Origin of the sequence: Brumimicrobium salinarum (assembly GCF_002844555.1) — a bacterium.
Lineage (GTDB): Bacteria > Bacteroidota > Bacteroidia > Flavobacteriales_D > Crocinitomicaceae > Brumimicrobium > Brumimicrobium salinarum.
The window spans coordinates 1-57,671 of the sequence record NZ_PJNI01000008.1 but is presented as its reverse complement, the minus strand read 5'-3'; the positions used below and the strand labels follow the sequence as shown (position 1 = coordinate 57,671).

The 57,671-nt window shown below is 34.6% G+C and carries 53 protein-coding genes and 1 tRNA gene (1 of these 54 running past the window's edge); 24 read left to right on the top strand and 30 right to left on the bottom strand.

Going from position 1 to position 57,671, the window contains the following annotated elements; all coding sequences use genetic code 11:
- The 13 genes from CW751_RS08015 to carB form a co-directional block, all read right to left on the bottom strand.
- Positions 1-958 carry the 5' portion of a restriction endonuclease subunit S gene (locus CW751_RS08015; protein ID WP_101334489.1) on the bottom strand. The gene continues 413 nt to the left of window position 1, outside the view, so 958 of the gene's 1,371 nt are visible here — the first part of the coding sequence; its start codon is at positions 956-958; its stop codon lies beyond the left edge, outside the window.
- A gap of 2 nt (positions 959-960) precedes the next feature.
- The gene (locus tag CW751_RS08010; protein WP_101334488.1) at positions 961-2,397 is read right to left on the bottom strand and encodes a class I SAM-dependent DNA methyltransferase; all 1,437 of its coding nucleotides are present in this window, start codon (positions 2,395-2,397) and stop codon (positions 961-963) included.
- Between the two features lie 55 nt (positions 2,398-2,452).
- Complete coding sequence (locus CW751_RS08005; RefSeq protein WP_101334487.1) at positions 2,453-3,073, bottom strand: hypothetical protein; 621 nt, start codon at positions 3,071-3,073, stop codon at positions 2,453-2,455.
- A gap of 2 nt (positions 3,074-3,075) precedes the next feature.
- On the bottom strand, positions 3,076-5,523 hold the full coding sequence (hsdR, locus tag CW751_RS08000; RefSeq protein ID WP_101334486.1) for an EcoAI/FtnUII family type I restriction enzme subunit R: 2,448 nt from the start codon (positions 5,521-5,523) through the stop codon (positions 3,076-3,078).
- A 262-nt stretch (positions 5,524-5,785) separates the two neighbouring features.
- Complete coding sequence (locus CW751_RS07995; protein ID WP_101334485.1) at positions 5,786-7,030, bottom strand: hypothetical protein; 1,245 nt, start codon at positions 7,028-7,030, stop codon at positions 5,786-5,788.
- Positions 7,031-7,205: 175 nt separating this feature from the next.
- Positions 7,206-8,135, bottom strand: a complete 930-nt coding sequence (locus CW751_RS07990; protein WP_101334484.1) for a peptidoglycan recognition protein family protein — start codon at positions 8,133-8,135, stop codon at positions 7,206-7,208.
- 134 nt (positions 8,136-8,269) lie between these two features.
- Positions 8,270-8,893: a P-loop NTPase family protein gene (locus tag CW751_RS07985; protein ID WP_101334483.1), complete on the bottom strand. Its 624-nt coding sequence runs from the start codon at positions 8,891-8,893 to the stop codon at positions 8,270-8,272.
- A gap of 66 nt (positions 8,894-8,959) precedes the next feature.
- Positions 8,960-9,751 (bottom strand): transcriptional regulator, encoded by a 792-nt coding sequence (locus CW751_RS07980; protein WP_101334482.1) that lies wholly within the window; start codon positions 9,749-9,751, stop codon positions 8,960-8,962.
- A gap of 2 nt (positions 9,752-9,753) precedes the next feature.
- Positions 9,754-10,026, bottom strand: a complete 273-nt coding sequence (locus CW751_RS07975) for a helix-turn-helix domain-containing protein (protein WP_101334481.1) — start codon at positions 10,024-10,026, stop codon at positions 9,754-9,756.
- 94 nt (positions 10,027-10,120) lie between these two features.
- A complete protein-coding gene (locus CW751_RS07970) occupies positions 10,121-10,936 on the bottom strand; it encodes an RteC domain-containing protein (protein ID WP_101334480.1) in 816 nt (271 codons plus the stop codon).
- Positions 10,937-11,102: 166 nt separating this feature from the next.
- A complete protein-coding gene (locus CW751_RS07965) occupies positions 11,103-12,359 on the bottom strand; it encodes a site-specific integrase (RefSeq protein ID WP_101334479.1) in 1,257 nt (418 codons plus the stop codon).
- Positions 12,360-12,623: 264 nt separating this feature from the next.
- Positions 12,624-12,697: transfer RNA gene (locus CW751_RS07960), tRNA-Asp, on the bottom strand.
- A 625-nt stretch (positions 12,698-13,322) separates the two neighbouring features.
- Positions 13,323-16,139 carry a carbamoyl-phosphate synthase large subunit gene (carB, locus tag CW751_RS07950; protein WP_101334477.1) on the bottom strand — a complete coding sequence of 939 codons (2,817 nt, stop codon included), beginning with the start codon at positions 16,137-16,139 and terminating at the stop codon, positions 13,323-13,325.
- 172 nt (positions 16,140-16,311) lie between these two features.
- Here carB and CW751_RS07945 point away from each other — a divergent pair, with 172 nt between their 5' ends.
- Together CW751_RS07945 and CW751_RS07940 are read left to right on the top strand one after the other, a co-directional pair.
- Positions 16,312-16,671, top strand: coding sequence for an alpha/beta fold hydrolase (locus CW751_RS07945; RefSeq protein ID WP_101334476.1), 360 nt, complete (start codon positions 16,312-16,314; stop codon positions 16,669-16,671).
- An 11-nt stretch (positions 16,672-16,682) separates the two neighbouring features.
- Positions 16,683-17,147: a hypothetical protein gene (locus tag CW751_RS07940; RefSeq protein ID WP_101334475.1), complete on the top strand. Its 465-nt coding sequence runs from the start codon at positions 16,683-16,685 to the stop codon at positions 17,145-17,147.
- Positions 17,148-17,182: 35 nt separating this feature from the next.
- Here the strand turns inward: CW751_RS07940 and CW751_RS07935 are convergent, their stop codons facing one another.
- The 3 genes from CW751_RS07935 to CW751_RS07925 all read right to left on the bottom strand — a co-directional run bounded on the left by CW751_RS07935 (position 17,183) and on the right by CW751_RS07925 (position 20,402).
- Positions 17,183-17,935, bottom strand: coding sequence for a hypothetical protein (locus tag CW751_RS07935; protein WP_101334474.1), 753 nt, complete (start codon positions 17,933-17,935; stop codon positions 17,183-17,185).
- Between the two features lie 89 nt (positions 17,936-18,024).
- Entirely contained in the window at positions 18,025-19,209 is a 1,185-nt protein-coding gene (gene tilS / locus CW751_RS07930; protein ID WP_101334473.1) for a tRNA lysidine(34) synthetase TilS, read from the bottom strand.
- Positions 19,206-20,402, bottom strand: a complete 1,197-nt coding sequence (locus tag CW751_RS07925; protein ID WP_240612548.1) for an anthranilate synthase component I family protein — start codon at positions 20,400-20,402, stop codon at positions 19,206-19,208. Before CW751_RS07925 ends, tilS begins: the two co-directional genes overlap by 4 nt.
- Positions 20,403-20,454: 52 nt before the next feature.
- Here CW751_RS07925 and CW751_RS07920 point away from each other — a divergent pair, with 52 nt between their 5' ends.
- From CW751_RS07920 to CW751_RS07895, 6 genes are all read left to right on the top strand, one after another.
- A complete protein-coding gene (locus tag CW751_RS07920; protein ID WP_240612547.1) occupies positions 20,455-21,285 on the top strand; it encodes an alpha/beta hydrolase in 831 nt (276 codons plus the stop codon).
- On the top strand, positions 21,272-21,607 hold the full coding sequence (locus tag CW751_RS07915) for a WYL domain-containing protein (protein ID WP_101334470.1): 336 nt from the start codon (positions 21,272-21,274) through the stop codon (positions 21,605-21,607). Before CW751_RS07920 ends, CW751_RS07915 begins: the two co-directional genes overlap by 14 nt.
- A 104-nt stretch (positions 21,608-21,711) precedes the next feature.
- Positions 21,712-22,116 carry a DUF6157 family protein gene (locus CW751_RS07910; protein ID WP_101334469.1) on the top strand — a complete coding sequence of 135 codons (405 nt, stop codon included), beginning with the start codon at positions 21,712-21,714 and terminating at the stop codon, positions 22,114-22,116.
- A 98-nt stretch (positions 22,117-22,214) separates the two neighbouring features.
- Positions 22,215-22,793: a Crp/Fnr family transcriptional regulator gene (locus CW751_RS07905; protein WP_101334468.1), complete on the top strand. Its 579-nt coding sequence runs from the start codon at positions 22,215-22,217 to the stop codon at positions 22,791-22,793.
- 112 nt (positions 22,794-22,905) lie between these two features.
- Positions 22,906-23,382, top strand: coding sequence for an NADP-dependent oxidoreductase (locus tag CW751_RS07900; RefSeq protein WP_101334467.1), 477 nt, complete (start codon positions 22,906-22,908; stop codon positions 23,380-23,382).
- A complete protein-coding gene (locus CW751_RS07895) occupies positions 23,316-23,888 on the top strand; it encodes an NAD(P)-dependent alcohol dehydrogenase (protein ID WP_101334466.1) in 573 nt (190 codons plus the stop codon). The genes CW751_RS07900 and CW751_RS07895 overlap by 67 nt, the downstream gene beginning before the upstream one ends.
- Before the next feature lie 18 nt (positions 23,889-23,906).
- On the opposite strand, the gene CW751_RS07890 is transcribed toward CW751_RS07895, so the two are convergent.
- From CW751_RS07890 to rpsO, 5 genes are all read right to left on the bottom strand, one after another.
- Positions 23,907-24,128 carry a hypothetical protein gene (locus CW751_RS07890; protein ID WP_101334465.1) on the bottom strand — a complete coding sequence of 74 codons (222 nt, stop codon included), beginning with the start codon at positions 24,126-24,128 and terminating at the stop codon, positions 23,907-23,909.
- A gap of 19 nt (positions 24,129-24,147) precedes the next feature.
- Entirely contained in the window at positions 24,148-24,381 is a 234-nt protein-coding gene (locus tag CW751_RS07885; protein WP_205677804.1) for a helix-hairpin-helix domain-containing protein, read from the bottom strand.
- A gap of 304 nt (positions 24,382-24,685) precedes the next feature.
- Entirely contained in the window at positions 24,686-25,732 is a 1,047-nt protein-coding gene (locus CW751_RS07880; protein ID WP_101334463.1) for a PorP/SprF family type IX secretion system membrane protein, read from the bottom strand.
- Positions 25,733-26,057: 325 nt separating this feature from the next.
- Positions 26,058-28,193 carry a polyribonucleotide nucleotidyltransferase gene (locus CW751_RS07875; protein ID WP_101334462.1) on the bottom strand — a complete coding sequence of 712 codons (2,136 nt, stop codon included), beginning with the start codon at positions 28,191-28,193 and terminating at the stop codon, positions 26,058-26,060.
- Between the two features lie 252 nt (positions 28,194-28,445).
- Positions 28,446-28,715 carry a 30S ribosomal protein S15 gene (gene rpsO, locus CW751_RS07870; RefSeq protein WP_101334461.1) on the bottom strand — a complete coding sequence of 90 codons (270 nt, stop codon included), beginning with the start codon at positions 28,713-28,715 and terminating at the stop codon, positions 28,446-28,448.
- A 404-nt stretch (positions 28,716-29,119) separates the two neighbouring features.
- Between rpsO and CW751_RS07865 the strand changes: the two genes are divergently transcribed.
- On the top strand, positions 29,120-30,040 hold the full coding sequence (locus tag CW751_RS07865; RefSeq protein WP_101334460.1) for a lysophospholipid acyltransferase family protein: 921 nt from the start codon (positions 29,120-29,122) through the stop codon (positions 30,038-30,040).
- A 55-nt stretch (positions 30,041-30,095) separates the two neighbouring features.
- Here the strand turns inward: CW751_RS07865 and CW751_RS07860 are convergent, their stop codons facing one another.
- Genes CW751_RS07860 through CW751_RS07850 form a run of 3 tightly spaced genes read right to left on the bottom strand, consistent with a single transcriptional unit; the run spans position 30,096 to position 31,611 of the window.
- Complete coding sequence (locus tag CW751_RS07860; RefSeq protein WP_101334459.1) at positions 30,096-30,647, bottom strand: DUF4924 family protein; 552 nt, start codon at positions 30,645-30,647, stop codon at positions 30,096-30,098.
- A gap of 39 nt (positions 30,648-30,686) precedes the next feature.
- Complete coding sequence (locus CW751_RS07855) at positions 30,687-31,346, bottom strand: OmpH family outer membrane protein (protein ID WP_165779254.1); 660 nt, start codon at positions 31,344-31,346, stop codon at positions 30,687-30,689.
- A 4-nt stretch (positions 31,347-31,350) separates the two neighbouring features.
- On the bottom strand, positions 31,351-31,611 hold the full coding sequence (locus CW751_RS07850; protein ID WP_101334457.1) for a hypothetical protein: 261 nt from the start codon (positions 31,609-31,611) through the stop codon (positions 31,351-31,353).
- A gap of 160 nt (positions 31,612-31,771) precedes the next feature.
- Here CW751_RS07850 and CW751_RS07845 point away from each other — a divergent pair, with 160 nt between their 5' ends.
- Positions 31,772-32,617 (top strand): DUF1853 family protein, encoded by an 846-nt coding sequence (locus CW751_RS07845; protein ID WP_101334456.1) that lies wholly within the window; start codon positions 31,772-31,774, stop codon positions 32,615-32,617.
- Positions 32,618-32,686: 69 nt separating this feature from the next.
- Here CW751_RS07845 and ispF read toward each other — a convergent pair whose 3' ends face one another.
- The 3 genes from ispF to porU form a co-directional block, all read right to left on the bottom strand.
- Positions 32,687-33,166: a 2-C-methyl-D-erythritol 2,4-cyclodiphosphate synthase gene (ispF, locus tag CW751_RS07840; RefSeq protein ID WP_101334455.1), complete on the bottom strand. Its 480-nt coding sequence runs from the start codon at positions 33,164-33,166 to the stop codon at positions 32,687-32,689.
- On the bottom strand, positions 33,166-34,437 hold the full coding sequence (gene porV, locus CW751_RS07835) for a type IX secretion system outer membrane channel protein PorV (RefSeq protein ID WP_165779253.1): 1,272 nt from the start codon (positions 34,435-34,437) through the stop codon (positions 33,166-33,168). The genes ispF and porV overlap by 1 nt, the downstream gene beginning before the upstream one ends.
- A gap of 95 nt (positions 34,438-34,532) precedes the next feature.
- Positions 34,533-38,393, bottom strand: coding sequence for a type IX secretion system sortase PorU (gene porU, locus CW751_RS07830; protein WP_101334453.1), 3,861 nt, complete (start codon positions 38,391-38,393; stop codon positions 34,533-34,535).
- A 179-nt stretch (positions 38,394-38,572) separates the two neighbouring features.
- Here porU and CW751_RS07825 point away from each other — a divergent pair, with 179 nt between their 5' ends.
- The 6 genes from CW751_RS07825 (at position 38,573) to CW751_RS07800 (ending at position 46,270) form a co-directional block, all read left to right on the top strand.
- Complete coding sequence (locus tag CW751_RS07825; RefSeq protein ID WP_101334452.1) at positions 38,573-39,559, top strand: PorP/SprF family type IX secretion system membrane protein; 987 nt, start codon at positions 38,573-38,575, stop codon at positions 39,557-39,559.
- A gap of 77 nt (positions 39,560-39,636) precedes the next feature.
- Entirely contained in the window at positions 39,637-41,658 is a 2,022-nt protein-coding gene (locus tag CW751_RS15560; protein WP_205677803.1) for an SUMF1/EgtB/PvdO family nonheme iron enzyme, read from the top strand.
- Positions 41,659-41,715: 57 nt separating this feature from the next.
- On the top strand, positions 41,716-43,002 hold the full coding sequence (locus CW751_RS07815) for a UDP-N-acetylmuramoyl-tripeptide--D-alanyl-D-alanine ligase (RefSeq protein WP_101334451.1): 1,287 nt from the start codon (positions 41,716-41,718) through the stop codon (positions 43,000-43,002).
- A gap of 592 nt (positions 43,003-43,594) precedes the next feature.
- Entirely contained in the window at positions 43,595-44,293 is a 699-nt protein-coding gene (locus CW751_RS07810) for an SDR family NAD(P)-dependent oxidoreductase (RefSeq protein ID WP_101334450.1), read from the top strand.
- A 4-nt stretch (positions 44,294-44,297) separates the two neighbouring features.
- The gene (locus CW751_RS07805) at positions 44,298-44,954 is read left to right on the top strand and encodes a TetR family transcriptional regulator C-terminal domain-containing protein (RefSeq protein ID WP_101334449.1); all 657 of its coding nucleotides are present in this window, start codon (positions 44,298-44,300) and stop codon (positions 44,952-44,954) included.
- A 5-nt stretch (positions 44,955-44,959) separates the two neighbouring features.
- Positions 44,960-46,270: an ABC1 kinase family protein gene (locus tag CW751_RS07800; RefSeq protein WP_101334448.1), complete on the top strand. Its 1,311-nt coding sequence runs from the start codon at positions 44,960-44,962 to the stop codon at positions 46,268-46,270.
- A gap of 231 nt (positions 46,271-46,501) precedes the next feature.
- On the opposite strand, the gene CW751_RS07795 is transcribed toward CW751_RS07800, so the two are convergent.
- Together CW751_RS07795 and CW751_RS07785 are read right to left on the bottom strand one after the other, a co-directional pair.
- Positions 46,502-47,461 (bottom strand): isopenicillin N synthase family dioxygenase, encoded by a 960-nt coding sequence (locus CW751_RS07795; protein ID WP_101334447.1) that lies wholly within the window; start codon positions 47,459-47,461, stop codon positions 46,502-46,504.
- Positions 47,462-47,765: 304 nt separating this feature from the next.
- Positions 47,766-48,020 carry a hypothetical protein gene (locus CW751_RS07785; RefSeq protein ID WP_101334445.1) on the bottom strand — a complete coding sequence of 85 codons (255 nt, stop codon included), beginning with the start codon at positions 48,018-48,020 and terminating at the stop codon, positions 47,766-47,768.
- A gap of 29 nt (positions 48,021-48,049) precedes the next feature.
- On the opposite strand from CW751_RS07785, the gene CW751_RS07780 reads away from it, so the two are divergent.
- The 8 genes from CW751_RS07780 (at position 48,050) to pyrF (ending at position 55,749) form a co-directional block, all read left to right on the top strand.
- Positions 48,050-48,733 carry a tetratricopeptide repeat protein gene (locus tag CW751_RS07780; RefSeq protein ID WP_101334444.1) on the top strand — a complete coding sequence of 228 codons (684 nt, stop codon included), beginning with the start codon at positions 48,050-48,052 and terminating at the stop codon, positions 48,731-48,733.
- Positions 48,726-49,373 carry an endonuclease III gene (gene nth, locus CW751_RS07775; protein WP_101334443.1) on the top strand — a complete coding sequence of 216 codons (648 nt, stop codon included), beginning with the start codon at positions 48,726-48,728 and terminating at the stop codon, positions 49,371-49,373. The genes CW751_RS07780 and nth overlap by 8 nt, the downstream gene beginning before the upstream one ends.
- 328 nt (positions 49,374-49,701) lie before the next feature.
- Positions 49,702-50,898, top strand: a complete 1,197-nt coding sequence (locus tag CW751_RS07770; RefSeq protein ID WP_101334442.1) for an ATP-binding protein — start codon at positions 49,702-49,704, stop codon at positions 50,896-50,898.
- A 107-nt stretch (positions 50,899-51,005) separates the two neighbouring features.
- Positions 51,006-51,926 (top strand): DUF58 domain-containing protein, encoded by a 921-nt coding sequence (locus CW751_RS07765; protein ID WP_101334441.1) that lies wholly within the window; start codon positions 51,006-51,008, stop codon positions 51,924-51,926.
- 284 nt (positions 51,927-52,210) lie between these two features.
- On the top strand, positions 52,211-53,377 hold the full coding sequence (locus tag CW751_RS07760; RefSeq protein WP_101334440.1) for an AIR synthase related protein: 1,167 nt from the start codon (positions 52,211-52,213) through the stop codon (positions 53,375-53,377).
- 8 nt (positions 53,378-53,385) lie between these two features.
- Positions 53,386-54,474, top strand: a complete 1,089-nt coding sequence (gene prfA, locus CW751_RS07755; RefSeq protein WP_101334439.1) for a peptide chain release factor 1 — start codon at positions 53,386-53,388, stop codon at positions 54,472-54,474.
- Between the two features lie 80 nt (positions 54,475-54,554).
- A complete protein-coding gene (locus tag CW751_RS07750; protein ID WP_101334438.1) occupies positions 54,555-54,854 on the top strand; it encodes a hypothetical protein in 300 nt (99 codons plus the stop codon).
- A gap of 73 nt (positions 54,855-54,927) precedes the next feature.
- Entirely contained in the window at positions 54,928-55,749 is an 822-nt protein-coding gene (pyrF, locus tag CW751_RS07745) for an orotidine-5'-phosphate decarboxylase (RefSeq protein WP_101334437.1), read from the top strand.
- 119 nt (positions 55,750-55,868) lie between these two features.
- Here the strand turns inward: pyrF and CW751_RS07740 are convergent.
- Positions 55,869-57,671, bottom strand: a 1,803-nt coding sequence (locus CW751_RS07740) for a PKD domain-containing protein (protein ID WP_133122163.1), incomplete at its 5' end; no start/stop codon positions are given.

The window sequence follows — 57,671 nt, the reverse complement described above, 5'->3', positions numbered from 1 at the left end:
CAGCTTGAACTTTTGTTCCTTTCATTTTTTTATGTGTGGCCATTGGGATATATGCAACACCACTTAATCTTAAACCGCCATCATAAACATTTTGGGATCTAATGAACGGTATTCCAGCTTCTATGTAGGCTGATTTCCCACCTCTTGGCGTACTTCCTGAACCAGTTTTAGTACATATATCACCTAACTTTGTCCAAACCCACCCCTCTGGCAAATCAAAAGGAATTTCCTCATCTGATATAGGCGGCAAAGCTTTTTCTTTTCTAATTTTCTTCTCTTTGACGAGTTGGGCTTTCTCAGCTTTTATCCGTTTGAGTAACTCACTTGCCTCTTCCAATGGTGACTCTTGAGCCTGTCGAGCAGTTCGCCATTCTTCTGTGAGTTTTCCTTGAATTGCTTCTTGTAAAATGGATTGCTTGAGTTGGAATAGGTATTCTTTTTGTGAAGAAATTTCTAAAGACAATTTTTTAGATATTTTCGAACTACTTTTATACCTCTTAACCATTTGTTTTTGCTCTTTAATTTCGGGAACAAAAATCTTATGATTTAAAAACACTTTTTCATCTAGATATTTCCTATGTGTTGAACCTGTACTTGATTCAATGCAAATTTGAATAAAATTATATGAGTGCGTAAAGTAAAAAAACCATTCTGTGTCTATCAAGTCAGTATCCACTGAATAAGTCCAAAAATTTCCGGTAATAATTGCTCCATCTAATTCATCAGGGATAATACCAAAAGCACCATTTCTAGCATCGATCTTAGATAAAATAAAATCTTTAGCCTTAATCACAAATTGTTTTTTTGTTCCTATTAATGCTCCAATAACTTCATCTCTTAACTTTACTCCTTTATGATTTCCTGATACAGTTACTCTCTTATAAGTAGTATCATCCTCGATGATAATTTGATCCTTAATTCGTATTAAAAAATCTTTGATTCTAAATTCTTTACCCATAATTATCTTAAATATTTTGTCAAGTCTTTTACTAATTCCCGACTCGTATTTATTGAATTATTTAATTTCTCAAGAGCTTCGGATGTCGTCATCATCTTCTCTTCCTCCTCCACAACCGGATTCTTTATATCCAAATCCCAATTTTTCAAATCCTTCACATTCACTTTCCAAGCCACATCAGATTCTTTTCTGTTATTCCACCAATCAACAATTGGCTGAAACTCTTTAAATTGAACAGGTTTTGTTTTAGAGTAAGACTTTTGACCTGCTGGCAATTGATGTTCGTAGTACCAAATATCTTTTGTTTTTTCACCTTTTTCAAAGAACAAAAGATTGGTGCTTACCGTTGCGGGGAAAAATGTAGATTGCGGCAAACGAATAATGGTGTGTAAATTGGCATCGGTAAGTAGTTTCTCTCTGATACGTGCTTTTACACCATCACCTGTAATGGAACCATCAGGTAAAACAATGGCACAGCGTCCATCGTGTTTTAAAAGTTGCAACATTAAAATGACGAATAAATCCGCAGATTCCTTGCATCTGTAACTAGACGGAAAGTTGGTTTCTACACCGTCGGCAATGCTGGCACCAAAAGGAGGATTGGCCAAAATGACATCTACTTTGTCTTTTGCTTTTATGGCGTTGTATTCTACTTTCAAACTGTCTTTATACAGGTATTCGGGAATGTCAATATCGTGAAGAATTAAATTGGTTAATCCGAGAACATAAGCCACGGGTTTTAATTCCCATCCAGAAATACTTTTTTGAAGAATGTGTTCATCTTTTACGGTATTCACATAGTTCTCTCTTACGTGTTCAATGGCTTCTGTGAGGAAACCACCCGTTCCAGCTGCAGGATCGAGTACTTTATCTCCTAATTGAGGATCCGTCATTTGGGTCATCAACTGCGTAACTGCTCTAGGGGTATAATATTCTCCTTTATTTCCAGCATCACGTAATTCAACTAAAATGCTTTCATAAATATCACCAAATACTTGTTTATCTTTTGAGTTATTAAAGTCAATTTCATTCAGTTTATTGATCACTTTACGCATCTCATATCCCGACTTCATAAAGTTGTTAGAACCTTCAAAAACTTCCTTTACAATCGCTGCTCTTTTTGGATTGGTATTGCTGCTTAGATTTCTCAACGTTGCAAACAAACCTCTGTTTCCTTCGGCATTGCTGTCAATAAATTCCAACAATTCATCACCCGTAATTCCTTCGGCATCTGCTGCCCAGGTTCGCCATTGAAATTTTTCAGGGATTACTGAAACATAATCGTCTTTAATAATTTCAAATTCTTGGTCTTTATCATCTATAATTTTCAAGAACAACATCCAACCGAGTTGCTCTAATCGTTGCGCGTCTCCAGAGATTCCTCTGTCTTGTCGCATTATATTTCTTATGCTGCTAACTACAGCGGATACGTTTGTCATTTTGTATTATTAATGTTAATAGTCGATTTTCATTCGGTAAGTAATTGATGATCAGTCAAGATTCTTTAGTTAGTGAATTTTGTTGTTTAATACTTTCAAAACTTACAAAAATCACCTCATTACCCCTCTTTGTTAGTAGGTTGATTTTATTACAAGAAGCTTCACTAAAATCATTAATAATATTATAAATGTTATTAATTAATTTATTATAATCAGAATTTATACTTACAAATACTGCATTCTGATAGTTTAATGATTCTCCTACAGCCATTTCTAATTTACACAAATCTTTTTTTAGCTTTTTCTTATCTATACTAGGATCAGTTTTTATTTCAACAAAAATAATTTGTTTATGCATTTCAGTTTCCATTTGTCCCTGATGCAAAACTAAGTCAGGATATACTGTATTTGACACGAATTTATGCTTTATTCCATTTTTACCTATCTCGGCGTTTAATGTTAACTCATCTTTCCCATTTTCTAAAACACTATTAGTTCTGATAATTTTCCACTGGTGATATAATTCATATGCGAAATTCCTTTCAATATGCTGAAAATATTTTTTTCTTTTTTCTGGCTCAAGCTCTCTCCAGTTTCCTGAAAAAGCTTGTGTTGAATAATATTTCTCATCAACATCTTTAAAAGCACAGCATAATTCATTTAAATAAATATTCATAATTAAGCTAATTTATATAATTCGTTTTCTAACTCTTTTAAAGCTTCAAGATACTTTACTTTCCCACCAAAAGATTTAATTAACTCGACTGGTGTTCCTAATTCATTTAATGGGTCTAATCTTAAAACTTCCGTACTTTCTATGGTTACTATTCCGTCTTTAGCATATTTTTCAAGTAGTTTTTTGATTACTTCTTGAGCTTGCTTTCCATATTTAGTAAAGTAGTTTCGTTTTACTACATTATCTGCCCTTTCTTTTCGCGTTAAAGGCTTTGCATCAAACGCTACGTGACATATCAAATCAAAAGGATCAAATTCTTTTCCTACTTTTTTCTTTAATTCTTCAAAGAATATTCCTTGCTCTTCCAATTCTTTAACGATAACACTTTTCTTTTCTTCACTGTTCCATCGGCTCAAAAAATCATCTAAAGTTCGGTATTGCTCGTTCACACTTTTCTTGGTATAGTCAATAAAAGATTCGATGATCAATTTTCCAGATTCATCTAAATATTGAACACTCTCACCCATTATAGTGACTTCTACACCATCTACATAGGTTTTTTCTCGTGGATCTTCTACTACACCTCCACCGCCTTCTACTTCTGGATACCCTTCAGGCTCATCAAAATCGATTTCGTTATTGTCATCTAAATCATCAACTATCGGCTCATCAGGTTCAATGTCATCAGCGCCTGAAAGATCTTCCTCTTGATTTGCCTCTTTAATCATTTCAGGAACTCCATCGAAATTAGGATCTGCGAAATGGTCCGTCGCATTTCTAAAATCCATGATGGTAAAATACGTTTTATCGTATTCTTCGTTTAATCGTGTTCCTCTCCCTATAATTTGTTTAAACTCTGTTGGCGAACCAATGTTACTGTCTAAAACAATGAGTTTACAGGTTTGCGCATCAACACCCGTAGTCATCAATTTAGAAGTTGTAGCTATAACAGGATATTTTTCACTAGGCGAAATGAAATTGTCTAATTCTCTTTTCCCCTCGGCGTTATCTCCAGTGATTTGCATGATGTACTTATTGTTTTCACTAAACAAATCAGGATTTTCATTAATCAAGGCTGTTCTCATTCCTTCAGCGTGTTCAATATCAATACAGAAAACAATTGTCTTTGCAAATCGATTGTATCCTTTAAGGAATTCAGTGATTTTTTTTGCTACGATTTTCCGTCGTTCTTCAACTACAATATTGCGGTCAAAATCAGTTCGGTTGTAAATTCTATCTTCAACAGGTTCTCCATTCTTGTCGAGATAACCACTTGGAGGTCGCCAACCTTCTGCATCAACATCTAAGGTGACTTTCACTACTTTGTATGGTGCCAAGAAACCATCATCAATTCCTTGTTTTAAGGAATAGGTATAAATTGGTTCCCCAAAATAATCTTGATTGGAAATTTCTTCTGTTTCTTTAGGCGTGGCGGTTAATCCGATATGAGTAGCAGAATCAAAGTATTTCAATATTTCTCGCCATTTACTATCTTCCTTGGCACTACCTCTGTGACACTCATCAATGATAATTAAATCAAAAAAGTCTTTGGTAAAATCTTTAAAAGCATCTGGTACTCCAGGTTCTGCATTACTTAACCCTTGATATAACCCTAAGAAAACATCAAAAGCTTTATCGGCAGAATCTATTCCTCTTTTATTGTTGGAAACCAAGGTGTCTTTACCATCCACATTAACGACCTTCTTTTTAATGACAGTCATTGCATCTTTAAAATGCCTAAAGTCACCCCTTAAAGTTTGGTCAACCAAAGCGGTTCTGTCAGCTAAGAAAAGAATCTTTCTTTTCGCTTTTGACTTAAACAAACGGTGGGCAATTTGAAAAGCTGTGTAGGTTTTACCTGTTCCCGTAGCCATCACCAAAATCATACGTTGCTGACCTTTGGCCACAGCTTCAACAGTTCTATTTACGGCTATTTGTTGGTAGTACCTTGGCGTTCTTCCAGAGTTGTCAGAAAAATAATCCTCAGAAACAATTCTTTCTTGCTCTTCCGTTTTTATTCCTTTAAACTTTTTGTATTTCTCCCAAAGTTCAGCTGGTGATGGAAATTCATCCAATGATATTTCTTTTTCAATTTCACCGTCCGTTACTGTTTTATCGTGAAAATAGAATCCGTCTCCATTACTACTAAATACAAAAGGAATATCAAGTGTTTCTGCATAACCCAAAGCTTGTTGAATTCCACTTCGAATGCTGTGTGAGTTGCTTTTAGCTTCAATAATTGCAATAGGAACGTTGGGTTTATAAAACAGAATATAATCAGCAAACTTTCGTTTACCTCTTCGGGTCATTTTTCCTTTTACATAGATTCTTCCATCAGTAAAATAAATTTCACGACCAATTTGTGTATGTTCATCCCAACCAGCTTTTAATATCCCTGGTGTAATGAACTTTGCTTTTATATCTGATTCTGAGAGGTCTTTTTTATTCATACTCCTTTACTTAGTTTCAAGCCGCAGTGTTAAAGTGTTAATGAATGGGCTTTTTTAATAGGTTGTAAATACCAATTAATGTCTTTTGGTTTGTATTGTGGCTAAAGATAGGAAATTTGGTGAAATGAGGGCACTTTGTTGCTAGATATAACCTCTCAGCGGCAAGGAGGCAAACTTCGGCATACTCAAATACATATCTCTGTATCAAACAGAAACGACTTAATGGTGCTAGTTTTTTTTTTTAAATAATTTACAGCTTTTGTCAATTGAGAATAATTTGATCTTTATCTTCTAACTCTGTGTTTTCTGTAAAAATATTTATACGCTTTCCATCACCTTCCTTATCCAGAAATCTAGATTGGATATCTGTTTCCAGATTATAGAAGAAACTTGGGCTCATAAAGATATTAGATCCACTATCTGCTATGATTACAGAAATGAGTTGACGGTATTCATACTCATCCATTTCTTTTATTTTTTTAAAATCTACACCGTTGTCTTTGAGACTGGATTGTAAAACTTGGGTCCTCCCTTTTTCATATTCAGGAAATATTGACAAAGTTACTAACTGTTCGTCGCTTAATTTGTAAACAAAGCTACCAACTATCCCATAAATCCCTTTTATAGATCGAGAAACATAAGTCATTTCATCATATTTATTGCATAACCACATTAAATTCACCTTACTCTCCATTTTTTTTACCCCTTCAAACATCATCATAAAGAAATCTAAATCATATTTTGAATGGGTAACGGGACACTTATCACTTAAACAAATAGAATGAACTAAAAGCTTTATTTTGGTCTTAAAATCTGTTGCTGTCATTGGATACAATTTTTTATCATTGATTTGTTCTTGTATGTGAGTTATAGCTACACTGAACTCTGTTTCTTCAATTGCTTCAACAACTTGATCTAAGACTTCGGTTAATGGTTCCATCGTCCCAAAACCTATAAAAAAGTCATCTGGTATATCATCTAACACCTTTTGAACCATTGGTAAAAGTGACTCCTTCCAAGGTGTCATTTGTTCTTCTTTATTTTCTAAAACATCTAACATTTCAGTACATCCTAAAGAGATTTGTTTTTTCGATTTAGATGTATAGCTTGCATAAGCACTAAAGGCATGAAGAAAATTTATTTTATTCTCGTTTTTGTATGACGCATTATTTAGCTTATTAGAAATCTCGTAGTTGTGCCGCTTACAAAATCCAATCAAAAGAGAAGATTTTTCAATATTTCTGCTCACCAACTTTCTCTTAGGCTCTATATTTTCCAATGATTTCTTTGTCAACAATTCAGGAGTATATTTTGGGTTATCTTTCAAATAGAATACAGTTTCCTTATTCTCCTTGTCCTTTTCATATAATCCTTTAATAATTTTGGATTCTAGTGTAGGATGGTATTGAATAGTTTTATTTCTACAACCATACACAAAACATTGACCTTTTTTGTTCTCTTGAATTTCTATAAGTCTTTTTGCCTTTTTAAATAAATCGTTCGCCATTTCGGTTAAGTAATTTAGTAGAGTACGTGTCAAAATAATAATTTAATTTAACCAAATCAAATTCGACTTGAGAATTTTCTATAAAATTGAATTTTTATCTTTATATTGGTCGTGATTTAGGTGGTTAGGTTAGGTTTAAAAGGGAATAGGACGCTCGTTCATTCCCTTTTATTTTTTACACCCCCAATAACATTTCAATTAACCCCTCCTGTGGAGCCACATCATCCTTCAGACTATTCACATTGGCGTGAGACCAAATACCAGGGAAATTCAAACACATATTCTTACTTTCAACTTCAAATGCTTTAACTCCTTTCTTTCGGATGAGGTTCGGTAATCCTTCGCGAATATCGATGCTGTGTTTGTTGCCAAGGTGTTGAAGGAGTTTTTTAAGCGACTGCAACTGGTTGTCAGAATATTTATGATAATAGGAAAAACCTTTGAAAGGTTCGACAAGTTCTTCGACTTGTTCGGGATCTACTTCTTGGCCAACGTAAGTGAAGTAGGAGTTTTTAGCTCTTTCGATTGGTTTTGGTTTTCTGTTCTCGTCTTTTTTGAAGTAGCCTTTTGTTAATCTACCGAAGCTGCAAAGTTCTACGCCAATGCTTTGGCTATGGACTGGATGGTTGCCAATTCCTAAATGCCATGCCCAAGCATTATTGGGGATTGCTTTGAGAATTGTTCCATCGTGATCTGAATTGTCGTTGTGAATGGATTGTCCGCCAATGACAAATTCGGTGGCTACTTTGTGTGGTCGTTCGCCCCAGTGATCTATTACACGATATGGATTTTGCCAACCTGCTGTGTGATGAAGAAATATTGATTTCTTTTCTGTTGGTTGGTTATGGTATGCGTAGTTTGGGAGTAGGTATTGTTCGTAAAGTGATTCTTCATCGTTTGGGTTGTTTATCATTTTCCAACCGTCGTAGAGTAATGACCAGGTTATTGGACCTACGATTCCATCTACGGCTATGTTTTGTGATTTTTGGAAGAAGATAACGGATTGTTGGGTTTGTGGACCGAAGATTCCGTCAGGGATGATGTTGAGGAGGAGTTGGAGTTGTTTTACTTGTTGGCCTTTTGAATTAAGCTTCAATGTTTTCATAGAAAAATTATTTTATAATTTTTGGGCGTTTTGCAAAACGCCCTTACAGATTGATAACATTTAGCTACGAGATAAAATCTCGCAGCAGCTGAGATTGAATCCAGACGCTTTGGTCAGGATTTCATCTCATTAGCTCATTTCCTTTTGTCCTTGGTGGACGCAGGAAATGAGATGAGATTGAACATCTTTCTGAGTCTTGAGCGGACGCGATTTCCATAGATGTTTTCGATTTCATTTGCTGTTAGGTTGGTTGTGGCGTGGGTAATGACTTGATGATTTATCAAGAGGTCATAACGTTTTAAGAGAATTTCGGCAATGGTGTTGCATTCGTTTCCATAAAATTTGATGTTTTGCTCAACTCCGATATCATCCAAACAGAGTGTTTTGTTGCGATTGCCGTATTTGAGTACTGTTGAAAATCCTTCCTGGTTAAATTCAAAAGCGATGTCTCGCGTTGATTTGACTTGGAAGGTTTGATTTTGAAATAGTAAAACTTGAATAATATTCATCCAAGATGTTTTGCCACATCCAACTGGCCCCGTTAGTAAAACTCCTTTGTTGAGGTCAATTCCATATTTTTTGCATTGGATGTCTTCGTGGATCATGTAAATGATGAGCTTGTGAAGAATTTTTATGTCCTCGTTGTGGAATCGGAATTCTTGGCCATACTTTTCTTTTCCGACATTTTGGAGGAAATGTAAAGTATCGTGAAACTTGAAATGGCGCATTTTGTTTTTGACTGTGTACGGTTTTTTCATGTCTTAATTTTTTAGTAGTACGAGATGAAATCTCGCACTAGCGTGAGTTTTTTCATGGTTTGAATTTTACAATGGTTCAGAATAATCTTTGTTTTCGTTGACGTGTAAACGTTGTTGTGCCGGGCTTCGTTTTTGTGCTTTGTATTGTTCACTTCTTGTGATCCAGTTCCGGGCTGCTGCTTTCCAGTTTTTCATTTTTGATCGGCCACCAACCATCCAACCATTGGATTCGAAATGGTTGAAAAACATTTCGGCTTGCTGAAATGATGATCTTTTTTCTTTGAAATAAGTTTTTACCTCATCAAGTTCCGGAGGAACGAATCTTTTTCTTGAGGTGGGTGGTTTTGAATTATTTTTTTTGGGTGATTGCAAATCGTTCCTACTGGAACTTTTGGATTTGGACGAATCGTACGATTGCAAATCGTCTCTACTCCGTTTACTCTTGTTTATATTCTTTGTATTGTTTATACTGTTTATATAAGGTACTAGAGCTTGTTCCACTACTTGTTCGGGTACTTGTTCAGTTTTGAGACTGTTGTTGTTTACAGCTTGTTTAGGACTTGGTTTAAAAATGAACATGTTAATTAAACTGCCTTTGAAAGGGTTTTTTGAAGGAATGTATTCAAAGTAATTCCAATTGTGAAGGTCTTTAATGCAACGATGGTATGTTGCATTTGAGCCTATTTTTGAAACTCTCATCACTTCAGAACGATTTATAGAAATAGGGTTCTTGAACCGATTCAGGTTCCAAAGCAGAAACAAAGCTAAATACAAACTCACATGAGTAGGATTCAGACGTTCGTCATCTGAAAACCTACCCATTACTTCAGTGAGTTGTTTAATGTAGTTTACTTCCACGATTAACGGTTCACTACTTTATTTTCCTTGAGAATTTTGACGATATCGTCATACGCATAGTAGATGCTCCCTCCTACTCTCGAAAATGGTATTACACCATCAACTCTCAAGGTTTGAAGTGTGCCAGAAGAGATGCTTAACATCTTTCGGACTTGTGAAGATTTCAACCATTTTTTGGGTTCTGGTTTCTCCTCATTAATGAGGCTTTTAATTTCCTCTAGTAATTCATGTTTGAACTCTCGAAGATCATCTGTTGTTAAAACTGTAGTTGCCATAGAATAATGTATTATGATTTGTTCTATGCAAATTTGAATGATTTAAAAGAGTTTAATACCGAACACTTCCCCACATACGGTAAAATAAATATGACTATTCGGGATAATACCCCTCTTCTTCATCGACTTTATTTTGAATTGATGTTTTCAATATATCTAAAAAAATTGTAGGTTCATTACGGTTTTTAATTTCATTGAATGCTCTATAAACATTGCCTAACTTTACGTTAAAAAAATGCTCAAAAGATTTTGTTAAAGATTTTATATCCATTTTCCCGTTATTAAATACACCTGAATAATAAAGAGCATACATAAGTTCAATAAGAGATACTTTTTTGCCAGTCCATTTCAAGTTTGAAAGTGCAGTATTGGGTTCTTTCTTTACTTGATTTAAAAAATTATGAATTAATTCATTTGATTTTATTTTTTGAATCAAAAGGCTATGGTATGTAGTGAATTCTGAATCCATTCGAACTAGATTTCCCAAATTATTTATTGGAGGTCGAAAATTTTTACGAATAAAAAACTTTCGTTTATCTTCTTCCAAGCCCCGATTCATTTGAATAATATGATTTTTATTATCACTAATTAGCTGTGTGAAGTCATTGGTCATTTTTTTAATGAGATTTTCTCTTACCTCCGCACAATAACGGCTAACAATCTGATACTCCATAACGAAAGTTATGTAAGTAATTCTAGATACTAATTCGGGCCTTACATCTTCAAAAAAATGAATTTCATCTCGAGTTGTTAAGAATCCATTTTTGAGGACATACAAACGTACTTTTTGTAGTGTTTCTGTTAAACAATTTAGAATTTTTTCACTGTTAATATGAGCCGTATGCTCAGAATAACCCAATTCCTCTAAATCAGTGTGTAACTGACCTATCATTACTTTGATATTCTTCATAATAGTAAATATTTAAATTGATATACCTACTCCTACGTATAAATGTGCAGATACGTTCTAAAATATTTGATTATAAGAACATTCAACGTTTATTTACTAAATAAATAGTGAAGCTTCAAACAATGTTTTACAGTCGGTGAAAAGGATGGGAATTACTCTTAAAACATCAAACGGTTTTGGTTTGATCATCCTTCTCTCCTTCCCTTTGATAATTCAACTTTTCATTTAAACTACTCATATCAGCACTTACCTTATGCTCCATTACCTTGGCGTAAATTTGAGTTGTTGCAAGTTTAGTATGGCCTAATAGTTTTGAAACGGTTTCAATGGGTACTCCATTGGACAGCGTAATTGTTGTGGCAAAGGTATGGCGTGCGATATGCATCGTTAGTTTCTTTTTTATTCCGCATATATCAGCAATTTCCTTGAGGTAGGCATTCATCTTTTGATTGGATTTAACAGGCAGTAATCTTCCTTTCGCTTCGCAATAAGGATTTTCTTTGTATTTCTGAACAATTTTTAATGCTAGAGCTAACAAAGGAACGTTTGAAGTTGCTCCTGTTTTTTGACGATTGGTATAAATCCAAAGTTCACCATTAATGTTTCGTACTAAATTGGATGGTGTTAGCTTTTCAACATCAACAAAGGCGTAGCCGGTATAACAACAAAATAAGAAAACATCGCGCACTTCCTCCAGACGTTGTATAGTAAATTCTTTTTCAGTCAATAGTTGTAATTCATCTTCAGTGAGGATTTCTCTATGTACTTTCTTATTGGAGCATTTGAAACTAGCGAATGGATTCTTTGCTAACCAATCATTGGTAACTGCCATGTTCATTACTTTCTTGAGGTTCCGAATGTATTTCATTGTGGTGTTGTGACCGATTTTTTGATCTACTTTTAAGAAGTATTCGAAATCAACTACAAACTTATGATTTAGCTCTTTTAATGCTAAATCGGATCGTTTATGATGGTTCTTCATAAAGATTTTAAGTTTTTTGAGTACGGTTTCAAATTTTGTATGTGTAGCTTTTACGACATCTATACCGATTAACTCTTTCATTTGATTATTATGGTATTCAAATGTTTCAATTAGGCTTCTCTCTTCTTCGTTAATTCCTAAATAGCTGTTTTTAATTGTATCGGCAGAAATGAATTCGTCTTTTGCTTCTAACAAATTGAAATGTTTATGTAACTCGCTTCTTACTTTATTGAGGTAGCTATTTAGAATTCGTGCTTCTTCAGAGTTTCCTTTTAATTTTCCTGATGATGAATTCCATTTTTCTGGTTTTATAGAACGTTTAAGAGAAAACTGTGCTCTTTTTCCGTTTACTGTAATTCTGCAGTAGATAGGTGCTTTTTCGTTTCGCATTTTGGCTTTGAATAACCAAAACAAAATTGTAAATGTTTGATTCGTTTTCATACTTTTTAAATTTTTGGTAACCAGCAAATACTATTATTTGCAATCAAAACTCTTTAAAAGTGTATAAAACATACCTCTGAATCGCTTTGTTAATGAGCAATTCGATTTAATTCGGTTACCTTTTTTCAAAGATAAGTGGGAGGTAACCGAACAGGTAACCAACTTGGGTGTGAAAAATTGAATGTTTTGTTAAGGGGTATTAATGAAAAAGCCCTTGAAACGTGCGTTTCAAGGGCTTTTGATTTGTTTTGACTTTCGTCAATGCGGTCTGGACGGGACTCGAACCCGCGACCCCCTGCGTGACAGGCAGGTATTCTAACCAACTGAACTACCAGACCAAAATAAACTTTATTTTCTGACAACAGTCAGAGACAACCGAAGTTGCTTTATTTTGTATTGTTCAAACCTTGATTTACAAAGTTACTTTATCTTTTTCAAACTGTGTTTTCTTACCGTTGTAAGTGCCTTTGTTGTTTCCTTAGGCGAGTGCAAATATAAGTAACTTTTTTCCTTCTGCAAGACTTTTTTTAAAAATAATGTATCTTTTTTTTAATCCTTTTTAAATCCAACTGGAATTCAAACCCTTAAGATCAAATTATTTTTTGTCTTTTTTTTCATCATCTTTGATTTCCTCAAAAGATACATCTTCCGCATCTCGGTATCGTCCATCAACAATATGTATCTTTCCTTTTTCTTGCTCACTTTTAGCTTTCGCTTTTCGATAGCTTTCGTTATTCTGATGATATTTTTTTCATCTTTCAAACTGTTCTTAGCCATTAACAATCGACCGATGAAACGAATGATGACAAAAACAGCGATGATTATTAAAATCATTCGAACCGTACCCGTGACACTTAATAAAAACATTTTTAATGAAATAGTTTGATGAAATAATGACGTTGAGTGATAATAAAAGAGGTGATCATCTGTACGACCACCTCTATTTTTAAATATTTTGACTTATTACCTTGAAAGATATAAGTTACGTTCTGCAAATATTTTTGTAAAGAAAGGATCTTTTAAATCTTTGATGAAACGTATCGCTTCACCCGTTGATTTCATCTCAGGCCCTAATTCCTTATTAACATTCGGGAATTTATTAAACGAAAATACTGGAATCTTAATCGCATAACCTTCTTTACGTGGTTTGAAATCAAAATCAGTCACTTTATTTTCGCCTAACATTACCTTCGTTGCGTAATTTACATACGGTTCATCATAAGCTTTAGCAATGAATGGAACTGTACGAGAAGCTCTTGGATTAGCCTCAATTACATATACCTTGTCGTCCTTAATCGCGAATTGAATGTTAATCAATCCTACTGTTTCAAGAGCCACAGCAATCTTTTTTGTGATATCTTCAATTTGCTGCATTACAAGGTCACCTAAATTGTAAGGTGGTAAAACTCCATAAGAGTCTCCCGAGTGAATTCCAGCAGGTTCGATGTGCTGCATCACTCCTATGATATAAACATTTTCTCCATCACAAATTGCATCTGCCTCTGCCTCTATCGCTCCTCCTAAAAAGTGATCCAATAAAATTTGGTTTTCAGGCATATCATGTAAAATATCAACCACATGATGCTCTAATTCTTCTTTGTTGATTACAATTTTCATCTTCTGACCACCTAGTACATAAGATGGACGTACCAACAATGGAAAACCTAAATCATCGGATAATTCTAATGCTTGTTCGGCACTTTCTACCACTCCGAATTCTGGATAAGGAACATCATTGTCTTTTAACAATTGAGAAAACCTTCCTCTATCCTCAGCTAAATCGAGCGCATCATAACTTGTTCCAATAACTTTTATGCCATATCGTTCAAGTTTTTCAGCTAATTTCAAAGCGGTTTGTCCACCCAATTGAACAATTACTCCTTCTGGTTTTTCATGACGAATAATGTCATAAATGTGTTCCCAGAAAACAGGTTCAAAATACAATTTATCTGCTGTATCGAAATCCGTTGAAACAGTTTCTGGATTACAGTTAATCATGATGGTTTCGTATCCTGCTTCTTTCGCAGCTAAAACACCATGCACACAAGAATAATCGAATTCAATTCCCTGACCAATTCTATTTGGACCAGATCCTAAAACAACGATTTTCTTTTTATCTGTAACCTCACTTTCGTTTTCTAATTCAAAACTTGAGTAATAATAAGGTGTTTGAGCGGGAAATTCACCTGCACAAGTATCTACTAATTTGTAAACACGTTGAATACCAAGTTCTTCACGCTTAGCATAAACTTCTGATTCTAAACAACGTAATAAGTGAGCTACCTGACGATCGGCATAACCTTTTTGTTTTGCTTCGAAAAGCATTTCTTTAGGTAGATTATCAAGCGTTTTTGATTCAATTTTACGTTCTAACTTGATTAAATCTTCAATTTGACGTAAGAACCAAACATCGATTTTCGTTTTTTCATGAATACGATTAAAAGGAATTCCTAGTTTAATCGCATCATATATATGGAAGAGTCTGTTCCAACTTGGGAACTCTAAACTTTCTAATATTTCATTTTGATCTGTAATTTCCTTGCCGTCTGCGCCCAATCCGTTTCTTCCGATTTCTAGAGACTGACAAGCTTTTTGGAGTGCTTCTTGGAAAGAACGGCCAATTCCCATCACCTCACCTACAGATTTCATTTGTAAACCTAATTTTCTATCGGCTCCTGGGAATTTATTAAAGTTCCAACGTGGAATCTTCACAATTACATAATCCAATGTCGGCTCAAATAAAGCAGATGTAGTTTTTGTAATTTGATTATCCAATTCATCTAATGTATAACCAATCGCTAATTTAGCTGCAATTTTAGCAATTGGATATCCCGTTGCTTTCGAAGCCAATGCTGATGAACGAGAAACACGTGGATTAATTTCAATTGCGATGATTTTTTCTTCTTCATCTGGAGAAACTGCAAACTGTACGTTACATCCTCCAGCGAAATTACCTACAGAACGCATCATTTTGATGGCCATGTTACGCATTTCTTGGAAAGTAGAATCAGACAGTGTCATTGCAGGTGCAACAGTAATCGAATCTCCGGTATGTACACCCATCGGATCAAAGTTCTCGATAGAACAAATAATCACAACGTTGTCGTTTTTGTCACGCAACAATTCCAATTCGTATTCTTTCCATCCCATCAAAGCTTTGTCAATCATCACCTCGTGAATTGGAGAGGCATGCAAACCAGCGTCTAGAAGATTATCAAATTCTTTTTCATCATAAACGACTCCTGCTCCTGCTCCACCAAGGGTGTATGAGGAACGAATGCATAAAGGCAATCCAAATTCCTGAGCAACACTTTTTCCTTCTAGGAAAGATTTTGCTGTTTTTTGTGGTGCCATTGGAACATCAATTTCGTGCATCAAATTACGAAAAGCCTCACGATTTTCCGTTACTTCAATTGCATCGATGTCAACACCTATAATATCAATGTTGTTTTCTTCCCAAATTCCCAGTTCATCACATTTAATGGCAAGGTTTAGCGCAGTTTGTCCACCCATGGTAGGCAAAACGGCATCAATATCATGTTTTTCGATAATTTCACGAATGCTTTCTGGTTCTAGTGGTTTTAAATAAATATTATCTGCAACCACTTTATCAGTCATAATTGTTGCGGGATTTGAATTAATCAAAGTTACCTCAATTCCTTCTTCTCTCAATGATCGTGCTGCTTGCGATCCTGAATAATCAAATTCACAGGCTTGACCAATTACAATAGGTCCACTTCCAATAATTAAAATCGACTTAATCTTCTCGTTCTTAGGCATTCCAATTTTTCTTTTTGCTTTTCATGTTAAAGCGTGATACAAATTGGACACAAATTTAATTCAATTTTACTACTTTTATAGGTGTGCATAACTTTTTATCCGCTATTTTTTAAATAATTTCTAAACATTAAAAATAGTTGTTGAAAGAATAAATTTGAAGGAAGCTTTTAAAATGAAAAAAAATAATAGAAATCTAAGAAAAGTAAGCCATCTTGATTTTGATCTTTTTTATGAAGTATACGGAGATGGAGATACCTCTGTTCTCTGTTTTCACGGGAATGGTAGAACTGCTGAGGATTTCAAGTTTTTACAAAAAGATACCCGAAAAATCATTTCTATTCATTTATTTTTGCACGACTTTTCTACTTTTTCACCTCACCGAATCGAACAGGATTTCATTACATCAAAACATGTTGAAAAATTGTTGGAAAAAATATTAATTCAAGAAGCTGTAAACAATTTTCATTGGGTTGCTTATTCTCAAGGTGGACGATTTACATTGAGTGCATTGCCTTTTTCGCGCACCGGGTAAAAAGTTTATTCTTGATTGCTCCAGACGGACTTGATGATAATAACTTTTATAGTTGGTCACAACGCCAATGGTGGACTAGAAAATTGTTCAGACGTTGGGTTAAAAAACCTAAAGAATTAATGAGCATTTCAAAGGTTTTATCAAAGCTAAAATTAATAGATCCAAAAATTGTTGATTTCTTAGATTTTTACACCTCTGATCCTGAAAAGTTTGAAAGAGCTTACCAGACATGGAGCGCATTTAGAAAATTACGACCGTCTGAAGAAAAAGTAAAAGAAGTGCTTCAAAAACATCAAGTAAACTTTAATTTAATTGTTGGAGAATACGATAAAATAATAACTCCCAAAAGCGCAAAACAATTCGCAAGTAAGGTGAAACAATTAGACCAGTTAAAACTTCTTCCGTTTGGACATGATATTTTCAAACCTCACATCAAAGAGGAACTGTTTGATATAATGATGTTTGAGGAATTATAAAATGAATATTGACTCAACGCAAAAATAAAATATAACTACCAATATATCAGAAACAAAGCCAAACAAGCCAACACGAAACCAAAGAATATTAATATAGTTTTCCTTAAAGCTTCTCTCATGGTGAGTGTGCCTGAGCCATCGGTTCTTTCAAAAAGTTGTGAAACGAAATATAAATGTACAGCAGTCACTAGATATCCTAACAAGAGCCAAACAGGAATTGCCAAGAAAAGTGTTCCGCCAATCGATAGAACATATAAACCAACAAAGAAGACGATTCCTAAACCTATTAATTGCAAATAAAAATAATAGAGTGTGGCTAAAACGATTATGATGGGATGTATTCTTAACGCTCGGTTTATTGGTTTGGAAGGATCATCTACCTTTTCAATTTCATTATATACTTTTTGGGTGTCAATAGAAGTTTTGTGAGTATCTATTTCTGGTTTTTCTTTAAAAATGTCTATTTGAGCGTATGAAGAGTTTTGATTTTTAGGATCAATTATGTTAGTAGAATATGTTTCTCTATTTTTAACTTCAGAATGCTTGTTTACTGTTTTTGGAAATGAAAGAGGATTTTTAGGTTTTAACTTAACCAAGGCACTTTTTTGAGTTTGTTTTTTATCAAGAATTACTAAAACACTATCTTGATGCATCACTTTACTCAACTGTGGAGGTTTCGTTTTTTTTACACTTAACTTTCGCTTAAAACCATTTCCGTAATGAACTCCACAGCTTTGAAGAAAGGTGAATAAAATAAAAATTAAAAAGATATTAAAATGAAGTTTCATTTTACATGTAATAGTACAATACCAAATATAACAATTCACACCTAAGATGATGTAACAAAGTCTAAAAACTCACATCATACACTTCAATTTCAGCCTTTTAAAACAACGTGTAAAACATAAACTGTATTTTCATCTATTTTCACATTCTCGGAAACACCAAAGTCAAAAACACCGATAACATCATTTTTTGAATCAACTAAGACTTGTATGCGTTCTTTTACATGAGTTTTCACCTTTCTATCCCTAAGAAATTTACTTATTTTTTTATTGTTTTTCATTCCTAAAGGCTGAAAGTAATCACCTGCTTCCCATTTTCGAACTATAAGTGGGCCATCTATTTTTGAGGCGTCTAGGTACAATTCTCCTGGCTCCATAATTACATCTTTAACATGTAGATGTGAGATGTCAATATAAAAGTCAGATAAATTTTTGTTTTGCACAAAAACAAGCTCACCTCCTTCATTCCAAACCTTACATTGTGCATTTCCAATCTTTTTTCCTTTAATTGAATAAGATAGTTTATCTATTTCTTTTACCGAGTATTCGCCAAGTCCATGCTCTGTCAATACAAATTGTTTCCATAGATATGGTAGGTTATTCCAATTTTCTATTCCAATTTCTGTTGGAAGTTTTAAGTCCTGAAAATAGCCTAAAAGCTTTTGAAAAGCTGTTATTAAAGGGATAACATCATCAAGAGGGAAATTATTTTGCTTAAAAAAAGGAATCACCTCATTTCGGTACCAGTTCCTCGAATAATCATTTGAGGCGTTGGTAACATCTTCGCGCCAAGTCCAATTATTTTGATTAGCTAACGCTATTAAATCCTTTTTAGAATGTTTAAGCAAAGGGCGCAAATATCCATTTCTAAATTTAGGCATTCCAGCAAGTCCTTTAATTTTGGCTCCTCTTCTTAATTGTAAGAAAAATGTCTCCATTTGATCATCGTAGTGATGCGCCAATAATACAATCGCATTTTCGTTTTTTATGATTTCATCAAACCAATTATAGCGCAATTCACGTGCAGCCAACTGTGTATTAATCCGATTATCTTGACCGTAAGCAATGGTGTTGAATTCTCTTACACGGATAGGAACATTTAATTCAGCTGCCAAATTTCTTACAAAAGTCTCATCTTCATTTGAGGATTCTTTACGCAAATGAAAATTACAATGGAGAACACCAACCTCTTTTTGCTGAGCAACCATAAGGTGCAACAAAACAACAGAATCTACTCCTCCACTACAGGCAACCCAATATTTTGGCGTTTCATTCATTTACTTTGTAAAGTTTCTTTTAGCGCTTTTACTTTCACTAAACACTCTTCATATTCCATTTCTGGAGAAGATTTTAAAGTTATCGCTCCTCCAACAGGACAACTGATTGTTTTATTCTTTTCGTTATATAAAATACTGCGAATTATGACGTTAAAATCGAAATCTCCATTAGGTTTAAAATATCCAACACTTCCAGAGTACAACCCTCTTTTGAAAGTTTCATGCTTTTCGATTAACTGCATTGCAGAAATCTTTGGAGCTCCTGTCATACTCCCCATAGGAAATAAAGCTTTGAGAATATCCAATATGGAAACACTTTTATCTATTTCAGCAGAGATGGTTGAAATTAATTGATGAACAGTTTCAAAAGTATAAACGCCAAACAATTCGTCTACTTTTACAGAGTTTCGCTTGGCAATTCTCGATAAGTCATTTCGGACTAAATCGACAATCATTACATTTTCAGCACGTTCTTTTTCACTGGAAAGTAAATCTGTTTTCAATTTCAAATCTTCTTTGGGTGTACTTCCGCGTTTGGCTGTTCCTTTTATGGGTTGAGAAATTAATTGTTCTCCTTCTCTTTTCAAAAATCGTTCTGGACTTGCCGAAAGTAGATATTTCCCATTCCATCCTAGAAAGCAAGAAAAAGAAGCTTTTGTTTTTTTATTCAATTCAAAATATGTGGGCAAAACTGCTATTTCGCAATTTTCAGCAAAAAACTCCTGGCAATAGGTAACTTCATAAATATTTCCATATTGAATTTCTTTTTGAAGCTCATCAATTTTTGAAATGTATTCCGTTTTACTCAAACCAGGTTTCAATTCCACATTATTGATTGGCAAAATGTCTTTATTACGCTCAAATTGAGCGATGAAATCTAATGCTTTTTGATCTGCTTTTCCCTTTAGAAAATTAAGTTTTTCGTCTTCATTCCATTCTACAACATATTTTGGAACAAAAAAACCAACAGTAGGAAATTGAATTCGATCAAGATTCTGCGATTTTAGATCTTCAACTTCATTTTTCAAATCGTATGAAATATATCCAAAACGATAATCTTCTGTGTGCTTTTCGAGAAAATCGGCAGCTTCTTTCAAACATCTTCCATCTTTACATTCAAAAATGCTTATCGGATCAAAAGCCAAAATAGATTGTGTTTTATTGTTCGTTAAATACGTGTAAATGTTTTTCATTAATTGTAAATCAAAATTCTTATCTTGCAAAGACGAAAATAACAATAATCCGATGAAGAATTTAAAATGGTTTCTGCTTGTTTCAATATTTTTTATTGTTAATCCCTCTGCTTTTGCCCAAAAGGAAAAAGAAATCAAAGTAAAAATTGACGAAGGAAAACTATACGGAACTTTACTCAAAGTGGAAGACCACAAATCTGCTCCAATAGTTCTCATTATTCCTGGTTCTGGTCCAACCGATAGAAATGGAAACAGTTTGATGTTACAAGCCAATAGCTATCGAATGTTAGCTGAAAATTTAGCAGAGAATGGCATCAGCAGTTTACGATACGATAAATTGATGATCGGAAAAAGCGAAAGTTCAATCGAGGAGAAAGACCTAAGATTTGAAACTAACGTTAAACAAGTCACCGCATTAATAGATTATCTTTCAAAAAAGAAGTTTGAAAATATCATTTTACTTGGACACTCTGAGGGTTCATTGATTGGTGTTTTAGCTGCCCAACAAAGATCAATCAGCAAATTTATTTCTTTGGCTGGAACTGGCAGAGCGATTGATGAAGTCCTGATTCAACAAATAAAGGAACAGAATCCTAATTTTGAGAAAGAGGTAAATAATATATTAGAGACACTGAAACAAGGAGATAAAGTGGATGATTTCTCGCCTGAATTAGCTTCATTATTCAGAAAAAGTGTTCAACCTTATTTAATTTCATGGTTAAAATACAATCCAAAAGATGAAATCAGAAAGTTAGAAATTCCAATTTTAATTCTCCATGGCTCAACTGATATTCAGGTTACCAAAAAAGATGCTCTACTTCAGAAGGAAGGAAACGATGAAGCAGAATTAAAAATCATTAAAGGTATGAATCAAAGGAATTAAAAGAACAACGGACAATTTTACCCGCGAGCACAAAACCGTTGACGAAATTCGTTCAGGGGAGAAATTTTCGGAGCAAACAAAAGTTGTCATTCGGGTTGACAAAGATGTTGTAAAATACATTGAGAGAGGACGAAAATATTATGGATTTGTCGGTGAAGAGGAAGACGGCAATCAAATGAATATGACTTTTATGACCTGTGAATTGGAGTTTTTAGCCCGATGGTATTTAATGTTTGGTGATTGTGCTCAAATTGTAGAACCCGAACGTTTAAAAGAACTCGTTCAGGAATTGACAACAAAAATTCAACAGCGATTAGATTAATGAAGCTACTTTAGGTACTTAGAGGTAAGACAATTAGATTTTAAGATATTAAGACTTTTAGTGCTTTCATTTAATGTCCTCACGAAATCTTATAAATTAAAACTATGAAAACAACGAATTACTTTAACACGTTTATAGAAATAGCAGAAGACTGTCCTGTAAAAGTGGCAGAAATTCCAGCGATGAAAGGTGAGAAAAAAACCGTTGCCTTGTTGCAATTTGAAATAATTGATCAACACCCTTATCGATATACTTCTGATGAAGTGTTGTTTACCATTCATGCATTAAAAAACGATTTTTCTCCTCATGATAAGTCAGAAATGGAAGCGTATTTTTCCAAAGGAAGAGCCTGTTTTAGGGCTTCCCCACTTGGCAAGCGTTATGGTTGGGGAATTCACTATAACAATGAAGGAAAAATGGCGCTGTACGGAATAGGATCAAAGAAGTATTCTGAATTTGTAAATGATAAGCGTTTGGAGCATGTTAAGGCGATGCGGAATAAAAGGTAGCGATTTATTTAACTGAATAACATGTATCTGTGAGTTCTTTAATAAAAAGCCCACAAAATAATTGCAAAAAAGTAAATTATAGTTTAATTTGAAAACACATGTTGGAACTAAGAAAAAGTATAATTGAAACATTTGAGTTTACTGAAAAGGAGTTTGAAAGTATTCAGGGTTTTTTTAAACCAAAAAAAATTAAAAAAGGGGATTACTTCTTACAAACAGGCCAATATGTAAATCATTTAGGATTTGTTGAAAATGGGATTTTAAGAGAGTTCCTTTACGAAAACAATAAAGAAATTACTAAATGGTTTTCCACAAGCGGTTATTTTGCCGTTGATTTGTCAGGGTTTGTATATGGTCAAACATCAAAGGTTAACTTTCAAGCTTTAAGTGATGTGTCTTTATTGACACTGTCTAAAGAGAATTATGATATAATTGGTGATCGACTTCCAAGATGGAATAAACTTGAAAAAATGTTCTTAACCAATTGTTTTTCGGTTTTGGAAAACAGGGTCGTTTCTCACCTTTCAATGAACGCTGAAGAACGATATAGTCAGCTTTTTAAGTCTCAACCTGAACTTTTTAATCAAGTTCCACTAAACTATTTAGCATCTATGCTTGGTATGACACCAGAAACACTGAGTAGAATAAGAAATAAACTCAGTAAGTCAATTTCTTGATATTTGTCAATTCAAAGAAGAAATAAGATTTAGAACTTTGCGATAACAAATGTTAGTGAGGTGGAGGGGACATTAATCTCTTCTTTTTATTCAATTCGGTAATGATTTATTTATGAAAGCAGCAATAATTAATAGTTTTGGTGACCCAAATGTTTTATCTTTAGATAACGATTTTCCAAAGCCTGATATAAAGAAAAACCAAGTTTTGATAAAAGTTATAGCAACAGGTATTAACCCATTAGATTATAAAATCAGAAAAGGGGAGTTAAGACAGGTTCTTGGCAAGAAATTCCCGATGGTGCTTGGAAACGATGCTGCTGGAATAGTAGTTAAATGTGGTGATGAAGCTCATGGTTTTAAGGTAGGAGACCATGTATATGGGATGACAGACTCTTATGAAAAACCATCTTATTTTGGATTCGCTAAGACTGGCTCATATGCAGAGTATGTAGCAACTAGAGCCGATACATTATCATTAAAACCTTCTAATCTCACTTTTGAAGAGGCTGCTTCTGTGCCATTATGTGCTTTAACTTCATATCAGGTTTTAGTGAAAAAGTCAAAATTAAGCAAGGAGATCGTATTTTGATTAATGGTTCGTCTGGTGGGGTTGGGGTTTTTGCTGTACAGATTGCAAAATCAATTGGTGCGGAGGTTGTTGCTATTGCTGGAGAAAAGAATAAACAATTGGTTTTAAGTTTAGGGGCAGATTATTTCTATGATTATAAATTGACTTCAATATCAGATATTGAAGGAAAGTTTGATTTCATATATGATGTGGCATCAAACTTATCATACGAACAAACAAAGTTTTTATTGAACAAAAAAGGCGTTTTTATTACAAATACTCCATACCCCATTGCTGCATTAATACCCTGGTTAAGAAATAATAAAAAGATTAAGAAAAAAACATTTGCATGGGTAAAACCATCTGGTCAGGATCTTTCAGAAATATCAAGAATGGTTAGCTTAAATCAAATAAGTCCAGTAATTGACACTGTGTATTCTTTGGAAAAAATACAAGAAGCGCATAAACATATTGAAAAAGGTGGGGTTTCAGGTAAATTAGTTGTTAAAATTAATGAGTACAATTAAATAATTTTATCAAAATATTTAGTCCTCCAGCTCCTCACAAAAATAACCTTCACGTTTTATTACTGTTATAAATTTTTCAGGTTTTGGGTCAAGGGTTTCTACTCGTAGGATATGGTCGCAATCTTCGAGGTCAAAATTCCAGCGTTCATTTTTGTGCATGAGTTGGTTAAGTGTAGGTTGGAGTTTGTTGACTTCACTTTTTGATGTTACTGAGGTTTTAAAAACGAGTACCGATTTCATAATTCAAAATTTGAGATAATTATGGTTCTTTAAATTTGAGTTCTTTTTCAGAAAGCTTCTTTTTTAATGTTGGCATTGAGGCTGGTCCAACTCCGTGGAGTTTTAATATATCTTTTTCAGTATATGCTGATAATTGGTCTGCTGACAAAATGCCTTCGTGTTCTAACGCTCTTCTTGCAGGTGCGCTAAGTGCTGATAAAAAGCCTTTGGTTGGTTTTCGCTCTTTTTCACAAACAGGGCAAGAGACAAGCAAGAAAACATTAAGACTTACTATCAGCCAGACCTTCCTTTACATCCAGAATTGATACCAATTTTGGTAGAATTCATAAAAAATTAGACAATATATTCAATTAAATCACGAACGTATAACCGCCTTTATTTTAGTAAGTTGACATGACCAACATAAGTAGTTCCTGTTTTATTGATAAAATAATTTCGAATATTTAAACTTTTATGTTTATCTCTTTAGAAGAACCGGTAAATAAATAATCATGTTGTTTATTGCCGTAAGATGAATTCAGAGTAGCTGAAAGATTTTCCTCAATTGATTTTAGGATTTAATTAATCCTAGATCTCGTTTGTTGGCTTTTCTTTAATGCATATCTGAGCATAAATTCTATCCCTCCTCTTCCCTTACTCGCTTGAGTTAATGAAGATATATTGATATCATAAGAAACACCTAATGAATATGAGTCAAAAACAATTAGTAATTTATTGACAAAAGCATCTCCAAATCGATAAAAAGGTCCATAAGCTATGGAAAATGACTTCACTAAGGAGGTTCTTGATGAAGCAGGAACAATATGATAATTCAAATAAGTTCCAAAATAAACTTCTTGATGGGTTCCCTGTCTTTGAAAATAAATGGCTGGAAGCAGGGAAAGTTTTGAATTCTTGAGAAAAAATTCAGATTCGATGTGAGCAGAAAAACGCATATCCAATTTATCGTTTCCTCCTTGAAGAAATGAGTAATTGGGTCGAGTAAGGTGAAAAGCTCCCAGACCCACTGACAACTTATACCCTCCTGATCGAAAGGAATTACTCGATAGTGAGTTGTGATTAAAAACAAGTCCGCCTCCAGCATCAACAAAACCAAAGTTTGTTTGACCAAAAGTTTCTCCGCTTGCTATCGTTGGGTCAAAATCAACGCCATTGTGTTGGCTTGCATAAAGACCAGTTGTTCTGCCTAAGCCCCTCTGACCATACCCAATCTGCATTCCTAAACCTAAAGTACTAAAACGGCTCACTTTCAAATGATATGCAACTGACAAATTAACATTGGATGTCGTCATATTCAAATCTCCAGCAACATCGTGATAAAAATTTACACCGCCAGCTAAAAACCCTTTACTTCTTCTTGAGGAATTAAACTTCATATCAAAAGATGCGCCTACAGTTGTAAAAGGATTGGCTACACTATTCCATTGTGAACGATAGTTAGCAATTGCATTGTACTTTCCGTTAATCCCCACATTTGCAGCATTAACTTGCATAGGAGAAAATTTCATTTGCGAAAAATGAAGATCTTGACCAGAAACAGATAAGTTTATGAATACTAAAACTGCAGTCGTTAATAAAAACAGTGTATTTATTTGTTGCTTCATAGTGATTTATTGAGCCATTATTCTCATTATATATAATGACGTATTCTATTCGTAAAAGGTTGATAAAATATAAAATTAATTTAAGCGGATTCTCATTTGATGTGTAAAATTTAATTTAAACCTACGTATTATTTTCAAAAAGTTGTTTAGAAAAGAAGCGATTATTGAATTAACCCGGATTATTAACTTCAATTATGGAGCTTTTGTAAGTTTGTGTTATCTCATGAAATTTAATTTCAAAACATAAAGAATAGCAATTAGTTGAGAAACAAAAAAGCCGTCCCAATTACTCAGGACGGCTTTACTTATTATAGACTTTTAAAGATTAATCTTTCTTTTCATCTTTTGCTAAAAGCACTTTACGAGAAAGTTTCCACTTTTTAGATTTTGGATCACGACCCACTACTTTAAACTTCAACATATCACCTTCTTTGGCAACATCTTCCATTTTTGCAATACGTTCGTTAGCAAATTCCGAAACATGAATTAATCCATCAGTTCCTGGAAGAATTTCAACAAAAACTCCATAAGCTTGGACAGATTTCACTTTTCCTTCGTAAACTTCACCTTCTTCAACCGTTGGAGGGAATGCAATATCACGAATAGATTTCGTTGCAGCATCCATTGGTTCTGCCCCTTCAGCTAAGATTTGAACAATTCCTTCTCCAGTTGACTCATCTTCTTCAATCATTACAGTTGCTCCTGTATCTTTTTGAATTTGTTGAATGATTTTCCCACCAGGTCCGATAATTGCACCAATCGCTTCATTAGGAACGCGAATTGTTTCTACTCTTGGAGCAGATGGTTTCAACTCTGTATTTGGCTCAGAAATCGTTTTATTTAATTCGCCTAAAATGTGTAAACGACCATCTTTTGCTTGCTCTAAAGCTTCAGTTAATACTTCGTAAGGCAATCCGTCAACTTTAATGTCCATTTGACAAGCTGTGATTCCTTTTGAAGTTCCTGTAATTTTAAAGTCCATGTCTCCTAAGTGATCTTCATCTCCTAAGATATCAGACAATACAGCGTATTTTCCTTCTTTGTTCATGATTAATCCCATAGCAATACCAGAAACTGGCGCTTTAATTGGAATACCACCATCCATTAATGCAAGTGTACCTGCACAAACAGTAGCCATAGAAGAAGAACCGTTAGATTCTAAAATTTCTGAAACCAAACGAATTGTGTAAGGATTATCCTCTGGCAATACATATTTCAATGCACGTAAAGCCAAGTTTCCGTGTCCAACCTCACGACGAGAAACCCCTCTAATTGGGTATGCTTCTCCCGTACTGAATGGAGGGAAATTATAGTGTAGCATGAAATTTTCTGTTCCTTGGTAAGTTGCAGCATCAATCATTTGCTCTTGCATTTTACCACCTAAAGTAAGTGTTGTCAATGATTGCGTTTCACCTCTTGTAAATACAGCAGAACCGTGCACCATTGGCAAATAATCTACCTCACTCCAAATAGGACGAATTTCATCAAATTTTCTACCATCCAAACGAATACGCTCATTCAAGATCACATCTCGAACAGCTTCTTTCATTGTTTTAGCATAGTAACTTCCGATTAACTTTTCGTTTTCTTCCAATTCTTCTTCGGTGAACAAAGCTTTTACTTCTTCTTTAATCGCTTTAAACCCTTCAGAACGCTTCTCTTTGTCGGCATGACCTTGACGCGCTACTTCTTGACATTTTTCATAAGCGAAATCATGAATTTTCTTCTCAAAATCTTCATTTGAATCTTCATGAGAGTATTCACGCTTTGGAGAAGAAGATGGAACTTCAGCTGCCAAATCTAATTGGAACTGACATTGTTCTTTAATTGCTTCGTGTGCGATTTTTATTGCTTCGATTAAATCAGATTCTTGCACTTCGTGCATTTCTCCTTCAATCATCACAACGTCCTTCATCGTACCCGCAATCATCAATTCCATATCTGCTTTTTCCAACTCAGATTTCAATGGATTTATGATAAACTCACCATCAACACGTGCAACACGTACCTCTGACATTGGTCCATTGAATGGAATATCAGAAACTGCAATTGCCGCAGAAGCAGCAAATCCTGCTAAAGTATCTGGCATGTGCTCACCATCGTAAGACATCATTTGAATCATTACTTGCGTATCTGCATGGTAATCATCTGGAAACAATGGACGCAAAGCTCTATCCACTAAACGCATAATTAAAATTTCCAAATCTGATGGACGACCCTCACGGCGTAAAAAACCACCTGGGATACGACCTGCACCAGCAAATTTCTCACGATAATCTACTGTTAAAGGTAGAAAATCGATTCCTTCTTTAGCTTCTTTCGAAGACACAGCTGTAGCTAATAAAACTGTGTTGCCCATTTGTAACACTACTGAACCGTCTGCTTGTTTTGCAAGCTTTCCAGTCTCTACAGAGATATCTTTACCTCCGATAGTGATGGACTTTTTTATTCCTATATTCATATTTATTTATTTACAAATTTTATTTCTTTGTAAGAAAAATTCAAATCCTGCGTTATACTCGATTTTCATTTTACTTGTTTATATAGATAAACGCCTAAAATCAAAATCTTCATAAGCCTTGTCTTTGACAATTTTCTTATCAAACAATTTAACTTCTTTGGATTTCAAGTTTCCCAACTATCATTTTAACAAAAAAGGGGAACTCCGAAAAATTTCGTTTGCCCCCCTTTTCTATAAAATTGTAATCAAAAATTATCTTCTCAATCCTAATTCTTTAACAATCGCACGGTATCGCAAGATGTCTTTAGCTTTTAAATAGTCTAAAAGACTTCTACGTTTACCTACTAACAACTGCAATGCACGTTGTGTATTGTAATCTTTACGATTTGTTTTCAAATGATTAGTCAAATGACCAATACGGTAAGTGAATAAAGCGATTTGACCTTCAGCAGATCCAGTGTCTTTCTCTGACTTTCCGTGTTTTTTAAAGATTTCTTCTTTCTTTTCTTGTGATAAATACATTCCAATATTATTTAATGATTTTTATGTATGTGCTTTGAAACACAGCTGCAAAGATATGTATAATATTTTGTTATGCTACAAAAATTGATTTTAATTTAACTAAAGTTTCAATATCACCTCAACAAATAAATAATAAGTTGTTTCACAATTGCTTTAGTAAATAGGTTACCCCTTAAAATCGCAAACCGTAAAACCAATTCGCTCGCCTCTTACCTTTTTATATTGGTCATCATTTTATTTTCAAACACTCTACCTCTACATTATTATGTAAAAACGAACCCTTTAGAAAATAAAGAGCAATACAAACAAAAGGATGCAATTCAAAAGCTAAATAGCTTAAACAATTAACAATTTTTCGACAGCTATTGATTCATTAATTTTATAATTTTACACAAAAAAAACAAATGTTAAGTGCCCTGGCGTATTATGTGCTTATTTATCCGCTTTCTTTACTTCCATTGCGGGTTTTGTACTTATTTACTGATGTTTTTTATTTATTATTAATTACCATTATTCCGTATCGCCGAAAAGTAGTAAGAACAAACATTGAACGGTCTTTTCCAAATAAAACTAAAAAAGAAAAACGCAAAATTGAAAGAAAATTTTATCGTCACCTAACTGATTTACTAGCTGAAGGAGCAAAGAATCTAAGTATTTCTAAAAAGCAATTACTGAAACGATTTCAAGTTGAGCAATCAGAAGTTATGGACAGATTGTATGCGCAAGGAAAAAGTGTATTATTAGTGTCTGGACATTACAATAATTGGGAATGGCTAATTACAGGTCAAAATTTATTATTTAAACACCAAGCTGTAGGAATTGGAATGCCACTAAGTAATGGTTTTTGGGATAAAAAATTAAATGCCCGAAGATCACGTTTTGGAATGAGGGTTATTCACTCGAAAATTGTGCATCAGTTTTTTAAGGAGAACAAAGAGCAAATTGCTACATTAGTTCTAGCCGATCAGTCTCCTGGAGATTCAAATAAATGTTATTGGACGGATTTTTTAAATCAAAAATCAGGTATTTTATTCGGTCCAGAAATGTTGGCGAACACATACAATCATGCAGTAGTCTATTTTAGTATTCACAAACTTAAACGTGGACATTACTCAATGCGTTTACAAGAGATTAGCTCGGATCCGCGTTCACTTAAATATGGGGAACTTACAGAGCAATTTGTTCGTTTACTTGAACAAACAATAAATGAAGCACCGGAATTTTGGATATGGTCGCACAAGCGCTGGAAAAGAACAGTTCCTGAGCATCTTGATGAATTGCGTCAGGAACAAGTGAAAAGATTTAATGACAAATTTAGATCTTAATCTGTAAGTAAAGAAAAAAGTCTCAAAAAACCTGGCTCATCATATAATTTTATGGCTACTGTTCAAACATACTCATATCACCTGCTTTCATTTTATGATAAGCCTTAGTGAGATATGCTAAAATTATGCGCATTGTATCAAAAGCTTTTTCTGACTCAGCATTAATTTCCTGCCCTTTCAACTTTAGTAAAAGTTTCATATACAGTGCTTGAAAACAAACCTCTACCAGGTTTAAATCACCAAGATCACTTTTCTTTTGAAAAGCCTCAATGTTTTCATCTGCTGCACTTAATAAATCAAGGTATTTTTTGTCTTTAACTACATCCTTCAAGGTATTATGCAGATAAATGAGTTCGGTTATAACCTCTCCTAAACGATGCAAGTGGCCTTTTTTTTCTAAACCTCGCGACTTCATTTCATCGATTATATCTTGATACCAAGTTACGGCCTCATTTTCAAAAGATTCACTCTTAATTTGTGGACGTATTATATTCGCCCGAATTTGCTCAATATTAAACTGATACGCCCTAACCATATCCTCCACTTGGTACATATAGATAACATATTCTGCAATATTGTTTTTTAATTTTTCTTGGGCAATAAACATTCTTTCTGCGCTTTTTAATGAATGGGAAAGAAAATAATATTAATTCTCTTCTACTTCTTGGATGGCTTCCACCTCATCTTCAAAACCAGACATCAATTCTTCTTCTCTGTCGTTCAAGAAATTGATAAATTCATCTGTCACATCATAGGCGTTATTAATAAACGTAATCTGACCACCTTTTTGATAAAAAAACAATAAATCTATGTCCTTTTTATTAGAGAATTCTTTTCCAGCTTCAGCAATTTTGTTCATTAGTGCGGTTTGGTATTCCATTGACTCTTTTTGAAGTGCAGCACCACGCTGTTGTTCAAACTGTTGAATAGCCTGTTGCTTTTCCATAGCTGTTCGTTGGATATCTTCAATTTGATAACCTGTAATTTCATTGGCTTCCATTCTTTTTTGTACATCCGCTTCATAAGCTTGATAAGCACGGTATTTTCTCTCTAACTCCTTTTGGAAATTAAGCTCTTTTGATTTAAGAACAGAATCAATTTCTCTGTAAAAACCAAATTGAGTAGCAATACTATCTTGGTGGTAGTAGGCCATTGCAATACCTGTTTCACCTTCTCCCATTTGTTTTTTCTCTACTACTTTAACAGGTGTTTCATTTTTTACATTTTCATTATTTGAATTGTTACAAGATGTAAAAAAAGCAACTGATCCAAGAATTAAAGTAGAAATTAAAAGTATATTTTTCATGGGTTTATTTATTTGTAATGTTTGTATTTTTATTTTTAAAAGATTCATTCCAATCTGTTCGCATGTCTACAAATCTTTTGAGACAATTATTAAGGAACTCTGTTGTAATCATGGCTTTTACATCTGCCAATCCCATGACATCAAGCTCACCTATTTTATAACTTTGCTCGAATTGTCCTAATTCAATTTTTACGGTATATTTACCATTATAGGAAAAAATTTGAATCTTGAAGCGCTCGTGCGGTATGGTATCAACAATTCTCATATCTATCGATTTGTAAATTCAGCACAAAAATATCAATTCAATTAGGATTCACAAAAATAAAAGGTTTTTAAATTTTAAATATGAAAATGTTTAATCAACAGAAATAATAATTATTTCTTTTTTACTGAATTTTTAGCCGGATTTGTCTATCTTAACAATTATGAAGATTAATGATGAAATCTCTTTAAAAAACATAATGGTCAAAGACTTGTATTGGCTTTTATTCTCTACTTCACCGCTTTCTCATCAATATAGTCTATCATCATATGCTTTATTTCCTTTTGAATTACAAGAAGAATGGAAAGTGCGTGCACAAACTTATTTTATTGAGCTTGATCAAAACCCAAAACCGCTTGAAGTTTTTCTTCACCGAAAGAAAAATAAAAGACTCGGTTTTTATGCAGAAGCATTGCTCTCCTATTTTTTTCAGACATTTAGACCAATTACGTTGTTATTACAAAATCATCAAATTATAGATAATAAAACAACGATTGGTGAAATAGACTTTATTATAGCGTATGAACATCAGGTAATCCACTTAGAGTGTGCGGTAAAATATTATTTACTTAGCGATAAGCATCGCCCAGATTTACCTTCAAACTGGATTGGGCCGCGTAAAAAGGATCATTTAGGTTTAAAGTTAGAAAAAGTACTTCAACATCAGCTTCCGTTGGGAAAAAGTAAGTCGGTATTCCATAAGATCAATAAAAATATTGATGTTTCATATTTGTTTTTAAAAGGAATTTTCTTTACCAACAATGTTAAAACCAACAATAAAATATGTCAGAAAATACCCAAACGCTATGTTTATCAATCTGAAGCGCAAAACTTGACTAAGCCTGTCCTCGGAGTTTTAGAGCGTCCAAATTGGCTCTCTGCTACTCAAACTACTTCAATAAACGAAGTGAGTTTTACAACCATAGACTTAAATATACCTTTAGTTAACCCCCAATTACTTATCCTTGAGAATTCAGAGGTTATTTTTGTGGTTCCAGATGACTGGTAATTTCTACACAAGAAAAACCAAAATGAATGTGTTTAATTCCGGTTTGAAAAATTCGATATAAATTTTAGGTTAGGCCTTCTCTAGTAAACAAACAACATAAGCTTTCACTGCCTTTTGTTGTCCGAAGGAATCGACTTTTTCATGTGTTGTCGCCTTAATTGAAACATTTTCTAATTCAGTTTCAAGCAATTCTGCAATTACCTTTTGCATTTCAGGAATATGCGGATTTACCTTTGGTTTTTCAAGGATAACAGTTGCGTCAAGATTACCTAAAACAAAGCCTTTATCCTTAACTAATAGAAAAGTTTCTCGCAATAAGATTTTTGAATCGATGTCTTTATACTTTGGGTCTTGATCCGAAAAATGATAACCAATATCTCTTAAATTAAGTGCGCCAAGCATAGCATCACAAATTGAGTGAAGTAAAACATCTGCGTCAGAATGTCCTAAAGCACCAAGTTCTGCTGGAATTTTCACACCTCCAATAACAAGATCTCGATTTTGAACGAGTTGATGCACGTCGACACCAAAACCAATTTTAATTTTCATTATTGTGGTTTTACATTTGCTTTATCTGAACTTGCCGCGCCACCTAGATGTAACCTAAGGGTAAAACGAATGGTATTTTGCAAAGGATTATTTCTTCTTAGAGAAGTCAAATAGGAAAAATCAATTCCAAACATTCTATATTTCAACCCAATACCAAAAGTTAAGTGTTGTCTTGCTCCTTTTTTAAGGTTTTCATAAAAATAACCTGCACGGGCTGCAAAAAGATCGTTATACCAGTACTCTAAACCTGTACCAATCATGATTTCATTTAATTCCTCACGAAACTTTGTCCCTTCAACCACTTGATACGAGCCATCAGGGTTTTGAATATAATCACCATTATCATCTTTCGCCAAGGCTCCAGGAGCATCATAAAAAGATTGTAACATACCGGGTACAACACCTATATTCTGATCGTATCCAGACATTATTTCTCCTGTTAGACTATTCCTTATTGGTGGTGTTGGAACAAGCAGTTTCGAGAAGTCAACCGCCCAAGTCAAGCTATTATAAGCATCAAAATCAAATGTCATTGCAGAACCAATTTTAATATTAGTTGGTAGAAAATCTCTATCGTTTTCAACGGTATAAGATACTTTATTACCAATATTATTTAAGGTTATACCAAAAGCGAGCGCACCTCTCGTACCTCCATATCTTACATCGTCATTATGATAAGAAAAAGATAGGTCTGCAGCACCTGCCAATCCTGCGGTACTCTCAGCTCCCTCTACAGCTACTCCAGCAGTTAAATTTGAAGAAATAAATTTACCATTCAATCCTAATGAAAAATTATTGTTCAAACGAAAAGAGTACCCTGCAAGAATTTCAAACTCTGTAGGTGTATTTTTGATTGTTGTATTTCCTTCATTATCTGTAAATACGATTTCACCTAAGCTAAAATAGCGCAAAGATCCCCCCACAACATTTCGATCATTGATTTTATAAAAACCAGCCAAATGCGACAAATTAATGTCTGATGCTAAATTCTGAAGCCACGGCGAATACGACAAAGAGACCTCTGATTTTTCTTCCGTAAAAGCTAACATGGAGGTGTTCCAGAAAAAAGAATTCGATGTCGGACTTAATGCCGTTCCAACGTCTCCCATTGCACCAGAACGTGAATCAGGTGTAATTTGCAAAAATGGAACAGATGTGGTTATCGTATTCAATTGTAAGTCTTCAGCATCTGTTGCTTTGTTTCCACTTTGGGCCAAAAGCGCTAATCCAAAAAAAGTAGCTGCTCCAGTTAATAAATATTTTTTTATCATTATTGTTTGTATTCTCGCTTTAAATTTTCGCACGACATTCTCCATAAAATAGAATAGCATACAAATATACGTATTCCTTAAAAATTTATTGTGTTTTACTTCAAAAGATACAGTTTTTGCATTTCTTGGGCTTTTTCACCTTCAGGACTTTTCACTGTAACTCTATACACATAAATTCCTTTAGCTAATTGATCTCCAAACTCATCCCTTCCGTCCCAAGGTATACCTTCAGTTCTAAACCCTCTTGTTTCTACTGTTCTATTAATGGTTTTTATCAATCTACCCGTAACAGTATATATTTCAATTTGCGTCTCCAATGCTGCACAAACTTGATTGTGCTCAAAGAAAAACTCGGTATGCGTAGTGAATGGATTCGGGTAATTTAGCACATGATCGAGTGCAATATCTTCATCTTCATGAACCGTGAACTCTATTGTTTTTTCACTCGAATTATTATTGACATCCCAAGCTTTAAATGTCAATGTATGTAAACCTGGTGAGAGATCACCTATCTGGTAACGCAAACTACCACTTTTGTAGGTGTCTAAATCAGATTCATAAAATTCATTCAGCACTTTTGCCTCACTTGTCTTGGCGTCTAAAATCATCGTAATATCATGGCCAATTCCATTCCCCACTGTATTAATACCACTTTCATCAAATAAATTAGCAATTAAAACCGGAGATTCATTTGTAATTCCGCCACTTACAAAACTATCATCATTAAGATATATTTCAATTTCAGGTCCTACCTGATCATTCAATCCCGTTGTATCAATCCCACCAATTAAAAAGTCAGTGGAATAACCTCCTCCATTATTATTGTTCTTACTCCAGGAATAAAAACTAGCTTTTCCTTTTCCATAATTGTAATCAATATCTTTCGGTACAATGAAGTCAAACTCAAATCGTCCATTTTGAACGGATGACTTACCTTTAAATAAAATATTGTCTTGTTGTGAAAAGGGAATCACTGGTGACAAAGCATCTTGTCCTAATGTAGCTCTAGATGCAGGTTTATCATAAACAGAAGGCTGAACAAAACCATTAAAACCAGTTAAAAGGTTGCCATATTGATCCTCTACATGTCCTTTCATATTAACTTTAGATAAAGCGCGAATTGTATCAGTTACTAAATTTACATCTAAACTATTTATGGAATCCAATACAATATTTTCATAGGGAAGCGCAATTTCCAAAGCAGGATCACCGAGTAGCATAAAGCTTCTTTTATTGTTAGACGATCCCGTAACACCGTTTTTTGTTCTTAAAATAATCTCTCCAAAGGTTAATGGTTTTCCTGAAGCATCTCGGGTAAATACATTTTCAAAAAACTGCTTAGTGGTGACAGAATTTGTAGAAAAATAGACTGCACGTGTTGTCGTCATCAAAGCAATCGCACCACCAACTTCATTCAAGGCCATCCATTCACCAATAGAAACCAACTCATTATCATCAATACGAGCAAATTCACAGGTAGCAGAAACAAATAAGGTAAGTTTATCAATATTTTCATACTCCTGGACAGAACCGATTGACATGATTCTCTCTTGTGCGGCACTTTCGGAATTACCATGTCCAACATAACATGTTACTAATGATCCAGATTCAATACTTCTATTAATTTCATTGTTTACTTCGGGATATCGTTCTCCTCCTGCAGTTGTAATTTGTGGGTAAGCATCAGCATAAATCTTTTTTACGTTCATTTCAGGATGGTTTGCATCAACATAAATAGAAGCGGGTTCCAAATCTTGATTGATGAAATATCCACTTTCTTCATCATCTGCAATTAAAGTATATTTGAGTCTCCAATCACCATGAGTTGAAATGTATCCATCTTCTCCACACAGCAGATTATTGGATGAATAAAGCATTGAACCATTTTTCATGTAATGCTCGATTTTATTGACCAAAGTTATAGCGTCAGATTTTGAAGTGGCAACAAGTCGTCCTACAGCAATATCGAGCAAATCAGAAGGAGAAAACTCTTCTGAATCATCTAAAAAGCCAAAATAATCATCAGAAACAATAGCTGAAGTATAATTCTCAGAGTTTAACGTCTCATAAACCGGAACCATGTAATTGTTATTGGCAATTCGTGAAAGCGGATCGTATGTACCATCTCCAAATAACAAAAGGTACTTAGGTCTCAAAGAAACATCAGCTCCTGCTCGATCATAAAACATCTTAGCGAAATACTTTATAGCTGTTGGGTCTTGAGTTCCACCAGAAAATTCATTATAAACCTGGGTTGTTGTCACAACATGAACAGAAAGTCCTTTACCTTCATGCAAAGTTGCTAAACGGTTCGCTTGACTAAGAAAATTTGGGTGCGTTACAATTAAATAATCGGCAGCAGGAAGTCCATGCAAGTTTTGATGTGCAACTTTTCCAATATATTCTGGACTGTTGAATTGTGAGGCAAAAGCGACAAAGGTACGTAAACTATCAGCTGCAAAACTAAAATTATAGGTGCCACCACTAGCAGAACCAGTAACTAACTTTGGTGTATTCGGTTGGGTGACCTCCCATACTTTTCCATTACTTGGGAAACTGCTAATTTGCATCTCTGCAATATTTCCAACACCGACTGATTCAAGATCTCTAAAAGACATTCCATCAAAATAAGTCAAATAACTTCTTGCATTTACTTCTAAAAAATCAAGATAACCCTCATCGGATGGGTTGGAGCGCGTAAAATTAACCCTCAAACTAAAATTGCTTGACGAAGGGTTAAAACCAGAAGGAGAGGTTAAGAAACCAGCCCGTGAAAAACTATCGTCATTGGAAGCTCCGATAGAAGCTGAGCCTATTGTCGTTGAATTATATTGAACACGAAAACCTGTTGTACCTCCACCATTTTTTGCAGCCATATAAGCACGTAAGCTAGCTGGTTTATTTGGGTTCAAATGCGGTATTTGAATAGAAAAGTTTTGAGTCAGATTGGCATCAAATTTTTCTCCATACCAACGTTGCCCTGTTTTCATCAAATTCACAAGTTCTTTTTCATGTATTGCAAAAGAATTATAATCTGTTACAACATGTGTTGGAGTGTTGCTAGACATGACGGCATTTGAAATTCGAGCAGGAATAGAATTACTATTTATATTAATATAGTAAACAGAATAATTAGCATAAATGTTTAATAATCGCTGAAAACGGTTATTCTTGGCCTCCCATTTATGCGGACCTCGTCCATAAAACAACAAATAATCTCCCGCATCAAAAGATCCATCACCTCCATCAACAACTGAAATATCATTCTTTAAAAGATCATCCGGCCTATACTCAGCATTCGATTCTGGCAACTTTCCAAATCCATTCCCATAAATATTCAAATGATCAGGATTAAGTTGATCAACATTTACACCTATATTCTTTAAAAAATCATAATCTATTTTGTAAATACCGTTTGTCTTTACTTTAATTTTATACCACTCTCCTGAACCGTTTTTTAAAACAGAAGCACTTGCAAATGAAGCAGACTTAGTTTCATATATAGGTGCGGAAATTTGCTTTAAGGTTATTGAAGTTATTTTTTGAATAACGCCGTTTACATTTACAAATGGAACAAAAGAAACATTTGCGTAGTAATTTTTAAAATCACTATTATTTTTTACACGAATTATCGGTGCTGAAGAAACTTCAATATTGGCGTTGTGTAAAAACAGCTTTTCTTTATTGGTCAATTGACTTGTTTGATAGGATACCAGACTAAAATCATGCGCTGTATTTGAATTAGCCCTTTTAAATTTGTGTATAAACAAAAATTCATTTTCGCTAACAAAAGAACTTTTAAGATTTGGGTATTCTACGATTTGGCTACCAATAGTCATTTTTGCTAACGTATCATTCCATTTTAAATCAAGTTGAATTTCATCTTGGGCAATCCCCACATATGAAACTGAAGCAGTAAAAATTAGCAATAAGAAGCGTATTAATATGTTATTCATTTTCTGTATAATAATATAAACTGCAAAGTTTAAAAAAAGAATGCATTAAATTAAGTTTTTTCAATTGTTTAAACGATGAGTTCCTTAACATATTTTAAAACTTTCCTCTTTTTTTGTAACTATGCGAGATTTTTTTCGTAAAATTGACAGTTGTTTGTGTATTATTGTAAAAATAGACTATGCTTAAGTATAATTTCGTCATAATAACATTTATATTGATCTTCTTGCAGTTCAGCGAGTTGTCTTTTAAATCCCACGCTCAAGACCCGCAGTTTTCGCAGTTCTATGCCAATCCAATATATTTGAATCCGGCTTTTGCTGGAAGTCATGGTTGTCCAAGATTTGCTGTTAACTATAGAAATCAATGGCCTGCGCTTTCTGGAACTTTTGTCACTTATTCTGCATCTTATGATCAATATTTGAAAAGTATTTCGGGAGGAATTGGTGTGATTGCAACGCATGATCAGCAAGGTAAAGGTACCATTAACCATACTACTTTGAGCTTGATTTACAATTATCATTTAAAAGTAAACAGAAAGTTTACGATGATGTTTGCCGGTAAAGCAACATGGAACCAAAAGTTTCTTGATTGGGACAAACTGACATTTGGAGATATGATTGACCCAAGAAGAGGGTTTATTTATGGAACAAATGATGTACCTCGTGGAGGTTCTCGTGGTTTCTTTGATGCATCTGCAGGAATGGTAGGATTTACAGAAAATTTCTTTTTCGGCGTTTCAGGACATCACTTAAACATGCCCAACGAATCGATGATTAATGGAGATGATAGTCCAATGCCTATTCGTTTAACAGGACACATGGGAGCGAAAATTGGACTTGGTGGAAAATCTCAATATTCTAATGAAACTTCTATCATGCCCAACCTTATCTATCAATACCAACAAGGTTTTATGGAGTTAATGCTAGGAACATACGTTAAATATGGCGCATTTACAGCTGGAGCATGGTTTAGATCAAAAGATGCATTCATCCTTTCACTAGGAGTAAATACAGGAACGATAAAAGTAGGATACAGTTATGATGTAACCGTATCAAAATTAAATAATGGTGTTTCAGGAGGTTCTCACGAAGTTTCGCTTGGATTTGACTTAAATTGTAAAACAAGACAACCAAGCTTCAGAACTGTTTCGTGTCCTTCTTTTTAAAAAATTTGTAACTAAAGATTAAAAACACGTTATTTGTACACAGAACATTTATAATTATGAAAATAAAGACCAAAAATATGAAAAGATTCACACAATGGTTTGTCGCTTTGAGTGCTATAGCGATTGCTTCTTCATGTTCTCGAGAAGTATCCGACACCACAGGTTGGGATTATAACAATCCTGGTATAGGTGGTTTCCAAAAAGTACCTTATGTAGATCAAGAAACAGGACCTGGACTTCTTTTAGTAGAAGGTGGAACATTCACAATGGGACGTGTTGAAGATGATGTTATGTATGATTGGAACAATAGACCAAGAAGACTAACTGTATCTTCCTTTTATATGGATCAAACGGAGGTAACAAACTTTCACTGGTTAGAATATATGTATTGGATCAGTAGAGCATATCAAAGTTACCCAATGATATACAAAAACGCTCTTCCTGATACATTGGTTTGGCGTTCTGAACTTGGGTTTAATGAAAAATATGTTGAATATTATTTCCGTCACCCTGCATACAGAGATTACCCTGTTGTAGGTGTATCTTGGTTACAAGCAAATGATTATTGTAAATGGAGAACAGATCGTGTAAATGAATATATTTTAATCAGAGAGGGTATCCTCAACTTTAATATTAATCAAGCTGATGAAGCAACTTTTAATACTGAATCATATTTAAACGGTCAATACGAAGAAGAGATTAGACAGAATTTAACTGATTTAGATCCTTCGAATGCAACAGGTAAGAAAGGTAAAGATTTAGGTGAACGTCAAGTAAGAATGGAAGATGGTATTTTGCTTCCACGTTACAGATTGCCAACAGAAGCCGAATGGGAGTTTGCTTATTATGGACTTATTGGAAACATGTCAGGAGAAGATTCTGAGGTAATAAGCAACAGAAGAATATATCCGTGGGATGGACACTTTGTGAGACAAGAAAATGAAGAGTTCCAAGGTGAGATTAGAGCTAACTTCGTTCGTGGTCGTGGTGATTACATGGGAGTTGCAGGGAATCTTAATGATGGTGCAGACGTTACAGCACCTGTTGACTCCTACTGGCCAAACGATTATGGTTTATACAACATGGCAGGAAACGTAGCTGAATGGGTTCTTGATGTATATCGTCCATTATCTTCTGAAGACGTAGATGAATTCAGACCATTTAGAGGAAATGTTTTTCAAACAAAAGTCTTAAATAATGCCGGTGCTGTGGCATACAAAAACTTTCAAGTTGAGTATGACGTACATGGTATGAAAGAATACCTAAACGAATTTGAGCGTGTAAGGTATCAAAGAGTTTCTGCAGAGAAGCACGATCCAAATGATACTGTAATTCAGAAAGGTCTAATGAAAACAAATGAATCTAAACACCCAGTAGCACGTGGTTATGCACCAGATCCATTTTATGTTTCGCATGACTTTACTAAGGATTCAATGGAGCTTGAAATTATTGCGAATATCAATGCTGTTTTAGATAAAGCAATTGCATTCAGAAATGACAAATATAACACTGAAGCATCTATGGTAATTCAAGAAGAGTTATTTGATGGTATCTTTGCAGATGAAATTAGAATTGGACCATTAGGTGAAGAATATGCTTTTGAAATTATTTCTCTACTGAGAGATGGATTCCAAGAATTTATTATTGATACACCTGGAAAACTTAAATATAGAAATGTAACTGAGGAAGAAAATATCGGAAGATTAAATTACAGAAGAGCTGACTACATTGATTATGTTGATGGTGATATCGAGTCTTCTATTCATTACGATAATACAAAACGTAAAAATGACATTAATCAAGCAAGAAGAGATCCTGATCTAGTGATGTACCAAAGCCGTCATGAAGAATATGACTTAAGGGGAGCAAATATTAAACCTGGAGGTGATGACAGAACAGCTTGGCCTACAACATTAGTCTCTAACAAGTCACGTGTGTATAAAGGTGGTTCTTGGAAAGATAGAGCATATTGGATTGTTGGTGGTAACAGAAGATTCTTAGATGAAGATCAATCTACAGATTACATCGGCTTTAGATGTGCGATGGATAGAATTGGAAGTCCAACTGGAATGAATTATTCTAGAAAAAACAGAAAATAATTAAGGAATTAATTATATTTAAACCTCGGCAATTTTGTCGAGGTTTTTTTTTGAATTATGACAGAACTCTTCAAGTTATTTTACGATTGTGGACAAGTATCAACAGATACAAGAAAAATTGAATACAACGATTTATTTATTGCACTTAAAGGAGAAAACTTTGACGGAAACGAATATGCCGAAAAAGCAATTGAGAAAGGTGCAAAATATGCTATTGTTGATGATCAATCAAAAGCAGATAATAAGCAAATCTTTCATGTGGAAAACAGTTTGGTTTTTCTACAAAAATTAGCAGAGCATCATAGAAAGTCTCTTGACATTCCGGTAATTGGAATAACGGGAACCAATGGAAAGACAACCACCAAAGAATTAACAGCAGCTGTACTATCACAAAAATACAATGTGCTATTCACAGAAGGTAATCTTAATAATCACATAGGAGTTCCTTTAACCTTGTTGAAGTTAACACCTGAACATGAAATTGCGATTATAGAAATGGGAGCAAGTAAAATCGGAGACATCAAAGAATTGACCGACATTGCTCACCCAACTCATGGAATCATTACAAATATTGGACATGCGCACATTGAAGGATTTGGAAGTCCAAAAAATATTGTAAAAACCAAAACAGAACTCTATAAAGCGATTGAAGAAGACGAAGGTAGATTGTTTATCAACGTAGAAGACGAGGTTTTGATTAAGCATAAACCCAGCTCCTGCCCTACTTCAACTTATGGATTAAGAGAAAACGCAGATATTTCAGGAGAAATTTTAGCCTTAGATCCAATGTTGAGTTTTGAATGGAAAACAAGTGAGAATAGAAAAATAAAAGTCCAAACTCAAATCATTGGGAAATACAACTTCTTAAACATGTTGGCAGCAATATGTATTGGTTCACATTTTAAAGTTGAGAATGAATCCATAAAATCTGCATTGGAAAATTATAAACCGAGTAACAATCGTTCTCAGGTAGAAAAAACAATCAACAACACATTAATTTTGGATGCCTACAATGCCAATCCGACAAGTGTAAAATCAGCACTGGAAAACTTTGCGGAAATCACATCTGAAAATAAACTTTTTGTGATTGGAGATATGTTGGAATTAGGAGAAAACACTTTAAAATATCATCAAGAAGTCATCGATTTATGCAAAACGCTAAACCTACAAGGAATGTTTGTCGGAGAAATATTCTCTCAACTCAAAGACAAAAATGAAATTCTTGCTTTCAAAAATACCGAAAAAGCAAAAGAGTTTTTCGAAACCGCAAGTCCAAAAGATAATTTGATTTTACTAAAAGGATCGAGAGGAATTGGGTTAGAGAAATTGGTAAAAACGCTTTAGAAGGAATTATGAATGATGAACGATGAATTTTGTCGCTATGTCTTTCAAAAAATAATTAATGCTTAAAGCAATGCAATAGAGAGGGATTTCTTGTCGCTACGCTCTGTCGAAATGACAAGCTTTAGTGAGAGGTATAAGTAAAAAAAAGAAGAAAAACTTCGTTTTTCCTCTTTTTTACCCCCCACAACAACCACACGTTGTCATTTCGCACGGAATGGAATGAATGAGAAATCTTTCGCACAAGCCAAGGGGTTTGGTTTAAACGATTGTTTGGAAAGAGATTTATCAAGTTCGCGCTCTGTCAAAACATCAATATTTATGGGGAATTATCAAAGATTAAGAAGAGATTCCTCGTCACTGCGTCTTTCTTAAAATACTTAATGCTAAAAACAACACAATAAAGAAAGATTTCTCGTCGCTACGCTCTGTCAAAATGAAATGACTGAGAAATCTTTCTCAAAAGCCAAAGGGTTGGGTTTAAACAATTGTTTTACAGAATTTCTCCTCGCTGCTTATTTTGAAATCACAATAAATATCAAATAAAAAAACCTTTTCTCTTTCTTTTTGTTTTACAAGAAAGCAAAATAGAATTATGAAAAACTACATCATCATAGGCGGTTCTTCCGGGATTGGAGCTGCTATCACTGCGCAATTAGCAAAGGAAAACAATCACGTTACGGCAACTTACAATTCAAACGACGGAAATTCAGATACAGATAATATAAAATACCATCATTTAGATGTCACGGCGGAGACAATTGATTTGGATTTTTTACCTAAAGAAATTGATGGATTGGTTTACTGTCCAGGAAGTATCAATTTAAAACCTTTCGCTCGTATTAAACCCGCGGCTTTTTTGGAGGATTTTGATTTACAAGTAAACGGAGCTATTAAAGTCTTACAAGCGACAATCTCAAAATTAAAGAAATCAGGAAATGCCAGTGTTGTACTTTTTTCAACAGTTGCTGTTCAAAATGGATTTAATTTCCATTCACAGGTTGCTGCTTCGAAAGGGGCAATTGAAGGTTTGATGAGATCATTAGCCGCTGAATATGCACCAAAAATTAGATTTAACGCTATTGCACCTTCTTTAACAGACACGCAACTTGCTGGTAAGATGTTAAGTTCTGACGAGAAGAAAAAAGCAAATGCAGAAAGACATCCACTAAAAAAGATTGGTCAGCCACAAGATATTGCTGAAATGGCCGTTTTCTTATTAAGCGATAAATCTAAATGGATTACAGGTCAAGTTATGCATGTGGATGGAGGAATGTCATCAATAAAAAATTAAAATCATGGAAATTCAAGAGCAAAGTACGAGAAATACAATTTTAAAAAAATACAGCGATCATGTGCTAAAACATGGTGAAAAGCCAAAAAGCATCTACGCTTTTACCAAAGAAAACAATATGGAAGAAGCTGAGTTTTATGCTCACTTCGGGACATTTGAAGCAATTGATGCAGCCATTTTTGTAGATTTATTTAAGAACACAATGCAACTGCTGCATCAGGATGAAGATTACAAAAAAGGAAATGCTCAACATCAATTATTGAGTTTTTACTTTACGTTTTTTGAGATGCTTACTGCCAATAGAAGTTTGGTGATGTATGTTTTGAATCAAAATGAAAACAAACTAAAAACGTTAAAAACACTTGATCCGCTGAAGGAAGAGTACACGGATTTTGTGGAATCACTAGACATTGAGTCTCCAGATGTTTTTATCGACAACATTGCAAATATAATAGATAAAGGTATGGCGAAAGTTTCTTATGGTCAGCTTCTTTTCATTTTGCGTTTTTGGATGAAAGACACTTCCCCTTCATTTGAAAAAACTGATGTTTTAATCGAAAAATCAATTCACGCAGGTTTTGAAGCTTTGAATACTAAGCCCTTCGATACTTTTGTTGACTTGGGGAAATTTCTTTGGAAAGAAAGAAAATCTAAAGCATAGAAAAGATGAAATCTATAGATAAAATTCCAACTTCAAAAATTAATCGTGCTTCCAAATTGGTTTCTACAGGAGCTAAAATTGGCGTGAACTATTTGAAGTATTACGGAAATAAGTTGACAAAATCTGAGGAAGAAGCCCGTTCAAAACTCGACGAATCAAATGCCTCAGACATTTATGACAGTTTAAAAAGCATGAAAGGAAGTGCTTTAAAAATGGCACAAATGATGAGCATGGACAAAACCATGTTACCTCAGGCTTATGTAGAGAAGTTTTCGCTTTCTCAATTTTCTGTCCCTCCCCTATCTGCTCCTTTAGTTAAGAAAACATTGACTCGTTATTTTGGTAAAAATCCATCTGAGCTTTTCGATGAATTTAATTACGAGGCAATCAATGCTGCGAGCATCGGACAGGTTCATCAAGCAGAAAAAGAGGGTAAGAAATTGGCTGTAAAAATTCAATACCCCGGTGTTGCCGACAGCATTGGAAGTGACTTGGCATTGGTAAAACCCATTGCGATGCGTATGCTGAACATTCAAGGTCAAGATGCTGATCGTTATTTCAAAGAAGTTGAGGAAAAGCTGATGGAAGAAACAGATTACGCTTTGGAATTGTCGCAAAGTATTGCAGTTGCAGAGGCTTGCCATCACATTCCTAATTTATTATTTCCAAAATACTACGAGGAATTTTCCACCGGAAAAGTCCTAACCATGGATTGGATGGATGGAATACAGATTTCTGAATTTACTAAAAACAATAAAGATCCAGAAAAAGCAAACAAAGTTGGTCAAGCCTTATGGGACTTTTACATGCATCAAATTCATGAAGTAAGAAAAGTGCATGCAGATCCACATCCAGGTAATTTTATGGTTACCAAAAACGATGAACTCATTGCTATTGATTTTGGCTGTATGAAAGAGATTCCAGAGGATTTTTATTTTCCTTATTTTGAATTAACCAAGCCAAGTATTTTAGAAAATCCAGCAGCGTTTAGACAACAATTAAAAGCTTTAGAGATTCTCAAAGACACTGACACACCTGAAGAAATTGAATTCTTCAGTGGTATTTTCAAGGAATTACTTGGATTATTTGCCCTTCCCTTTCACGAAGAAGAATTTGATTTCTCTGACCCAACATTTTTCGAAAAAATAGCAACGATGGCAGAAAAATATTCAAAAAATGAAGATTTAAGAAAAGTAGATGCAGGAAGAGGTTCAAAGCATTTTATTTACATCAACAGAGCGTTTTTCGGATTGTATAGCTTAATGAATGAGCTACAATCTAATAATATAAAAGTGAACAACTTTAAGGAATTATGAACGATGAACGATGAATTCGAGTCGCTACACCATTCTAAAAATACTTAATGCTAAAAACAACACAATAAAGAAAGATTTCTCGTCGCTACGCTCTGTCGAATCCGATTGATCGTATGACAAACTTTAGTGGGTAGATTTGGGTAAAAATGAATCGATCATAGATAACAAAACCAGTAAAGGCGATTTGCAAATCGCCCCTACTGGTTTTTAATTCGTAATTCGTAATTGATTTTATTTAACCAATCCTATTTCTCTTAATCTTTCCATTAAATATTCTCCTGCTGTGATATCTTCGTAATGCTTTGGATTGTTTTCATCTATACATGATTCCAAACAGTTTAACGGCATTTCTGATCTTGGGTGTAAGAAAAACGGAACTGAATATCTACTTGTTCCAAGATTTTCTTTCGATGGATTAATTACACGATGCGTTGTAGATTTTAGTTTGTTATTGGTCAAACGCTGCAACATATCTCCAACATTTACCACAATATGGTCTTCAATAGAAGTTACAGAAACCCATTCATTTTGTTTGTTCAAGACTTGTAAACCATCTGCTGAAGCTCCAACCAATAATGTAATCAAGTTGATGTCTTCATGTTCTCCTGCACGTACAGCTCCTTCTTCAATTTCACCTGTTATTGGTGGATAATGAATAGGGCGTAAAATACTGTTTCCATTGTGGATGTGCTCATTAAAATAAGTTTCTTCTAATCCTAAATGCAGAGCAATTGCGCGTAATAAGTGTCTTCCTGTATCTTCAAAGGCTTTATACGCCTGTTTTCCAACTTTAAGAAAATCGGGTTGTTCTTTAACATCAACATTATCAGGATAAGATTCAGCTAGTGCCGGCTCATTTTCCACAAATTGTCCGAAGTGCCAAAATTCTTTTAAATCACCAGCAGTTTTACCTTTGGCGTGTTCCTTACCAAAAGGGGTATATCCTCGCTGTCCTCCTATTCCAGGAATGTTGTATTTATTTTTGACTGCTTCGTCTTGACCAAAGAAGATTTTCATTTGCTCATACAATTCGTCAATCAACTCTTGAGAAATACCGTGATTTCTAACCGCAACGAAACCAATATCTTCGTATGCTTTTCCTAATTCATTGATAAATTTTTGTTGTTGTTTCTCGTCACCAGTTAAAAACTCTGATAAATCAACCGATGGGATTCCTTGTGGACTACTCATAATATCTATTTTGTTTCAAAACAAAAATAGCATTTTTTTTTACATATAGAATGGAGTAAAGGAATGAGAAGGGAGAGCAGATTGAGAATGGGGAGAAGTGTTTTTATTTGGCTTAGGGATAGCAACGGCATCCTTTTTTACGATTCATCGAAAAAAAGATACAGTGGAAAGCCCGACTCATTTTTCTTGGAGTTTACGGAGAGAAAAAATGAGAAAGCCCCAAAGACAGTGGATATTAGGGAGAGTGAAATGGGAGAGAGAGAGAAAACGATGAGCATACTGCTTAATGCATACTGCCTGCTGCTTAAGGCTTAGAATCCACATACTCTTTCGCTGCTTGCCATTGTTCTTCGAATTCCTTTTCTTCGCTCATTTGGTACATATCGATTTCTGAAGCTAACATATCTTGAATTTGTAATTTTTCAAAATACTTTTTGGCATGAACAACATGAATTAAAAAACGTTTACCTACCAGTTGTACTTCCTCAAATGTGGTAAATGATGTAACTTTGTAAAAAGACTTGTTATCAAAACGTTTTCTATATTGTGGAAAGTCCATAGTTTTGTATTATTAATTAAGAAAGACAAATGTATATTAATTCTGAACATAAAAAAGCGCAGGAACTACTCGATGCTCAAAAATTTGAGAAATCTTTGGTTGCGTTTAACAAAGCATTGAAACTCGATCCGAATCATCCAGATATTCTCTCTCATCGTGGGGTTTTGCACTTGCACATGAATCAAAAGAAAAAGTGTTTTGATGATCTTGAATTGTCGCTTAATTTAGATAAAACTTATAGTTACAGATATGCGGCATTGGCTTATGCTAAGGATTATTTTGGTGATTTAGACTCGGCTATTAAACTTTATGAAAAAGCTGTTGAATTAGATCCAGATGATGCAATTGCCCACAATAATTTGGGCTTGTTGATGGAAAAAAGAGGATATCAACAAAAAGCTAAAGATAATTTTGAAAAGGCGGATAAGTTGGCCAAGATTCAGGATGATATGCTTGAGAAATTGGATGAATTGGAAGCCAAAGAGGAGATATATTTTAAAGATAATGGAGAAAAATCAGCGGATAACAATCCTCTTCCAAAACCAGGTTCACAAAACATTCCTAAAGGAGAACCTTTGCAACCTAAAAAATTAAAGGCTGATGAAAAACAAACCTTTGGAAAGATATCTAAGGACTTGGTGACCAAAAAAAGTGTGTTTAAAGAATTTATTGGTTTCGTGAAAAACGGTTTTAAATTGGATAAAAATGACTAGAAAAGAAAAAGCTGAGTTTATTATGGAGGAATTGGATAAAATTTATCCTACCACTCCTGTCCCACTCGACCATAAAGATCCTTATACTTTATTGATTGCCGTTTTACTTTCGGCGCAATGTACGGATATAAGGGTTAATCAAATTACACCATATTTATTTGCAAAGGCTGATAATCCTTATGATATGGTGAAACTTTCTGTCGAGGAAATCAGAGAAATCATTAAACCATGTGGATTATCGCCAAGAAAATCTAAAGCCATTCATCGCTTGTCGGAAATTTTAATCGAGAAACACGATGGAATTGTCCCAGACAACTACGAAGACTTGGAGTTTTTACCAGGCGTTGGACACAAAACTGCCGCTGTGGTGATGTCACAAGCCTTTGGTGTTCCAGCATTTCCAGTTGACACACACATTCATCGTTTATTGTACAGATGGGGAATTTCAAATGGAAAAAACGTAGAACAAACAGAAAAAGATGCAAAAAAAGTGTTTCCTAAAGAAAAATGGAATAAATTGCACTTACAGATCATTTTTTACGGTAGAAGTCACTCACCTGCGAGAAGTCCAAAACTAAGCGTAGATTATATTACGGAAGCAATTGGAACGAAGAAGGTTTTGAAGGAGTTTAAACCTTAAATAATGATGAGTGATGAATTATGAATGTTGAATGCGAGCATGGGTGGTAGTATGATGCTTGGTTAGGGTTTGATTCATTAATTTAGCTTAGTGGGTTCTACAAAAATCAGCTATATTTGTATACCAAGCTATACAATTATGGAAATTCTTTTTGAAAAATATCAGCAAAAGTTAAAACACACGCAGCTTGACTTCGTTCGCGCTATAATGATGAATGTTGAATGCGAACATAGTTGGTACTATGATGTATAGTTAGGGGGTGATTCATTAATTTTGATTAGCAGGCTAAACAAAATTTAGCTATATTTGTATACCAAGCTATACAATTATGGAAATTCTTTTTGAAAAATATCAGCAAAAGTTAAAACACACGCAGCTTGACTTCGTTCGCGCTATAATGAACGAAATTAATTGGGATGCCCGTTTAATTGGTATAAAAGGGGCTAGAGGCGTTGGCAAAACAACACTTTTACTTCAATATATCAAATTACACTTGGCTGATTCTATTGAAAACTCGCTTTACATTAGCTTGGATCATATTTGGTTTAACACAAATTCTCTTTCGGGATTGGTAGATGATTTCGAAAAAAAAGGCGGAAAATATTTATTTATTGATGAAGTACATAAATACTCAGGTTGGGCTCAGGAGATTAAAAATATCTACGATGATTATCCAGCTCTTAAAATTGTCTTCACTGGTTCATCATTATTGGAAATACTAAATGCTAGAGCTGATTTAAGCAGACGAGCAGTGATTTACAATATGCAAGGCTTTTCATTTAGAGAATACATTCAACTCGAAAGTGGTATAAAAATGCCGAAACTTTCTCTAGACAAAATTATAAATAACCATGTCGAAGAGTCATCAAAAATTCTTGAACTGATCAAACCTTTTGAGTTTTTCGAAAAATATTTGAAAGAAGGCTACTACCCTTTTTACAAGGAACAACCGGATTTATATCAAATGCGTTTAGGCGAGGTAATTAATATGATGCTTGAAATTGAACTTCCACTTTTAAGATCTGTTGAATTGTCATATATTCCAAAAGTCAAGCAATTACTTGTTGCCATATCTCAATCAGTTCCTTTTATACCAAATATTAGTAAACTAAGTGAAAAAATCAATATCAATAGAACCACATTGCTTTATTATATCCACTATCTAGAAGAAATTGGATTAACACGAAATTTGCATAAAAAAAATCAAGGAATAAGTATTTTACAGAAACCTTCAAAGATATATTTAGAAAACACAAATTTAATTTTCAACTTGGCCCGTGAGAATGTGAATGTAGGAAATAATAGAGAAACATTCTTTGCGAATCAATTATCCAACTATCATAAGATCAATTATACTGAAAAAGGAGATTTTTTAGTGGATGAAATATACACTTTTGAAATTGGTGGAAAGAACAAGACAAATCAGCAAATAAAATCAGTACCAAACAGTTATATAGCCGCAGACAATATTGAATACGGTCGAGGAAACAAAATTCCATTGTGGCTCTTTGGATTTCTTTACTAAAGGAAATTAACCTTGATAGTAAACCAAAGTGATTACTATCGAAAATCATTCATACAACATTCATAATTCGACATTAATAATTCATAATTAATCCCTATATTTCACGCATGGCAGAGAAAATTCAACGAGAATATTTAGAGCAATTTGGCAATCTAGAAGTTTTGGCAAAGCAAATTGTTGAGGGATTTATTACTGGGATGCACAAATCTCCATTTCATGGATTTTCTGTTGAATTTGCCGAACATCGATTATACAATACGGGGGAATCAACTAAGCACGTAGATTGGAAATTGTATGCCCGAACCGAAAAGCTTTTTACTAAAAAATACGAGGAAGAAACCAATCTTCGTTGTCAGTTTGTGCTGGATACATCGAGTTCAATGTACTTTCAAGATCAAGACAATTGGTCGAAGTTAAAATACAGCATTTACGGAATCGCTTCTTTAATGGAGTTACTAAAAAGACAAAGAGATGCTGTAGGATTAACCACTTTTACAGACAAAATTCAATTACACACCGAAAATAAATCATCTAATCGTCACCATCGTTTTATCTTCTCTGAATTAGAAAAATTACTTCGTCAATATGATGCTAAAACAACTGCTTCAACGGAAGCTGTTCAGGTTTTACATGATGTTGCAGAACTTTGTCACCGACGCAGTTTAATTGTAATTTTCTCAGATATGTTAAACGATCCTGAAGGAAAAGACGAACTTTTTGAAGCGCTTCAGCATTTAAAACACAATAAACATGAGGTAATTCTTTTTCATGTGGTCGACAAAGCGAAAGAACTAGATTTTCAATTGGAAAATAGACCTTACACGCTTGTTGACATGGAAACTGGAGAACAAATGAAGCTCGTTCCGGGAGAAGTCAAAGAACATTACACAAAACAGGTTGAAAATTATTTCAAGGAATTGGAACAAAAATGCGGAGCTTATGGAATAGATTTCCATGAACTAGACACGAATCAGCCGTTGAATGAATTACTTGTTCAGTTTTTGAGTAAACGACAGAAAATGGGATAATTGACAATTCCTACTTGATTTTTGGGCGAATCCCTGCCATTTTTTTATCTCAATTAGATTTTAATGGAATCAAAAAAATGACAGCGTCGGGTTTTCCACTGTATCTTTTTTTCGATAAATCGTAAAAAAAGGATGCCGTTACTACCCCTTTCGCGAACTTAATCTTTCCTTCTGAAATTACCCTTTTATTAAATTATGATTTTTTCATTGGATAGTTCTCAAAATATCAACAAACAACTCTTAAATTTTCTTTATCTTTGCGTTTTTCATAATCGTTAAAAATCATGGCAGATAATCGTTACAACCAAAGAGGCGTTTCCGCAGGAAAAGAGGATGTTCACAATGCAATTGCAAATATTGATAAAGGACTTTTTCCTCAAGCATTTTGTAAAATTGTACCTGATCTCCTCACTGGAAGTGAAGAGCACTGCATAGTAATGCATGCTGATGGTGCAGGAACTAAGTCTGCTTTGGCATATATGTACTGGAAGGAAACAGGTGATTTATCTGTTTGGAAAGGGATTGCTCAAGATGCTTTGATTATGAATGTTGACGATTTATTGTGTGTTGGAGCAACAGACAATATTTTGGTTTCTTCTACAATTGGTCGTAACAAAAACTTGATTACTGGAGAAGTGCTTTCTTCATTAATTAATGGTTCTGAGGAATTATTGGCTGATTTACGCGAAATGGGAATCGGAATTGATTCAACCGGTGGAGAAACTGCTGATGTTGGTGATTTGGTGCGTACAATTATCGTAGATTCTACTGTAGTGGCTAGAATGAAGCGCGAAGATGTGGTTTCTAATCACAACATTCAACCTGGAGATGTAATTGTGGGACTTTCATCGTCTGGACAAGCGACTTACGAAAAAGAATATAACGGAGGAATGGGATCGAACGGATTAACTTCTGCTCGTCATGATGTCTTCCATAAATATTTGGCGGAAAAATTCCCAGAAAGTTTTGACCCAAGTGTTCCAAATGATTTAGTGTATAGTGGAAATTACAAATTAACTGACAAAGTTAAAGATAGTCCACTTGATGCTGGAAAGCTAGTGCTTTCTCCGACGAGAACCTACGCTCCAATTATTAAGAAAATTTTAGACAGTCACCGGGCAGACATTCATGGAATGGTTCATTGTAGTGGTGGCGCACAAACCAAAGTATTGCACTTTATAGATAATTTACATATTGTTAAGGATAACCTCTTCCCTATTCCACCGTTGTTTAAAGCGATTCACGAAGAATCCGGAACGGACTGGAAGGAAATGTATAAAGTTTTCAATATGGGACACCGAATGGAACTTTACGTACCAGAAGAAATTGCTCAAGACATTATTCAAATTTCAGAATCGTTTAATGTAGATGCACAAATCGTTGGTCGTGTGGAAGAAAGTGAAACTAAAAAACTTACGATTACATCAGAATTCGGTACTTTTGAATATTAATCACATTTATGGATAATACATTATTAAGCAAATTAGAAGCTATACATTACCGATTTAAGGAAGTTGGTCAATTGATTGTTGACCCTGACATTATTTCGGACATGAAACGCTATGTCAAGCTCAACAAAGAATACAAAGATTTAGAAGAATTAGATAAGGTTTACCAAGAGTATAAAAACGTCTTGGAAAACATTGCTTCTTCTCGTGAATTACTTGCAGAGGAAAAAGATCCCGAAATGCGAGAAATGGCTAAAATGGAACTTGACGAGTTAGAAAACAAACGTCCTGAAATGGAAGAGGAAATCAAGTTCATGTTGATTCCTAAAGATCCTGAAGATGATAAAAACGTGATTATTGAATTGCGTGCTGGTACAGGTGGAGATGAAGCTTGTATTTTCGTTGAGGATATCTACCGCATGTACACCATGTTCTTCAAAGAAAAAGGATGGAAAGTTGAAATTATTAACTCTCAGGAAGGTGGAACTTCTGGATACAAAGAAGTTTCAATGAACGTTGAAGGAGAAGGCGTTTATGGAACAATGAAGTTTGAATCTGGTGTTCATCGTGTGCAACGTGTTCCAGAAACAGAATCACAAGGCCGTGTACATACTTCCGCGATTACAGTTGCCGTTTTACCCGAAGCAGAAGAAGTGGATATTGAATTAAACATGGGAGATGTTCGTCGTGATACTTTCCGCGCTTCTGGAGCTGGAGGTCAGCACGTTAACAAAACAGATTCTGCCATTCGATTAACTCACGCTCCAACAGGAATTGTGGTTGAATGTCAAGATGGTCGTTCGCAGCACAAAAACTATGATAAAGCACTTTCTGTTTTGCGTTCAAGATTATACCAAGTAGAACTGGACAAGGTTATGGGAGAACGCGCTGAAAAACGTAAATCTTTAGTTTCTTCAGGAGATAGATCTGCGAAAATTAGAACATACAATTATCCGCAAGGAAGAATTACCGATCACAGAATCAACAAAACGATGTATAACCTTTCATCGTTTATGAATGGTGACATTCAAGAGATGATTGATGCATTGAAGATGGCTGAGAATGCTGAGAAGTTGAAGGGTGAAGAAGGGTTGGTTTAATTATGAAGGATGAATTATGAGTGTTGAATTTTTGGTTGACTCGAGGTTGATTGATAATTGATATCCGATAGGTATCGGATTTGAAAATTCAAGAATTCAAGGAAAAACATATTAAAAATGCGTTGCACGGATTGTGTGGCGCATTTTTTCGTAAAACTCAATTAATGATTATTGGGATACAATGCTTGTTTTTTGTTGAGCTGCCCCTTCAGGGCAACTCATTTCAACCCTATGGCAACGCCTTGGGGTTGAAATACGTCTTACATCAGCGCCCTGAAGGGGCAGCTCAACTCCAATTACCACCTAAAGGTCAAAAAATCTATCTACGTATCAACTACCTCGGGGTTCAACCTGCCAATAAAACGCTTTGTCGCCCTTAAACCAAAATAAGATGAACTCTCTATATCCCATAAAATTTCACTATATTTGCCTTCTTATTTTTAATCGTAAGTAATGACAAAAGACAAACTTATAGCAGAGATAAAATCAAAGAAATCTTTTCTTTGTGTTGGATTAGATACCGATATGGATTTAATTCCTAAGCACCTGTTGGACACTGAAGACCCTATTTTCGAGTTCAACAAGGCCATTATCGATGCAACAAAAGACTATTGTGTTGCTTACAAACCAAATATTGCTTTTTACGAATGTCATGGACCAAAAGGATGGGAGTCATTAAAGAAAACATTGGATTACATTCCAAAAGATAAGTTTACGATTGCCGACGCTAAACGTGGTGATATTGGAAATACTTCTCGGTATTACGCAAAAACATTCTTCGAATACATGGATTTTGACGCAGTAACCATTGCGCCTTATATGGGAGAAGATTCAATTACTCCTTTTTTAGAGTATAAAGATAAATGGGTAATTGCCTTGGCATTGACTTCAAATAAAGGAGCTCTTGATTTTCAATTCATGACAGATTTGAATGGAAAAAAATTATACGAGCACGTATTGGAAAAAACTTCGAAATGGGGAACTCCCAGACAATTAATGTATGTTGTTGGAGCAACTAGAGCAGAAAGCATTAAAACAGTTCGTAATATCGTCCCAAATCACTTCTTTTTAGTCCCTGGAATTGGTGCACAAGGAGGTAGCTTAGCGGATACTTCAAACTTTGGATGGAATGAAGATTGTGGACTTTTAGTGAACTCTTCTAGAGGAATTTTATATGCTTCAAACGGATTAGATTTTGCGGAAAAATCAAGAGAAAAAGCTGTTGAAATTCAAAAACAAATGGAAGTTATTCTAGTAGAAAAAGAATTCATTTAAAATATATTTAAAGTCTGGCATTTACTGTCTTCCTTAAGATATTGTCAACAAAAAACCGAACTCAAATTGAGTTCGGTTTTTTTTGTAATTAACTTTAATGAGTGTTGAATGACATTCTTCTACTTTAGCAGATTTACATGCCCTACAAGCTCAATTCTTTCATCATTATACTTTTTCTTAAATTCAATTTTCCAAACGTACACTCCATCTTTTACAATAGTGTTGTTGTCTACACCATAAGTTCCATCCCATCCATAGGCAGCGTTTTGACTTTCAAAAATCAACTCTCCCCAACGGTTGAATATCTTCAAGTTGTAATCTTGAGGATCAAAACCTGACGAGAACACTGGTTTAAAGGTTTCGTTATACTTATTTCCATCTGGTGTAAATGTGTTTGGAACATAGTAAATTAAGTCTTCGATGAATGGTAACTTTACATACGCTGTATCAGGACATCCTAACTCACTGTATGCGATGAGCTGAATTTCGTAGGCATCTTCTCCATCCTCTTCTACTGAATAAGTGTGAATTGGATTGTTTTCAGTACTTGTTTCTCCATCTCCGAAACTCCAATCGTATGTTTCCGCGCCAATTGAACCATTTACAAATGTAGCTTCATCATTCATGTTTGAAAGTTGACCTGGTTCAACTGTAAAGTCAGCAATTGGATAGTTATCAATACAGACATAATTGTTTAATGTTAAGTCACTCACACATCCGTTAACTGATTCAACCTCTAAGTTAACATCATAACATCCTGGATTTGTAAATGTGTAATTAATGTCACATCCATCGATTTGCATCCCTTCAATTGTGAATTGACAATCAGCAGCTCCAGGTGTTAAACTCACCAAGTTAACTTCTAAAGGCGTACAACCTTCGGTAACATCAGCTTCGAATAAAACCTCTGTATTTTCGTTTACTGTTACGTCAACTTGGTCTGAAGCTTCACAACCAAACGCAGATGTTCCAACTACTGAATAAGTTATGGTTCCTACGCTTGGTGTAAATGGAGTTCCGTCAGTCACCCCATTATCCCACACATAAGTAGCAGCTCCGCTTCCTTGTAAGGTAACTTGTGTTCCGTCACATACTTCAACATCATTTCCAGCAGAAACTGTTGGTGTTGGGTGTACCAATACTGAAACAACATCTGAAGAAAAGCAATTGGCTATTTCTGCAGTAACAGTATAATTCGTTGTTCCTACCGGGGAAACAAACCCTACTCCATCCGTCACTCCATTGTCCCAAGTAATTGTTGCTCCATCTGGATTAACAGCTGTTAATGTAACAGTCTCTCCTTCACAAACTTCTTGATCAACTCCTGCGTCAATAGTTGGAGCATTTGGATCCGTAAGGGTCATGGTTACATTCTCTGTGGTGTTACACGCTGGACAGTCTGCATCTGATACGGTATAATCTGTATAAGATCCTGCTGGCAACCCTGTAATTACATATTCTCCTGCTGCATCTGTGGTGATGTTGGTATTCGCTCCTCCATCATAACTGAAGATATAGTCAGTGTTTGCATTCAAACCAGAGATAGTAATTGTTCCGTCACTTGCTCCACATGCTGTTGGGTCAGTACTTGAAACTGTAAATGTCGGAGTGTATGAATCTACAGTAATTGTATGTGTTACATTAATGCTGTTTCCACAGTCATCTGTCACGCTATAAATACGTGTAATAACTTCTCCGTTACATGTGTTGTTGTCTGAACTTTCTGATACAAATGCAACTGTTGGGTTTACCGTACAGTTATCTGCTGCATCGGTAACCACTGAAACATCAACTGGTGGAACATCTGTTAAACATTCTACCGTGACCGGTGCTGGGTTACTTGCTGTTGGGTTGGTATTATCATCAATCGTAATCGTTTGAACTACGTCGATATTATTTCCACAGTCATCTGCGATGTTGTA

Coding starts and splice junctions, on each gene's coding strand:
- CW751_RS07825 (WP_101334452.1), top strand. CDS start 38,573: ATGCTTAAGTATAATTTCGTCATAATAACATTTATATTGATCTTCTTG.
- CW751_RS07890 (WP_101334465.1), bottom strand. CDS start 24,128: ATGAAATCGGTACTCGTTTTTAAAACCTCAGTAACATCAAAAAGTGAA.
- CW751_RS07900 (WP_101334467.1), top strand. CDS start 22,906: ATGAAAGCAGCAATAATTAATAGTTTTGGTGACCCAAATGTTTTATCT.
- CW751_RS07995 (WP_101334485.1), bottom strand. CDS start 7,030: ATGGCGAACGATTTATTTAAAAAGGCAAAAAGACTTATAGAAATTCAA.
- CW751_RS07875 (WP_101334462.1), bottom strand. CDS start 28,193: ATGAATATAGGAATAAAAAAGTCCATCACTATCGGAGGTAAAGATATC.
- CW751_RS07880 (WP_101334463.1), bottom strand. CDS start 25,732: ATGAAGCAACAAATAAATACACTGTTTTTATTAACGACTGCAGTTTTA.
- pyrF (WP_101334437.1), top strand. CDS start 54,928: ATGACAAAAGACAAACTTATAGCAGAGATAAAATCAAAGAAATCTTTT.
- CW751_RS07770 (WP_101334442.1), top strand. CDS start 49,702: ATGGAAATTCTTTTTGAAAAATATCAGCAAAAGTTAAAACACACGCAG.
- CW751_RS07965 (WP_101334479.1), bottom strand. CDS start 12,359: ATGAAAACGAATCAAACATTTACAATTTTGTTTTGGTTATTCAAAGCC.
- CW751_RS07795 (WP_101334447.1), bottom strand. CDS start 47,461: ATGAGTAGTCCACAAGGAATCCCATCGGTTGATTTATCAGAGTTTTTA.
- CW751_RS07935 (WP_101334474.1), bottom strand. CDS start 17,935: ATGAAACTTCATTTTAATATCTTTTTAATTTTTATTTTATTCACCTTT.
- carB (WP_101334477.1), bottom strand. CDS start 16,139: ATGCCTAAGAACGAGAAGATTAAGTCGATTTTAATTATTGGAAGTGGA.
- CW751_RS07760 (WP_101334440.1), top strand. CDS start 52,211: ATGGCAGATAATCGTTACAACCAAAGAGGCGTTTCCGCAGGAAAAGAG.
- nth (WP_101334443.1), top strand. CDS start 48,726: ATGACTAGAAAAGAAAAAGCTGAGTTTATTATGGAGGAATTGGATAAA.
- CW751_RS07865 (WP_101334460.1), top strand. CDS start 29,120: ATGTTAAGTGCCCTGGCGTATTATGTGCTTATTTATCCGCTTTCTTTA.
- CW751_RS07975 (WP_101334481.1), bottom strand. CDS start 10,026: ATGGCAACTACAGTTTTAACAACAGATGATCTTCGAGAGTTCAAACAT.
- CW751_RS07800 (WP_101334448.1), top strand. CDS start 44,960: ATGAAATCTATAGATAAAATTCCAACTTCAAAAATTAATCGTGCTTCC.
- CW751_RS07815 (WP_101334451.1), top strand. CDS start 41,716: ATGACAGAACTCTTCAAGTTATTTTACGATTGTGGACAAGTATCAACA.
- hsdR (WP_101334486.1), bottom strand. CDS start 5,523: ATGAATAAAAAAGACCTCTCAGAATCAGATATAAAAGCAAAGTTCATT.
- porV (WP_165779253.1), bottom strand. CDS start 34,437: ATGATAAAAAAATATTTATTAACTGGAGCAGCTACTTTTTTTGGATTA.
- CW751_RS07910 (WP_101334469.1), top strand. CDS start 21,712: ATGAAAACAACGAATTACTTTAACACGTTTATAGAAATAGCAGAAGAC.
- CW751_RS07780 (WP_101334444.1), top strand. CDS start 48,050: ATGTATATTAATTCTGAACATAAAAAAGCGCAGGAACTACTCGATGCT.
- CW751_RS07985 (WP_101334483.1), bottom strand. CDS start 8,893: ATGAAAAAACCGTACACAGTCAAAAACAAAATGCGCCATTTCAAGTTT.
- CW751_RS07905 (WP_101334468.1), top strand. CDS start 22,215: ATGTTGGAACTAAGAAAAAGTATAATTGAAACATTTGAGTTTACTGAA.
- CW751_RS07810 (WP_101334450.1), top strand. CDS start 43,595: ATGAAAAACTACATCATCATAGGCGGTTCTTCCGGGATTGGAGCTGCT.
- CW751_RS07945 (WP_101334476.1), top strand. CDS start 16,312: ATGAAAAAAAATAATAGAAATCTAAGAAAAGTAAGCCATCTTGATTTT.
- CW751_RS07860 (WP_101334459.1), bottom strand. CDS start 30,647: ATGTTTATTGCCCAAGAAAAATTAAAAAACAATATTGCAGAATATGTT.
- CW751_RS07785 (WP_101334445.1), bottom strand. CDS start 48,020: ATGGACTTTCCACAATATAGAAAACGTTTTGATAACAAGTCTTTTTAC.
- CW751_RS07970 (WP_101334480.1), bottom strand. CDS start 10,936: ATGAAGAATATCAAAGTAATGATAGGTCAGTTACACACTGATTTAGAG.
- tilS (WP_101334473.1), bottom strand. CDS start 19,209: ATGAATGAAACGCCAAAATATTGGGTTGCCTGTAGTGGAGGAGTAGAT.
- CW751_RS07990 (WP_101334484.1), bottom strand. CDS start 8,135: ATGAAAACATTGAAGCTTAATTCAAAAGGCCAACAAGTAAAACAACTC.
- ispF (WP_101334455.1), bottom strand. CDS start 33,166: ATGAAAATTAAAATTGGTTTTGGTGTCGACGTGCATCAACTCGTTCAA.
- CW751_RS08010 (WP_101334488.1), bottom strand. CDS start 2,397: ATGACAAACGTATCCGCTGTAGTTAGCAGCATAAGAAATATAATGCGA.
- rpsO (WP_101334461.1), bottom strand. CDS start 28,715: ATGTATTTATCACAAGAAAAGAAAGAAGAAATCTTTAAAAAACACGGA.
- CW751_RS07850 (WP_101334457.1), bottom strand. CDS start 31,611: ATGAGAATTGTTGATACCATACCGCACGAGCGCTTCAAGATTCAAATT.
- CW751_RS07805 (WP_101334449.1), top strand. CDS start 44,298: ATGGAAATTCAAGAGCAAAGTACGAGAAATACAATTTTAAAAAAATAC.
- CW751_RS07765 (WP_101334441.1), top strand. CDS start 51,006: ATGGCAGAGAAAATTCAACGAGAATATTTAGAGCAATTTGGCAATCTA.
- porU (WP_101334453.1), bottom strand. CDS start 38,393: ATGAATAACATATTAATACGCTTCTTATTGCTAATTTTTACTGCTTCA.
- prfA (WP_101334439.1), top strand. CDS start 53,386: ATGGATAATACATTATTAAGCAAATTAGAAGCTATACATTACCGATTT.
- CW751_RS07855 (WP_165779254.1), bottom strand. CDS start 31,346: ATGAAAAATATACTTTTAATTTCTACTTTAATTCTTGGATCAGTTGCT.
- CW751_RS07920 (WP_240612547.1), top strand. CDS start 20,455: ATGAAGAATTTAAAATGGTTTCTGCTTGTTTCAATATTTTTTATTGTT.
- CW751_RS07845 (WP_101334456.1), top strand. CDS start 31,772: ATGAAGATTAATGATGAAATCTCTTTAAAAAACATAATGGTCAAAGAC.
- CW751_RS15560 (WP_205677803.1), top strand. CDS start 39,637: ATGAAAAGATTCACACAATGGTTTGTCGCTTTGAGTGCTATAGCGATT.
- CW751_RS07925 (WP_240612548.1), bottom strand. CDS start 20,402: ATGAAAAACATTTACACGTATTTAACGAACAATAAAACACAATCTATT.
- CW751_RS07895 (WP_101334466.1), top strand. CDS start 23,316: ATGTGCTTTAACTTCATATCAGGTTTTAGTGAAAAAGTCAAAATTAAG.
- CW751_RS08005 (WP_101334487.1), bottom strand. CDS start 3,073: ATGAATATTTATTTAAATGAATTATGCTGTGCTTTTAAAGATGTTGAT.